Annotated in this window: 65 protein-coding genes, 1 tRNA gene and 1 pseudogene (1 of these 67 cut by a window edge); 17 read left to right on the top strand and 50 right to left on the bottom strand. The window is 61.5% G+C overall.

Features of this window, described 5'->3' with window-relative positions; all coding sequences use genetic code 11:
• Window positions 1–590 (bottom strand): adenine-specific methyltransferase EcoRI family protein (locus N5D91_RS10300; RefSeq protein ID WP_279907117.1); only part of this gene is annotated, 590 nt, incomplete at its 3' end.
• A 450-nt stretch (window positions 591–1,040) separates the two neighbouring features.
• Between N5D91_RS10300 and N5D91_RS10305 the strand changes: the two genes are divergently transcribed.
• Window positions 1,041–1,415 (top strand): hypothetical protein, encoded by a 375-nt coding sequence (locus N5D91_RS10305; protein ID WP_152906878.1) that lies wholly within the window; start codon window positions 1,041–1,043, stop codon window positions 1,413–1,415.
• An 84-nt stretch (window positions 1,416–1,499) separates the two neighbouring features.
• Entirely contained in the window at window positions 1,500–2,090 is a 591-nt protein-coding gene (locus N5D91_RS10310) for a hypothetical protein (RefSeq protein ID WP_032971082.1), read from the top strand.
• A gap of 4 nt (window positions 2,091–2,094) precedes the next feature.
• Here N5D91_RS10310 and mobF read toward each other — a convergent pair whose 3' ends face one another.
• The 11 genes from mobF to N5D91_RS10365 form a co-directional block, all read right to left on the bottom strand.
• Window positions 2,095–4,923, bottom strand: coding sequence for a MobF family relaxase (gene mobF, locus N5D91_RS10315; protein WP_006375342.1), 2,829 nt, complete (start codon window positions 4,921–4,923; stop codon window positions 2,095–2,097).
• Between the two features lie 64 nt (window positions 4,924–4,987).
• The gene (locus N5D91_RS10320) at window positions 4,988–6,874 is read right to left on the bottom strand and encodes a helicase HerA-like domain-containing protein (RefSeq protein ID WP_006375344.1); all 1,887 of its coding nucleotides are present in this window, start codon (window positions 6,872–6,874) and stop codon (window positions 4,988–4,990) included.
• Window positions 6,852–7,673 (bottom strand): ankyrin repeat domain-containing protein, encoded by an 822-nt coding sequence (locus N5D91_RS10325; RefSeq protein ID WP_224481860.1) that lies wholly within the window; start codon window positions 7,671–7,673, stop codon window positions 6,852–6,854. The genes N5D91_RS10320 and N5D91_RS10325 overlap by 23 nt, the downstream gene beginning before the upstream one ends.
• A gap of 50 nt (window positions 7,674–7,723) precedes the next feature.
• Window positions 7,724–7,810 (bottom strand) — tRNA-Tyr (locus tag N5D91_RS10330).
• Between the two features lie 151 nt (window positions 7,811–7,961).
• On the bottom strand, window positions 7,962–8,165 hold the full coding sequence (locus tag N5D91_RS10335) for a hypothetical protein (RefSeq protein ID WP_032971083.1): 204 nt from the start codon (window positions 8,163–8,165) through the stop codon (window positions 7,962–7,964).
• 137 nt (window positions 8,166–8,302) lie between these two features.
• On the bottom strand, window positions 8,303–8,827 hold the full coding sequence (locus N5D91_RS10340) for a hypothetical protein (RefSeq protein WP_006375347.1): 525 nt from the start codon (window positions 8,825–8,827) through the stop codon (window positions 8,303–8,305).
• Between the two features lie 86 nt (window positions 8,828–8,913).
• Window positions 8,914–11,892, bottom strand: a complete 2,979-nt coding sequence (locus N5D91_RS10345) for a TraM recognition domain-containing protein (RefSeq protein WP_006375350.1) — start codon at window positions 11,890–11,892, stop codon at window positions 8,914–8,916.
• A 23-nt stretch (window positions 11,893–11,915) separates the two neighbouring features.
• The gene (locus N5D91_RS10350; RefSeq protein WP_006375352.1) at window positions 11,916–12,248 is read right to left on the bottom strand and encodes a hypothetical protein; all 333 of its coding nucleotides are present in this window, start codon (window positions 12,246–12,248) and stop codon (window positions 11,916–11,918) included.
• 65 nt (window positions 12,249–12,313) lie between these two features.
• Window positions 12,314–13,378: a hypothetical protein gene (locus N5D91_RS10355; RefSeq protein WP_224481862.1), complete on the bottom strand. Its 1,065-nt coding sequence runs from the start codon at window positions 13,376–13,378 to the stop codon at window positions 12,314–12,316.
• Window positions 13,379–13,437: 59 nt separating this feature from the next.
• On the bottom strand, window positions 13,438–14,073 hold the full coding sequence (locus tag N5D91_RS10360) for a hypothetical protein (protein ID WP_006375355.1): 636 nt from the start codon (window positions 14,071–14,073) through the stop codon (window positions 13,438–13,440).
• A 28-nt stretch (window positions 14,074–14,101) separates the two neighbouring features.
• Complete coding sequence (locus N5D91_RS10365) at window positions 14,102–14,503, bottom strand: hypothetical protein (protein WP_006375357.1); 402 nt, start codon at window positions 14,501–14,503, stop codon at window positions 14,102–14,104.
• 765 nt (window positions 14,504–15,268) lie between these two features.
• Between N5D91_RS10365 and N5D91_RS10370 the strand changes: the two genes are divergently transcribed.
• From N5D91_RS10370 to N5D91_RS10380, 3 genes are all read left to right on the top strand, one after another.
• Window positions 15,269–16,360 (top strand): hypothetical protein, encoded by a 1,092-nt coding sequence (locus N5D91_RS10370; protein WP_006375359.1) that lies wholly within the window; start codon window positions 15,269–15,271, stop codon window positions 16,358–16,360.
• Window positions 16,361–16,365: 5 nt separating this feature from the next.
• Window positions 16,366–17,262 (top strand): HNH endonuclease, encoded by an 897-nt coding sequence (locus N5D91_RS10375; protein WP_032971086.1) that lies wholly within the window; start codon window positions 16,366–16,368, stop codon window positions 17,260–17,262.
• A 118-nt stretch (window positions 17,263–17,380) separates the two neighbouring features.
• The gene (locus tag N5D91_RS10380; RefSeq protein ID WP_154354769.1) at window positions 17,381–17,527 is read left to right on the top strand and encodes a hypothetical protein; all 147 of its coding nucleotides are present in this window, start codon (window positions 17,381–17,383) and stop codon (window positions 17,525–17,527) included.
• 40 nt (window positions 17,528–17,567) lie between these two features.
• Here the strand turns inward: N5D91_RS10380 and N5D91_RS10385 are convergent, their stop codons facing one another.
• From N5D91_RS10385 to N5D91_RS10405, 5 genes are all read right to left on the bottom strand, one after another.
• Window positions 17,568–18,674 carry a hypothetical protein gene (locus tag N5D91_RS10385; protein ID WP_224481863.1) on the bottom strand — a complete coding sequence of 369 codons (1,107 nt, stop codon included), beginning with the start codon at window positions 18,672–18,674 and terminating at the stop codon, window positions 17,568–17,570.
• 2 nt (window positions 18,675–18,676) lie between these two features.
• Window positions 18,677–19,246 carry a hypothetical protein gene (locus N5D91_RS10390; RefSeq protein WP_224481864.1) on the bottom strand — a complete coding sequence of 190 codons (570 nt, stop codon included), beginning with the start codon at window positions 19,244–19,246 and terminating at the stop codon, window positions 18,677–18,679.
• Between the two features lie 35 nt (window positions 19,247–19,281).
• A complete protein-coding gene (locus N5D91_RS10395; protein ID WP_006375366.1) occupies window positions 19,282–19,878 on the bottom strand; it encodes a ParA family protein in 597 nt (198 codons plus the stop codon).
• Between the two features lie 114 nt (window positions 19,879–19,992).
• Window positions 19,993–20,457 carry a hypothetical protein gene (locus N5D91_RS10400; protein WP_006375367.1) on the bottom strand — a complete coding sequence of 155 codons (465 nt, stop codon included), beginning with the start codon at window positions 20,455–20,457 and terminating at the stop codon, window positions 19,993–19,995.
• Window positions 20,448–20,621, bottom strand: coding sequence for a hypothetical protein (locus tag N5D91_RS10405; RefSeq protein WP_006375368.1), 174 nt, complete (start codon window positions 20,619–20,621; stop codon window positions 20,448–20,450). Before N5D91_RS10405 ends, N5D91_RS10400 begins: the two co-directional genes overlap by 10 nt.
• A gap of 165 nt (window positions 20,622–20,786) precedes the next feature.
• Here N5D91_RS10405 and N5D91_RS10410 point away from each other — a divergent pair, with 165 nt between their 5' ends.
• Window positions 20,787–22,574 (top strand): type II secretion system protein, encoded by a 1,788-nt coding sequence (locus N5D91_RS10410; RefSeq protein ID WP_080355149.1) that lies wholly within the window; start codon window positions 20,787–20,789, stop codon window positions 22,572–22,574.
• A 161-nt stretch (window positions 22,575–22,735) separates the two neighbouring features.
• Here the strand turns inward: N5D91_RS10410 and N5D91_RS10415 are convergent, their stop codons facing one another.
• The 13 genes from N5D91_RS10415 to N5D91_RS10475 all read right to left on the bottom strand — a co-directional run bounded on the left by N5D91_RS10415 (window position 22,736) and on the right by N5D91_RS10475 (window position 30,722).
• Window positions 22,736–23,497, bottom strand: a complete 762-nt coding sequence (locus N5D91_RS10415; RefSeq protein WP_006375415.1) for a hypothetical protein — start codon at window positions 23,495–23,497, stop codon at window positions 22,736–22,738.
• Window positions 23,494–24,411, bottom strand: coding sequence for a hypothetical protein (locus N5D91_RS10420; RefSeq protein WP_049400418.1), 918 nt, complete (start codon window positions 24,409–24,411; stop codon window positions 23,494–23,496). Before N5D91_RS10420 ends, N5D91_RS10415 begins: the two co-directional genes overlap by 4 nt.
• Before the next feature lie 88 nt (window positions 24,412–24,499).
• The gene (locus N5D91_RS10425) at window positions 24,500–24,940 is read right to left on the bottom strand and encodes a DUF6573 family protein (protein WP_049400419.1); all 441 of its coding nucleotides are present in this window, start codon (window positions 24,938–24,940) and stop codon (window positions 24,500–24,502) included.
• Between the two features lie 260 nt (window positions 24,941–25,200).
• Window positions 25,201–25,986: a hypothetical protein gene (locus N5D91_RS10430; RefSeq protein WP_236509147.1), complete on the bottom strand. Its 786-nt coding sequence runs from the start codon at window positions 25,984–25,986 to the stop codon at window positions 25,201–25,203.
• Between the two features lie 10 nt (window positions 25,987–25,996).
• Window positions 25,997–26,167: a hypothetical protein gene (locus tag N5D91_RS10435; protein ID WP_158229708.1), complete on the bottom strand. Its 171-nt coding sequence runs from the start codon at window positions 26,165–26,167 to the stop codon at window positions 25,997–25,999.
• A gap of 178 nt (window positions 26,168–26,345) precedes the next feature.
• Complete coding sequence (locus tag N5D91_RS10440) at window positions 26,346–26,834, bottom strand: hypothetical protein (RefSeq protein ID WP_180854975.1); 489 nt, start codon at window positions 26,832–26,834, stop codon at window positions 26,346–26,348.
• A complete protein-coding gene (locus N5D91_RS10445) occupies window positions 26,827–27,186 on the bottom strand; it encodes a hypothetical protein (protein ID WP_133120053.1) in 360 nt (119 codons plus the stop codon). The genes N5D91_RS10440 and N5D91_RS10445 overlap by 8 nt, the downstream gene beginning before the upstream one ends.
• A 13-nt stretch (window positions 27,187–27,199) precedes the next feature.
• Entirely contained in the window at window positions 27,200–27,421 is a 222-nt protein-coding gene (locus N5D91_RS10450) for a hypothetical protein (protein WP_100551925.1), read from the bottom strand.
• A gap of 38 nt (window positions 27,422–27,459) precedes the next feature.
• Window positions 27,460–27,963 carry a hypothetical protein gene (locus N5D91_RS10455; RefSeq protein WP_100551924.1) on the bottom strand — a complete coding sequence of 168 codons (504 nt, stop codon included), beginning with the start codon at window positions 27,961–27,963 and terminating at the stop codon, window positions 27,460–27,462.
• 309 nt (window positions 27,964–28,272) lie between these two features.
• Window positions 28,273–28,671, bottom strand: a complete 399-nt coding sequence (locus N5D91_RS10460) for a hypothetical protein (RefSeq protein WP_100551923.1) — start codon at window positions 28,669–28,671, stop codon at window positions 28,273–28,275.
• Between the two features lie 290 nt (window positions 28,672–28,961).
• Window positions 28,962–29,444, bottom strand: coding sequence for an ABC transporter permease (locus N5D91_RS10465; protein ID WP_180854974.1), 483 nt, complete (start codon window positions 29,442–29,444; stop codon window positions 28,962–28,964).
• Between the two features lie 58 nt (window positions 29,445–29,502).
• The gene (locus tag N5D91_RS10470) at window positions 29,503–29,865 is read right to left on the bottom strand and encodes a hypothetical protein (RefSeq protein ID WP_180854973.1); all 363 of its coding nucleotides are present in this window, start codon (window positions 29,863–29,865) and stop codon (window positions 29,503–29,505) included.
• On the bottom strand, window positions 29,862–30,722 hold the full coding sequence (locus tag N5D91_RS10475) for a hypothetical protein (protein ID WP_180854972.1): 861 nt from the start codon (window positions 30,720–30,722) through the stop codon (window positions 29,862–29,864). The genes N5D91_RS10470 and N5D91_RS10475 overlap by 4 nt, the downstream gene beginning before the upstream one ends.
• Window positions 30,723–30,829: 107 nt before the next feature.
• On the opposite strand from N5D91_RS10475, the gene N5D91_RS10480 reads away from it, so the two are divergent.
• The gene (locus tag N5D91_RS10480; protein WP_046272119.1) at window positions 30,830–31,189 is read left to right on the top strand and encodes a helix-turn-helix transcriptional regulator; all 360 of its coding nucleotides are present in this window, start codon (window positions 30,830–30,832) and stop codon (window positions 31,187–31,189) included.
• A 46-nt stretch (window positions 31,190–31,235) separates the two neighbouring features.
• Here the strand turns inward: N5D91_RS10480 and N5D91_RS10485 are convergent, their stop codons facing one another.
• A complete protein-coding gene (locus N5D91_RS10485) occupies window positions 31,236–31,733 on the bottom strand; it encodes a hypothetical protein (RefSeq protein ID WP_046272120.1) in 498 nt (165 codons plus the stop codon).
• A gap of 264 nt (window positions 31,734–31,997) precedes the next feature.
• On the opposite strand from N5D91_RS10485, the gene N5D91_RS10490 reads away from it, so the two are divergent.
• Window positions 31,998–32,495 (top strand): hypothetical protein, encoded by a 498-nt coding sequence (locus N5D91_RS10490; protein WP_141098879.1) that lies wholly within the window; start codon window positions 31,998–32,000, stop codon window positions 32,493–32,495.
• 162 nt (window positions 32,496–32,657) lie between these two features.
• Here N5D91_RS10490 and N5D91_RS10495 read toward each other — a convergent pair whose 3' ends face one another.
• The 4 genes from N5D91_RS10495 to N5D91_RS10510 form a co-directional block, all read right to left on the bottom strand.
• Window positions 32,658–32,855, bottom strand: a complete 198-nt coding sequence (locus N5D91_RS10495) for a hypothetical protein (protein WP_046272122.1) — start codon at window positions 32,853–32,855, stop codon at window positions 32,658–32,660.
• Window positions 32,852–33,031 (bottom strand): hypothetical protein, encoded by a 180-nt coding sequence (locus N5D91_RS10500; protein WP_046272123.1) that lies wholly within the window; start codon window positions 33,029–33,031, stop codon window positions 32,852–32,854. The genes N5D91_RS10495 and N5D91_RS10500 overlap by 4 nt, the downstream gene beginning before the upstream one ends.
• Window positions 33,021–33,389: a hypothetical protein gene (locus N5D91_RS10505; protein ID WP_046272124.1), complete on the bottom strand. Its 369-nt coding sequence runs from the start codon at window positions 33,387–33,389 to the stop codon at window positions 33,021–33,023. Before N5D91_RS10505 ends, N5D91_RS10500 begins: the two co-directional genes overlap by 11 nt.
• Before the next feature lie 222 nt (window positions 33,390–33,611).
• Window positions 33,612–33,779, bottom strand: a complete 168-nt coding sequence (locus N5D91_RS10510; protein WP_153643641.1) for a hypothetical protein — start codon at window positions 33,777–33,779, stop codon at window positions 33,612–33,614.
• Window positions 33,780–34,020: 241 nt separating this feature from the next.
• On the opposite strand from N5D91_RS10510, the gene N5D91_RS10515 reads away from it, so the two are divergent.
• Complete coding sequence (locus N5D91_RS10515; protein WP_046272226.1) at window positions 34,021–35,466, top strand: EAL domain-containing protein; 1,446 nt, start codon at window positions 34,021–34,023, stop codon at window positions 35,464–35,466.
• A gap of 478 nt (window positions 35,467–35,944) precedes the next feature.
• Here N5D91_RS10515 and N5D91_RS10520 read toward each other — a convergent pair whose 3' ends face one another.
• The 3 genes from N5D91_RS10520 to N5D91_RS10530 all read right to left on the bottom strand — a co-directional run bounded on the left by N5D91_RS10520 (window position 35,945) and on the right by N5D91_RS10530 (window position 37,612).
• Entirely contained in the window at window positions 35,945–36,151 is a 207-nt protein-coding gene (locus N5D91_RS10520) for a hypothetical protein (protein ID WP_153643642.1), read from the bottom strand.
• Between the two features lie 564 nt (window positions 36,152–36,715).
• Entirely contained in the window at window positions 36,716–37,330 is a 615-nt protein-coding gene (locus N5D91_RS10525) for a hypothetical protein (RefSeq protein WP_032971128.1), read from the bottom strand.
• Window positions 37,331–37,378: 48 nt separating this feature from the next.
• Window positions 37,379–37,612 (bottom strand): hypothetical protein, encoded by a 234-nt coding sequence (locus tag N5D91_RS10530; protein WP_106468504.1) that lies wholly within the window; start codon window positions 37,610–37,612, stop codon window positions 37,379–37,381.
• Window positions 37,613–38,661: 1,049 nt separating this feature from the next.
• On the opposite strand from N5D91_RS10530, the gene N5D91_RS10535 reads away from it, so the two are divergent.
• Window positions 38,662–39,183: a response regulator gene (locus tag N5D91_RS10535; RefSeq protein WP_050559897.1), complete on the top strand. Its 522-nt coding sequence runs from the start codon at window positions 38,662–38,664 to the stop codon at window positions 39,181–39,183.
• Here N5D91_RS10535 and N5D91_RS10540 read toward each other — a convergent pair.
• Complete coding sequence (locus N5D91_RS10540; RefSeq protein WP_065427813.1) at window positions 39,147–39,575, bottom strand: response regulator; 429 nt, start codon at window positions 39,573–39,575, stop codon at window positions 39,147–39,149. The two genes, N5D91_RS10535 and N5D91_RS10540, sit on opposite strands and share 37 nt — an antisense overlap.
• 15 nt (window positions 39,576–39,590) lie before the next feature.
• A complete protein-coding gene (locus N5D91_RS10545) occupies window positions 39,591–40,526 on the bottom strand; it encodes a PAS domain-containing protein (RefSeq protein WP_139338728.1) in 936 nt (311 codons plus the stop codon).
• Between the two features lie 119 nt (window positions 40,527–40,645).
• Between N5D91_RS10545 and N5D91_RS10550 the strand changes: the two genes are divergently transcribed.
• The 4 genes from N5D91_RS10550 (at window position 40,646) to N5D91_RS10565 (ending at window position 42,885) form a co-directional block, all read left to right on the top strand.
• Window positions 40,646–41,170: an EAL domain-containing protein gene (locus tag N5D91_RS10550; RefSeq protein ID WP_032971133.1), complete on the top strand. Its 525-nt coding sequence runs from the start codon at window positions 40,646–40,648 to the stop codon at window positions 41,168–41,170.
• A gap of 569 nt (window positions 41,171–41,739) precedes the next feature.
• A complete protein-coding gene (locus N5D91_RS10555; protein WP_046272126.1) occupies window positions 41,740–42,216 on the top strand; it encodes a chemotaxis protein CheW in 477 nt (158 codons plus the stop codon).
• Between the two features lie 117 nt (window positions 42,217–42,333).
• Complete coding sequence (locus N5D91_RS10560; protein WP_032971135.1) at window positions 42,334–42,567, top strand: hypothetical protein; 234 nt, start codon at window positions 42,334–42,336, stop codon at window positions 42,565–42,567.
• A gap of 39 nt (window positions 42,568–42,606) precedes the next feature.
• On the top strand, window positions 42,607–42,885 hold the full coding sequence (locus N5D91_RS10565) for a hypothetical protein (RefSeq protein WP_125892001.1): 279 nt from the start codon (window positions 42,607–42,609) through the stop codon (window positions 42,883–42,885).
• 212 nt (window positions 42,886–43,097) lie between these two features.
• Here N5D91_RS10565 and N5D91_RS10570 read toward each other — a convergent pair.
• A pseudogene (locus N5D91_RS10570) lies at window positions 43,098–45,327 on the bottom strand (methyl-accepting chemotaxis protein).
• Window positions 45,328–45,474: 147 nt separating this feature from the next.
• On the opposite strand from N5D91_RS10570, the gene N5D91_RS10575 reads away from it, so the two are divergent.
• Entirely contained in the window at window positions 45,475–45,684 is a 210-nt protein-coding gene (locus N5D91_RS10575) for a hypothetical protein (protein ID WP_139338727.1), read from the top strand.
• 96 nt (window positions 45,685–45,780) lie between these two features.
• On the opposite strand, the gene N5D91_RS10580 is transcribed toward N5D91_RS10575, so the two are convergent.
• The 7 genes from N5D91_RS10580 to N5D91_RS10610 form a co-directional block, all read right to left on the bottom strand.
• A complete protein-coding gene (locus N5D91_RS10580) occupies window positions 45,781–46,164 on the bottom strand; it encodes a response regulator (RefSeq protein WP_032971140.1) in 384 nt (127 codons plus the stop codon).
• Between the two features lie 183 nt (window positions 46,165–46,347).
• Window positions 46,348–46,821, bottom strand: coding sequence for a BLUF domain-containing protein (locus N5D91_RS10585; protein WP_006375647.1), 474 nt, complete (start codon window positions 46,819–46,821; stop codon window positions 46,348–46,350).
• Window positions 46,822–46,882: 61 nt separating this feature from the next.
• Window positions 46,883–47,158: a hypothetical protein gene (locus N5D91_RS10590; protein ID WP_032971143.1), complete on the bottom strand. Its 276-nt coding sequence runs from the start codon at window positions 47,156–47,158 to the stop codon at window positions 46,883–46,885.
• A 93-nt stretch (window positions 47,159–47,251) separates the two neighbouring features.
• Complete coding sequence (locus N5D91_RS10595) at window positions 47,252–47,686, bottom strand: BLUF domain-containing protein (RefSeq protein WP_006375649.1); 435 nt, start codon at window positions 47,684–47,686, stop codon at window positions 47,252–47,254.
• Window positions 47,687–48,870: 1,184 nt separating this feature from the next.
• A complete protein-coding gene (locus N5D91_RS10600; RefSeq protein WP_006375651.1) occupies window positions 48,871–49,248 on the bottom strand; it encodes a hypothetical protein in 378 nt (125 codons plus the stop codon).
• Window positions 49,249–49,250: 2 nt separating this feature from the next.
• Entirely contained in the window at window positions 49,251–49,769 is a 519-nt protein-coding gene (locus tag N5D91_RS10605; RefSeq protein ID WP_180854971.1) for an H-NS family nucleoid-associated regulatory protein, read from the bottom strand.
• A gap of 418 nt (window positions 49,770–50,187) precedes the next feature.
• A complete protein-coding gene (locus N5D91_RS10610; protein ID WP_180854970.1) occupies window positions 50,188–50,772 on the bottom strand; it encodes a hypothetical protein in 585 nt (194 codons plus the stop codon).
• A gap of 390 nt (window positions 50,773–51,162) precedes the next feature.
• Here N5D91_RS10610 and N5D91_RS10615 point away from each other — a divergent pair, with 390 nt between their 5' ends.
• A complete protein-coding gene (locus tag N5D91_RS10615; RefSeq protein WP_099490556.1) occupies window positions 51,163–51,537 on the top strand; it encodes an HNH endonuclease in 375 nt (124 codons plus the stop codon).
• Between the two features lie 276 nt (window positions 51,538–51,813).
• Here the strand turns inward: N5D91_RS10615 and N5D91_RS10620 are convergent, their stop codons facing one another.
• On the bottom strand, window positions 51,814–52,428 hold the full coding sequence (locus N5D91_RS10620) for a relaxase domain-containing protein (RefSeq protein ID WP_180854969.1): 615 nt from the start codon (window positions 52,426–52,428) through the stop codon (window positions 51,814–51,816).
• Between the two features lie 720 nt (window positions 52,429–53,148).
• On the opposite strand from N5D91_RS10620, the gene N5D91_RS10625 reads away from it, so the two are divergent.
• Window positions 53,149–53,625, top strand: coding sequence for a hypothetical protein (locus tag N5D91_RS10625; RefSeq protein WP_180854967.1), 477 nt, complete (start codon window positions 53,149–53,151; stop codon window positions 53,623–53,625).
• A 55-nt stretch (window positions 53,626–53,680) separates the two neighbouring features.
• Here the strand turns inward: N5D91_RS10625 and N5D91_RS10630 are convergent, their stop codons facing one another.
• On the bottom strand, window positions 53,681–53,977 hold the 3' portion of the coding sequence (locus N5D91_RS10630; protein WP_180854966.1) for a hypothetical protein. It continues 510 nt past the right edge of the window; only the last 297 of its 807 coding nucleotides appear in the window; the start codon falls outside the window, past its right edge — the gene reads right to left on this strand; it ends in the stop codon at window positions 53,681–53,683.

Here is a 53,977-nt window from a genome sequence, read left to right on the forward strand (position 1 = left end):
CCCAGCCACACCTTGTTTGCTCGAATGAGCGGAAACACTTCCTTGTAGGTGATCGCGTTCATGTCGCCCACGATGAGGAACCGCTTGCCGTGCTCCATCAGCTGAGCAATGTATTCCCGGAAGAGGGAGAATGGCGGATTGGTGCAGACAATGTCCGCGTCCTTCAGCAGCGCCACGCATTCGGGGCTACGGAAGTCCCCATCGCCTTGCAGGTCATAGGTCAGGACTTCCGGCTTGCCGGCGGCGTCGCGCTTCTCGTCATGGCAGACGAGCTTGCCGGCGGACTTCCCGTTCTTGGTGTAGTAGGTCGCGACCAAGCGCTTGAGCTTCAACCGGTCGAAGCAGTCGTGGAAGAACACCCAGAAGTTCGACCAGATGGGGTCGTCGCAGTTGCAGAAGACCGTCTTCCCCTCGAAGTGAGAGGCGTAGTGCTGGATTTCGTTCTGAATGTCTTCGATGCGGGTGTAGAACTCGTCGTTCTTGGCCCGCTTGGCCGCTGTCAGGTTTGAGTTTTTCTTCCTCGGCGGTTTTCCTGAGTCAGCAATCTCAACTTCAGCATTCTCAACACTCGTTGTCTCGTCGATAAGCACGTCATGGTCTCCAGTGATCGAGACCTCGGCGCTTCATCTTCTTGAGCTGGTCTCTTTATCAAGGAACCAGAACGACAAGATTCCGCAATACTTCAACGCTGACTAAAACGTTTTGAGAAGTGACTAAAATACAAAACTGCGAACCAACTCCGCAATTCTTGTTTTCAGGCACTGGACAGCAAGGTTTCAGCTGCTCATCGTGATGTTGAAATGAGCCAGAAATCCATAAAGCTAAAAAGTCCCCGTCACCCGTGCGGAAACCCTATGATCTCGCGAGGCGTGCGCGGCCTTGGAGACGTGCGCCGCTGGTGGTGCCCGGTGTGCAATGAGTGGGACGCGATGCGCGGCCCTGCGCATTACTTGCGCGGCGGCCCGGAGCACGGGTTGGAGCGTGTGGCTGCGTTGGCCTGCCGCGGCCTATCAGTCCATGCCATTCAGAAGCGGACGGGCATGAGCTGGGGCGCGGTGCAGTTGCGAATGCAGCGGTTGGCGGATGAAGCCAAGAACCGGTATCGCGTGAGAGCACCCGGTGTCGGCTCTGGATGGTGGTGCGTGGCGTTGCCAGAAACCTTTCCCAAGGTGGGAGTGGCCGCGGTGGGAAAGCAACGGCAAAGCTATCGGTTGCTCGGGTGGGCCACCGGTGCGGAAGCAGGGCTGATCATCGAGCAGCAAATGGGATGTGCGCCCCTGCTGGCAGGCTCGAACCTTGCAAGTGCCTGGCTCGAACGGAGCCTTGGCAGTCATTTCAGAGGTTGGACAGAAGCCGAACAGCGGCTTTGGATCCTGCTGGCCTGGTCTAACGGGTGGAAGGCGGAGGCCCCCTAAAGTGCGTCAAGTAGGCCATTCCCCCGTTGACAAGTTGAACGACTCTTGCCTCAGAATGGGCTTTCAAACAAAGCACCTAAAAAAATGAAGACCACCCCCAACGTTTACATCATCGAATCCCTTTATCCGAATGATGAGGGCAATGGCCGGTTTGAGGGTGTCTTCTTAGCTCAGATTCTTCGTCTCCACGGGAAGGAGACCAAGTATTCGTATGTCCGCACTCGAAAGGAGTTCAAGGCAGCAGTTCGAGATTTCAGGGCCTCAGGATACAGATACCTGCACATCTCTGCTCATGGGGACAAGAACGGCATCGACACGACCAATCAAGAAGGAGTCACCTATCAGCGACTGGCTGAACTTCTGTCTGGCATCCCAAAGAACTGCCGCCTATTCATGTCCTCATGCGAAGTAGTTCATGAAGAATCCGCTGAGGCATTGGTTACCGAGGGCAGATTCCGCTCGCTTCTTGGCCCGCGAAATCGTATCAAGTTTCACGACAGCGCAGCGACATGGGCCGCCATCTACCACCTCATCTTCAAAGCGAAATCAACATCCATGGCGGACTCAAGGATTTCTACCATCATGAAATCCATCATTGAACTCTATGCGGTCAATTTCGCTTTCTTCACAGAGACTGATGACGGGGAAATCGAAGACCGACTGGCAATGGACTAACCATTCAATGGTTGTGCACTGCGCCCCGATGCTTTTCTACCGGCACCTGGGTTTGCGATTTCAATCCTGCCAACAACTCTTCCACGTCCTGGACCAGGTTATGCACCGGGACGGCCTGCCTCTTGGACAGTCCGACGCTCAGCGCCATTTCTTTGTGCCGTTCGGTTCCCAGCCGTTCGGCCAAGCGATCCATCACGTTGTCCGTCGTATACATGCGGTAGCTGCCTTTGGTGAGGCGGGTGAACGCCACCAAGGCAGACTGCTGGTCGAGCATGCCCATGTTCGTGGCCAGGTGGTAAACCTCGGATTTCCCCTGCCCCTGCGCCTTGTGAACGGTCATGGCATACCGGTGGGCCAAGGCGTTGTGCTCGCTGGTGTTGAACTTCAGGATGCGCCCGTCCTCTTTCGGGTTCGAAGAGTCGATGCGCACCACCAGGTCGTAGCCACCGGATTTGTCCTTCCGAATGCTCTCCACCGTGCCCTCGGTGCCGTTGATGACGCCCAAGTCGTTGTTGGTCGCCGTGAACATCACACGGTCGCGGCGTGAGAGCGTCAGGTCCTCCCACTGCCCTTTCACGATCGAGCGGAAGGTGAATTCCTCCTTGTCCAGCACGCCTTGTTCCTGGAGCCCCTTTCGGATTCCTGTGGTGAGCGCCTTGACTTCAGAGCGCGTGTGGGCCAAGACCAGCTTCTCGTCCATGGGCGTCTTGTCTTTCAAGTAATCGTCCACCAACGCTTTGATGGCCTGCTTGTCCGTGCCGAAGTCGTCGATGCAGTCGCGTTGCTTGAGGTTGTTCAGGATTTCTTCGCCCATATGGAATGTGCCTTGGCGGCTGCGGTGCCCGCGTCGCATGTTCTTGACCTTTCCCTCGGCGTCCCGCTCGTAGAAGCTGTTGGCGGTGGTCAGGTCATCAGCGTTCTTCTGCCGGCGGATTTCGGTCAGTTTCTTGTCCCCCAAGGCCATCTTCGCGAGCTCAAAGCCGTTGCCCGCAGCGATGGGCTGAAGCTGGTCACTGTCTCCCTGCATGACAAGCTTGGCGCCCACCCCCTGGCAGTAGGTCATGAGTTTCAAGGTGTCATCGGTGGCCACCATGCCGGCTTCATCGAGCACCACCACGTCCTTCTTCGTCAGAGCAACCTTGCCCTGCCGGATCTGGGAAAAGAACTTTGCAACAGACATGCAGGGCATCCCGGACTCTTCTTCCAGCTTGGCCGCGGCTTTACCCGACACGGCCAAGCCCATCAACTGCTTTCCTTCGGCTTCGAAGCACTGCTTGTAGACCTCGGCCACGGTGGTCTTGCCGGTGCCGGCCAACCCCGACATGACCCCCACACCGGCCGTGCCGTAAGTGAGGTGACCGATGGCGGCTTTCTGCTCCTCTGTGAGGGTGAACCCCTTTCGCTTTTCGTAAGCGGCGATCTCCCGATCCACGGTGGAGCGGAAAAGCTTCAGGTCCGTCTCGCTCTCTCGCTCCTTCGAGCGGCGGATGATCTCGGCCTCCAATTCGACCATCCAGGTGGCGGAAAAACGGTCCTCACTGTGCCTTCGTGCCAGCCTAGCGCCACGGTCCTCTTTGTGGAGGTATTCGGGTTTCACGCGCACCAGATCGTCCTGCTCGGTGAACTCTTTCACCATTTGGAGAACCTCTTCCGAGTTCTTTTGCCCGGCGAACTCCATCCCCAACTCCCGGACCAGGTTATGCTCGCAGAACATCGCCTCGTTCTCGTGCATGCGCTTCAAAACCTCGTCAAACGTATGCGGGTCCAGGTGCTGGCCTTTCGTCTGCTTGAGCGACTGGGTGGTGGGAACCAGCTCCGGGTGCTCTTTAGCGATGTTGGACAAGGTTTGCTGCCAGTCCTTGACCACCTGCTCGAAGGGCGGTTCTTCCTTCTTCTTGCGGGTGGCCTTGCAGGCCTCGTCGTGGCTGGCGTTGGGGTGTTCTTTGACGTAGTCCAGGATTTCCTGGCGGCGGGTCTTCATCTTAAGCACCAGCTCCCGGTCGATTCCGGCAATCGTGGTGAGAATCTGGCCCGTCTCGTGCCCCATCACGTCCACCTCCCGTTCCCGCTGGATCCCATAGCCCAACGCTTTCATTGCGTTGTAGAGCTCGGCCTTGTAGAGGTGATCCGCAGCGCGGGTGTGACGATAGATCTCAATTGCGTCGTAGGTGCCCCACCGACCGTCCTCGCCCCTCGAAACCCCGAACACAAGATGATGGGTGTGCAGGTCGGATTCCACGTTCCGGTTGCTGACGTGGTCGGCGGCTGCCCAAACCAATCCCGCCGTGCCTATAACGTCTACGCCCGCTTCTCCGCGCCGGGTCTCTACCTTGCTCTCGATGTAGCGCATCGCGACGGCGCAGGCCTGGCGGTGGGCCTCCAGGATGGCCAGCTTCTCGCGATCATCCGCCAGCGCGAACGCCACGCTCACGTCCCCGGGGGCGGAAATGGTCAGATCGAACCCCACCCGATGGCCCCCCTCCCACTTCTCCATCGGCTTGCCGTCGTCGTCCAACCGCACGTTTCCCCAGCGATCCGTTTTGATAACCAATTGGGGCTCCTTGCCCGCGTTTTTGCACAACGGCCTTCCGGTGGGAGAAAAGCCCTTGCCAAGCTTTTCCATCACCTCACGGGTGACCGGCTGCCCTTCCAGGCCGAGTTCGGCGGCGAGCTTGCCGCCCCAGTTGAGCGTCTGCCGCGGATCGGGACCGCTGCCGGCGTAATAGGCCACGGCGCTGTCGATGGTCAGGCGCTCGGTGGCCAGCATGTAGTCGAACATGTTGCCACTGTGCGAGTTTTGGCCCTTGGCATTGATGGGCGTGCGATTGATCATGGGGCTCCCCTAAAGAACGTTGACTGTTCCAAGGTCCCAGAAAACGGAGAGTTGGCAAGGCCGCTCACCGCTGGAAAAGCGCGTCGATTTCCTCCGGTGTCATGGTCAATACCCGCTGCACCGCATCGATGCCTTCGGCGGTGGTTGGGAAGGCGGACGCGCCAGCGCTTGCAGGGGACGCGGCCGGTGATGGCCCTTCACCCTCGACCACCGGGCCAGCTGGCTTGGTGGTCCACGCAGCGGCCACCTGCCCCTCGCGAACCGTTGGGTGGCTCTTCCCGGGCCATGTCAGCAACAGCACGTCCCCACCCATCTGCACGATCGCCTCGATGCCCCACGTCTCGGGACCGTAGCGCTTGCCTTTTCGGAAACCCAGCCGATCGGTGAGCTCACCGCTGGAAACCAACGCGCGGCTTTCTTCGTGGACTTGGGCTTTGTCCTCGTGCCCACGCCAGGCGATTTTTCGCTTGCCGAGCTGGCTGGCCAGCTTGTCCCGGGTCGCCCCCATTTGCACTTGGCACACCACGTGGGTCCCCACCAGCGACGAGAAGGCCTGGGCGGTCTTGTCCCCATAGACCAACTCAATCTGGGAGTGATCCTGGACCGCCATGATGGCCACCACTCCTTTGCTGCGTCCCAACGCCAGCAAGGGATCGATGTTCAAGCGCCCGGCGCTGGTCAGCTCGTCGAACACGAAGTAGAGCCCACGCCCGCCCTCGTTGTCCGGCAAGCCTGGCCCAATGAGATCCGGCACGGCCACGTTGATCATGGCGGCGATGTAGGCCTTCGTCAGGGTTGGGTCCGGTCCGGATTGAACGATGACCTGCTTGCGCCCGTTGTAGTCGTCCCGTATCCACTCGGTCATCGAGAAACGGCGCTTGCCAACCTTGGGCCATGCGATGGCCAGATCGTCGATAAGGCGGGTGAAGCCCCCCAAGGAAGACAGCACGCTGGACGTGGTCTGGCTTTCCGGGTCACGCACCAGTGCGGCGCCGCGGGGGTAATGCGGGCGCATGCCTGCGGCCATCTCCGCGGCCGGACGGCGCACCACGGCCGCCAGATCGCGCCACCCCCACTGGCCAGGCCGGGTGTTTTGGAGCTCGCGCACGCACCCAATTAACAAGTCCTGGGCGGCCATGCTCCAGAACTTTGCGTTGCCGTCGCCCTCCGGGATGATCGAGGCAGCGAACGCCGCCGCTTGGGTCGGGGTCCGCACGTCGGCGGCGACGTCCCACACGTGGGAGCGCGCATCGAAGGGCGACACGATGATGGGCCTTTTGAAAATCGACGTGAAATCACCCTTGATGTCGTAAAGGAACAGCTTTGCGTCCCTCTTTCGCGTCAGTTGTTCCAGGATGTGCTTGAGGATGACGCTCTTGCCCGAACCCACCGAGCCGGTGATCAGGACGTGGCGCGCCCAATGCTTTTTAGACAGCAACAGATCGGGGTGGAGGGACAGGGCGAAGGGATCCGCCTCGGCTTCCTTGGGTGTCATCAAGCGGTGCCGGGCTTCGTCCACGGCCTCTTTTCCTTCCAGCAACCGCGGTCCGGACAGGTGCCAGGTGTTGCTCACCGGCTCGGTCGCCTTGAGGAACACCCGCAGACCGAGGCCCGCCGCCAGCAGAAGCGACACCCCGATCCGGGACCATGTCGCCACTGGGTGGTGGTAGGACACCAGTTCGATGAACTCCCGTGCCGGAGCACGTGCCGAGATGCCAGCGGTCAGGAAGTGAAAAGCGGTCACCAGACCACCTTTCAAAGCATCGGCGAAGCGGATGAGCGAGCCATCGGGATTCGGCAAGAGCCAGGCAACGCCCATGCTCCCCACGTAGGCCAAGCCAAAAACGAATGCACCGGCAAGAACGGCGCGGTGCCAGTATCGGACCGGCTGGGAAGGCGCAACGCTGCCGGGCACGTCACCCAGCGCGTCAAAGGGCTTGGGTTTGCTCATGTCGGTGCATGCGCGTTGGGGTCCGCCCTCGCCACCCTGGCTGCTCAGGATTGGCGCCGTGGGCCATCAAGTGGAGGCAGGCCCGGGCGTGCTTGTGAAGGGCGGCAAGGTGGAGCGGTGCCCACCCGTGGCCGTTGAGGGCCGCCACATCAGCGCCGGCTTGGACCAGCGGGGTGACCAGCAAGGCGCGACCAAACCGGGCCGCATGATGCAGTGGCGTGTTGCCGCTGGCATCGGGCAGCCGGGCGTCCGCGCCCATGCCGATGCAGGCCAGCAGTGCTGCTTCGTGGCCCGCCCGGGACGCCCCCACGAGCCAGCCCTGCCATGGTGCGTTCTCCCGCAACCGGTTTGCATCGGACTGCCGTGCCCGCGCTTCCTCCACCGCCATCGCCATGCCTTGGAAGAGCGAGACGTGCTCTGCCATGGACAACCCAGCCACCCTCTCTGCCAAGGTGCTGTAAACCATCGGCTCGTCACGGTCTGCCAAGCGCCTCTCGTAAGCACGCACCAGGTTCTGGGTGGACGCCCGCGTGGGCGCGTCGAACCCAAGCCTATGCAAGCCCCAGCGCAGGTCCACTTGGGGCACATCATCGTGCTTCCGCTGGCGGACCTGCCAGACCAGATCGCCCAACCGACCCTCGACAGGGGCAACGCTCAGGGCGTGGGCACGCGCCAACACTTGCGAATCGTGAAGGCCTTTGGACGCATCGGCTTCGCGCGCGAGCGCGCCCGTCAAGGCCTCCGCTCGCTGGAGGCCCAGGGGACGCAAGAGGCGCAACAGGGATTCTTGGGTGTCCATCCCCATGGTTGTAGCGTTGAATCGCTGGCCGTCAAGCCAACACGCAGAAATGGTGGGTCAGGCAGGACTTGAACCTGCAGGGGAGTGAACCAGCAGTTTTACAGACTGCCCCGGCTTCGTTACCGGACTACTGACCCGAACGCTAAACGCTGTCGGGTGGGCCAAAGACGATCCAACCCAACATGTAGAAAATCAGCGCGGGGTAGAACCAGAAATCAAACCCATCCCAGTCAAACCGGCGCCAACGCTTCCTGCACCTTGCACGCAGCTTGAGCCAGCGCCGGCTGCTCACCGGAAGGAAGTCTGGACCACTACCCCGATGGTCACAAAGCCCGCCACCGCCATGGCCACCACTTTGAGCAGAACCGGAACGGCCGGGGGGTAGACGAGAACAGCCGCTGCGAAGGCCGCGGTCAGCAGGAACAAGCTGGTCAGCAGTGGAACCGCGTTTTCGAAAGCGAAGTCTTTGAGGGCATTGAACAACGTGGACATGGTGGCTCTCCTTTTGGCTTTATGAGTAGGTCTACCTACTCTTTACAAAACCAGTAAAGCACCATCAAACTGGACGTCAAGACGCAAAAATGCCCGATTCTGCGCAGAACCGGGCAGATTTGAACATCGATGAAAAATTACTGTCGGAAGACGTTCGGTTGGGCCTGCTTCTGGTGCTTCTCCCAATCGTAATTGGCAGCGTAGTCCTTCATGAAAGCCGCCTCCTTCAACGAACTGCGGGCGTAATCGGCGTATCCCAGGCGCCCAGGTCCGTTCTCCATCCGCTGCTCACGGGTCAACATGGGAGGGGTCTCCTCCCGCTGGGCCCCGCGTTGCTGCCGCCACTGCGCAACGGTCGCATGAACCACCTGCTCGTGCTTGTCGTCCGGCTTTGCATCACGAACGGCTTTGTCGGCCTCCTGGATCTTTGCCTGGAGCGCGGCGATCTGATCGGGCGAGGCCTTCTCTGCCCAATCCAGAACGCGCTGTCGGCGTTGCTCGATGGCGTCTTGGTCTTGGGCCACGTTCTGCTCGAAGTCGGCCCGGGCCGCGCTGTCCTTCTGGGGCGGTGGGCGATCGACCAGAAGCCGCTCGTTGCGCTGCGCCTGGAGTGCTCGCAGCTCGGTCATTTCTTCGATGGGTTGGGAGAGGGTGTTGCTCATGTTTGTTTCCTCCGCTGGGGTGAATAGGCTCATCGTTGATCAATCCGCAGGTTTGGCAAGGGGGCAAACCCCCTCGCCTATCCGCATCAATCCGCGTCGGGCAGCAGCTCCGCCAGGTCGAAGCGCTTGATGCCGGCACGGCTCAGCGCCACGATGGCGTGACCGCGGGGCTCAAGAAGAGCGGAGTATTCTTCCTGCAGGAAGAGCGGCTGCACCTCGCGCTTGCCCCCGGTGGGCATGTCGATGTCGCGCGCGATCTCGTCTTGGCCCAGCGTGTCCTCCGATCCAATCCGCCAGCGGCGACCCGTCACGGCGTCGATGCGCGAAGCCGTCAACCGCCCGGCCCCTTCCATTCGCATCTTGTCGTAGGCGGACGCGTAGGCATGATCCGGGTCGTTGAGCACGGAGTGGCGCCAATTGTTCATGCCGCCTTGGTAGTCGATGCCCCGGGTGCGCTGTTTGAACGTGGTCAACGTTGCCTGTCCGAACCGCTTTTCCAGGTATTCGTGGGTGTTGTGCGAGCACTTCAGCGCGATCACCGATTGCATCGTGTTGGCCATCAGCTCCGCCTCGTTGACTGATCCAAAGGCGTTGACCAAGCTTTCAAACCCTTGCGTTGCAAGCACGGGCATCAACCCCAGCGAGCGCGAAACGGAGAACAGGTTGATGTCATCGGCCGTCAACAACAGGTGGGCCTCGTCCATCATCAACATCACCTCGGTTTGCCCAGGCAACGCTTCGCGCCACTTGTCGCCGAATGCACCACGCGCCTTGATTCCGTTCATGACCCGCTGTTTGAGCAGGCGCATCATCATTTCACCCGCTTCACCGAATTGGGTGGGGGGCAAGAAGAGGCCTACCATGGCTCCATAGAGTGCGTCGGACACGTCCACCTCGCCCGTCTCAATCGAATGCCAAGGCATGTCCGTCTTGCTGTCCCGCAGCTTTTCGCCCCGCAAGAGCTTCTCCAGCAGCCCTCGTGAGTTGAGCGTGAACGATTGTCTCTGTTCCGGATGCATCGCGGGAATCTCCTGGAACGCCCATTCCAGCGAGCTCTGCAGCTGAGACATGGGACGGAAGAGGTCTGGATGGATGGTTTCGGGAGCGTTGTCCTGACGAAGGCGGTGCTGCTGCAGGTAAGCCGCATAGGCCAGCCGCCCCTCTTCTTCATGGCTCGTGTCCGCCTCTTCCAGGCCCAAGTATTTCACCACCTCCATCAGCTTTGCATTGGCACGAGGCGCGGGGCTGGCGGGAATCACGCGTTCCACAATGGACAACAACTTGATGTGGTGGAATGGCGTGTAATGCCATTGCCTGTCGTCGCTCACCGGGATTCGATGGATGGCGATCTGCTCGGCGATCCGCTCGATCAACGCCTCAGTCTCGGCCACGTCCTCGCCCAGCTTTCGCTGTTTGACCAGCTCAAGCTCCGCGTTCATCTGTGCACGCTCCAACCCTTCCAGCTTGGCCGAGCACCAGGACCTGTAAGCCATCTCGTGATCCACGAGCGCACGAAGGATGATGCCCGTGTGGTAGAGAAACGCATCGCCACCATCCGTCCAAAGCTTGGATTTCTCGTCCACGCGCCCACCGGATGCGCCGCGCAATGCCCGCACGATCTGATCCGGCGCCAACCCTTCATAGGGCCCCACGCGCATTCCTGGCTTGACGACGATGTCGAACAATCCTTCCAGATCCGCGATGATTGCTCCGTCTTTACCGTCGGCAATGAGAGCACCGCCGGCCAGCTTCTGCCGCGTCAAACGCTCCCTTACATCGCCTTGTTCCGACGCCACACACGCCATTGCCAAGGCGGCTTTACGGAACCGACGAGCGATGGGTCGCAACGCGGCATAGGATTTGCCCGAACCGATGGCCCCGAACACGAGCAGGCCCTGCTGGCAATCGCGCCATGAGAACATCATCACGGTGCCCAAGTCGGGCGAGTAGCCATAACCTTTGTCGGACAGATGCCCCGTGGCGCGCCCGATGGTGATCAGCGGGGTCTTGTCCCGCAGGGCCGCCTCGGCTTGCTGTTCACGTGCCTTGACGTGTGAGTTGATCAACGCCCCTTGGGTGGCCAGGTTGTTGTCGTTGTTCTGCAGGTAGAGCCGGGCGGCGTTTTGGACAAAGTTGCCTTCGGCGTATTGCATCGCATACATGCAGGCCAACACGTAAGGTGCCGCCTCGCCCAAGCCAAACGGCAGGACCTTGGCGACAACCAAGGCGGCAAAGATGAGGCCCACCCACTGCATCGCTTGAATGAAGCGCGCGGCTGTCCCGCCAATGACGCCCCGGTGCGGGTGCGAGGCCGCCGCCACAAAGCAAACCACAAACAGGACGCCGACCAAGCCAAAGGCCCACCACAGGTAGGTCTTGGCCATCTGGGCATACACAGCCATGCCGCCGGCTTGCATTGCCACCTCGGTGCCGCCCTTGCTGTCGCCGACCATGAACTGAAGCGCCATCGGAACCCATTGCAGCAGCACCAGGGCTTTCAGGGCCTCCTTCATGCCCTCGCCTTGCTTGAGGGCGATGAAGTATGGAATGGTCAGCAGCAGAGCGGCCCAGCCGGCCCAACCGATGAGGCTCACCAGGAAGGTTGCCAGAACGCCGATCACGGGGAAGGCCAGATACATCAAGGGAGTGGCCAGGCTGTCGCCGCCCTGCCCCATGTCGTTGCCCTGCAAGAAGCCCTCGGCACGCCGCCCACGCTTCGTCGTGATGATCCGCGATTGGGTGTCACGCAAATCCTCCGGAACCTTCGGCCACCACTCCTGGAACTCGTCCTCGCTGCGTCCTTCGGGCACCTTGAACACCTGGGCGTTCTCGTCCCAGACCGCGCCGCATTCCTTCGCGAAATCCCGATCAGCCTCCGGCACATCGAGCTCTCGGCTGCGAACGCGATCGGTCACGTCAAAGCGACCCACGAGGTTTTCATACTCCTCGTGGGACTGGACGATGATTTCTTCTTTCACGCCCGAAGGCTCGCCGCTCTTCCGTCGGAACTTGCGGCCCAAGCCACTCGTCCAGTCAAGCACGTTGAACAAACTGATTGCTTCCATCTCTGTTTCCCTCCCCTGTCAAATCAACGAAGCCAATGCGCCAAGACGGCAAGCACCAAGCAAAGCGGCGCGCACGCCAGGAAGCCCGCCTTGGCCACCCAGCGCTCTGCGACCTGCTCAACCTTGCTCGCGTAGAGCCGATCCTTGGTCCACGCCTCATACGCGGCGTCGTCTCTGACCGGAGGCCTGCGATCGGCGCGCAAGTAGTAGAAAGTGCGGCGGACGCCTTCGCTCAGGTGGCCCATGCCAAACGATTCAGGGCTGCCGAGGAACAAGCGCCCGTGCAGGTTCAGCCACTTTGAGCCGAAGTGAAGTTTTCCGGGTTCCCGGTATTGCGTGAACAGCCACTTGAACATGTCGCCCCCTTATTCGTGAGTAGGTCACTTCTTTCTAGATCGAATCCGCGGATGCGCAAGGGGGATCAGTCGATCCCCGACTTCTTCGCCCAAGCGTCCAGGTCTGCGTTGGCTTTTTGCTGCCAGTCATTCCTTGGCTCGGCGGCGGGTGCGGGGGCCGTCCTCGGCAATGGGGCGGTCGCACGTTTCGGCGAAGGCTTGGGCTGGGACGCAATCAGCGCTGTCGTCGTTACCGGGGGAGCGTCGACCGGCTCTGGCTTCTCGATCGCAGGTTCTGGCTCGGCCTGCTCTGGAAGCACTGCTGGAACGGGCGGGACCACGGGGTCCTCCACCACCTTGGGCAGCTGCTCGGGAACGGCTGGAGTGGCAACCGGCATCAAGGGAGGCGGTGTGCTCGGAGGCACCTGGTTGTTCTTCCCAAGCAAGAAGTAGATCGCCCCCGCGGCCAATACCACCGCCACCACACCGGCCAAGACCCAAGGCAAACGAGAGCGGGGGCTGGGTTGGATTGGAGTTACTGGCTGCTCTGGTGACGCGGCCTCCGGGGGCCGGTTGGACCCTTCAAGCACCGCGGGAACGGACAGGACTTCCACTGCGTCCTGCTGAGACAGATTGACCAAGGCTGCCGTATCTTCATTGCTCAACGCCTTGGCGTCCACCGATGGGCCACCCAATCCATCTGCAACCTGTGCGCCAGGCTCTCCAAATTCATCAACCAGTTCCCAAACGGTGCACATTCCCTTATCACCCGCTCCTACGAGAACCGGTGCAGCTGCATCGGACGTCAGTTGCCTGACCAACATTTCCTGCTCCACGGTGAGCGGAGCGTCTTGAGGCTTCTCTTCGACACCACGATGTTCCTGGGCTTCTCGGGTGCGCTTTGCGTCCAGTTGCGCCTTGGCTTGCTTCGCCTTCTCTGCAGCGGCAACAAAGCCCTTCTGGGTCAACTCGGCAGTGCGCTTGCTGATCACCCCGGCCCAGTGACCGGCAGCTTTCAGGTTTTCTTTCACGCCATCGGAAACCAGCCGCTCTTCCTGCGTGGGCGAAGCGGTTGGGGTTGCCTTGGCACGCTCAAGCAGTTCCTTGCGCTTGCGCTGAAGGATTCTTTGGTTCTTTTCTTCTGGGGTCATGTGGGCTCCTCGGAAGGGGGAAGGAAGCCCGAGCATCGATCGACACCCGGGCACTGAGATCACCGGACGTCAGGCACCGGGGTAACGACGATCACGGGCTCACCGCTGCCGCAGCGGTCGTCCACCGTGACCTTGGACAGCGCGCCACGCTTGGCCAGCTCAACGATGGGCACCTGGCAGGCGGCCTTGTCGGCGCCTTTGAACACCACCGTCAACCCGTTGCTGGACTTGTTCAACAGACCCGCGAACTTGTCGAGGAAGGCCCGAGTTTCGCTGTCCAACCGCTTCATGTCGGTGGGGTTGTAGTTCAAGCGCAACGAATCCAGGACGGCTTCCTGCTTGCCATCCACGGTTTCGGTCTTGGTGACCACTTCGGCCTTCATGCCAGCCGCACGGGCGGCGTCGGCGGCCTGCTCGGCGTGCTCCCGCTGCTGCTTCACGTAGGACGCCGAAGCCCCCACTGCAGCACCGGCGGCGCAAGCGCCCAGGGCCTTGTCTTTCTTGCCCGTGAGCAAGGCGATGGCTCCGCCGGCCACGCAGCCGATGCCACCGGCTTTGAACAGACGCTTCTTGTCGGCATTGGGCTTGCCATCGTCCTCCGCGGCATGGACCGCATCAGGGGCGGCTTGGGCGGAAACCTGAAGCGGCAAGAACGCCGCCAGGCAGAGAGTGAGAGGAACGGAAAAACGTTTCATGGGATGGATCTCCTGCTGTGGGGGAAAATTAGGTGCGTGGAGCAGTCATGGGTCCGGTTGCGGGCACCTTGGCCGCACCAGAACCTTTTGGAGAGGGTTGCGAGAGGGCCGCCGTCACGACCTTGCGAAGCGCTTTTTCGTAGCGCTGAATGGCGCTGTCCTGCTCCGCCTTCGTTTCGTCTCGCAACCGCCGCAGGTCTTCTTGGAGCGCACTCCGGAACAGCGCGTTCTCTTCCCGCAGATCGTCAATGAGGCGCTCCAGCTGAGCGTTGGCGTTCTCCAGCACGCTCACCACGGACGTGGCGGTGTTGTGTCGCTCCAGCGCCTCTCGCACGTAAGCGCTGAACCCACTGCCCGATTCACGGGCAAGCCGCTGAGCAAGTTTCAGCTGCCCACGGTCGAGGTTTACGTTTTGACGAACGAACGCCATTGGTCGAGTAACTCCGTTTCGGGATTACTCCACCGATACCGCGAATCTCGGAGTTGGCAAGGCCCCACGTCAGGAGCCTGAAAAACATGGGCCAAACGAGCTAACAAGCACTGACACTGTCTCCATTCGGTGGTGACATGGCCAGGCCTTGATTGCATTGAGGTTTCGGCAGGCGTTACAGCGATTCTTGGGCGAAAAACGCACTCCCACTTCAGTGCGTCATGTGTATGACGACTCTGGGGAACCGTCCGGGCTCCTGCTTCTCTGCCACTGCCGACATTGCTTCCACACACGTTGGGCTCTTGCAGTTGCTTTTCGGCGGCCCCTTGCGTGTTGCCCCAGGTGCGCTATTGGTGGTCTACGCCCCTCGCCCCACAGGACCATCGCCCACACCATGCCCACGCAACGCTCCCGCTCTTCCACCCCTCACGCCCACCGATGCCCCACCCCGGGAATCCGTGCGGAGTTTCTCAGCCCACTATTTCGCATTGCCTCGAATCCCCAGGACAGGTTGCCCTCGCCCACCCGCCGCACCACCCCACGACACCCAAGCCACGTTGGTTTTAGTCAAACGTGTGCAATGCCCTTGGATACACCGACACCGTGTTTTCCGAATCGCAAGTGGGCAGCCAAAGAACCCCTGGAAGGAAAGCGCGGAGCCCTCGCCCCATTTCGTTTTAGTCAAACAAGGGTGCGCGCCATGGCCTTCATTCACCGCCATTGGCCCATCAATGATCCACCTGCTTTCGTTTCAGGAGTGCTCCCATGACCACCGCTGACCTGGACGCGTTTGCCCGTCGCGTGCTGGCCTTCCATGCCGTCCGTGCGCCTGCCACTCCCCGTTGGGCGCTGGACGTGGCCCGCCGTTCCGAACGCCCTGTGTGCGCTTTCTGCACCGCCCCCCTGGACTTGGATCGTCGCCACGCCTGGGGGCTTTCACCGCTCGTTCCGTTGAGCCAGGGCGGCCCAACGGACACCGAGAACCTGCGCATGGCTTGCAAGCGCTGCATCACCGAGCGGGGCAGCCGTGACCTGTTGGCCTGGCCCGAGTTGAGCCAGCGGCTGCCACCAGACACCTTGGACGCCTTGCTGGCCGACCGGCTGTTTGTCCTGCAGCGCTCCAACAACCACCTGGTCGAGGTGGGGCGCTTTGCCAAGCCAGCCACCGTCCTTGCCCAGCTCCAAGAGCGCTGGATGCACCCCCGGTTCCTCGTCCACGTGGAGCGGCATTCGGACAGCTGGATGTTGGGGTGGCCACTGGCCCAGCGTGCCCATCTGACGCGAAACGACTTGGCCGCGCTCTTGCGCAACGTGCACCAGGGCGAATGGCTGGAACACCCCGAGGTGGTGGCCTTCCGGTTGACCGCGGATGTTTTTCAATTGGCGGTGTGGCAACTGATTGCCCTCCACGCGTTGGTCATTCCCCTGCCTTTGGGGACTGCTCCCCCTCCCGACCGCACCTTTGAGAACCGGTGGATGGCCCGGTATCCAAGCCTGCGCCAGATCCGCCTGCGGCGACAGGGCGCGCACGAAACACTGTGGCCCAGCATGGGCAAAGACCACGTCCCGGCTTACAGCGACAAGCCCAATGCGGTTCGCATGCGGACCCAGCGTCAAGCCACACGTGAGGGGGAAACGAAAGCCCAGTGGTTGGAAGCAAGGCGGCGTTTGGCGAAGCGAGACGCGGGCGTGGCCAAAGGGACGTTGAGGGCATGGCTGCCTGGAGAGCGGGCCGCGCTGCAGGCAGACGTGGACGATCTGGCGGCGGCGTGGTTGAAAGCCCGCAAGCGCCAGTCGAAAGGGCGCCCGGACACCAGGGATCCCTTACCATTGAGGCAAGCTCAGACAATCAATTGACCGACATGGATGAAAAGGATCAGGACAAGGGAAGCGACAGTAAGGCTAACCGGACCCCGTCGAAGCCTCAGCGGCGAAAGAAGAAGTGGAAGGAGCAATTCAACAAGCCCTTCAGCAGCCTGTTCACCATCCGCGCTGACGAAGATGGAAACCCGCCGGAGCTGGAGGAATACCTGGTTCGTCAACACCTGCAAAAGGGGCTGAGCCACCTTCGGATGAGCAGCCGGGATATTAGGTCCGCGCTGAAGGTATACAGCCTTACCGAGCTGAACCAACTCTGGAACATGCGCGAAAAGAAGCTCAAGTATGTGGAGGACGCCGCACTTCTGTTGGCGCACATCCGGCACCGGTCCGGGATTGACCTTCAGCTGCGCCCGGCATCCGAGCTTTTCAGTCACGACGTGATCCAAGCCCTCCAAGGCGTGCTTGAGGAAAGCGGGCGATTAAGGGTGGAAAAGCCATTGCCCCCCGCTCCTGACGCTGTCGCAGCAGAGGGAAAGCGAATGGAGCAGGTCCTCCGTGTGATCCGAGAGGGCCAAGCCGAGTTTCGCAAACGCCTGGTCGATCACTACGGAGCGGTGTGCATGGTCACCGGCACCGCCCTGGCAAGCGTCATCGACGCGGCCCACATCGTCCCCTACAACGGGGCATCTACCAACGCCTTGAGCAACGGGCTACTGCTACGGAAGGACATCCACGCGTTGTTCGATGCGGGCCTGTTGACCATCGGGCCGGACCTGGTCGTTTACGTCACTGCTGGGGTGGATGATCCCTACTACCGTTCGTTGGACGGGAAGGATCTTACGTTAACCGCCCCACCGAAGATGTCCAAGGAAGCTTTAAGAAAGAGGCTGGTGGGGCACGGGTCGTCCGAGTTAAACAGCACCGCCCTACCGGGATAGCCGGTGCTTGGCCCCCGTATTCCCCACGGATTCGTCAAACTTCCAAGATTCCTAACCCACTCCCCCCGCTCTCCCTCCTACGCTGACCGCTCACCCAACCTCCTGAAAGGAGAACACAATGAGCAACAGCAAGAAGAAGCCAATGACGCAGACGGCCCAGCGACGCATCCAAAGCGCGGTGGATCGGCAACCCAGCCCCTCTCCTCAGCAACGGGCGTTCAAGGCCAAAGCAGCCTCAGTGGTTGCGAAGCGGAACGGCAAGTGAGCCATGGCGGCTTCGCCTCGAAGTGAGGGGAGCCGCTTCATCATTTGCTCTGCGAGAACTGGGACCAGTAGGGTTGGACCCATGGGGTTTTGACCCGCCCCTGGTTGCACAGAGCATTCCACCATTGGTTGTAGCGCTCACCGGCCAGCATTACCGCCTCCACACCCTGCTCTTCCACCCTCCCCCACGCTTGGGCTGCAGCATAGAGACGGCGCATCGTCCATGACACGTCTTTCCCCGAAACGTGTCCGACGTGCGCGATCACCGATAGCACATCCTCTTCTCGAAGCGCTTTGGTTCCATTGCGCCAACGCACCACCCAGGACTGGCCTCCGGATTCAGGCGGGCCGCCCATGAGCGCGTCCTCGATCTCCCTGACCTTCGGCAAACTCTCTGGCAGGTCACGCCCGCGTGCGGCAAGCGCCAAGGCGAAGTAGATGTCCAAAAGTCGGTGCTGAACCCGCTTCCTCGCCCCACTTCCGGGCGAATCAATCAAAAGTGCCACCAAGCTGTTGATCTCACCCGCGTTAGCCATCAGGGGAGTGGTGAGGTCGTGATCCATCTGAGCCAATAGCAGGAGCAACCCGTCCAAGCCTGGATCGAGCCGGCTGTCCGGCTGCATAGCTCCCGCGGGTAGCCCAATTACCTCTGCTGCCGCTTTGACCACCGCCACGGAAAGGCCATCCCTGGATAGCCGCCCGTGCACAACATCTGCGGAAACCTCATCTAAGGCAACTGCTAGTGCTTCCAAGCGGTCTCCACCCGCGATGCCAACTGTCTGGTGGAAAAAACTGCATGGAGGAAGCGTTGGATATTCGGCCAGCGCGCGTGCGGCTCGCTCCATTGCACGGGCTTGGCGCTCCGCACACTCCGGCATCAGTTCAGTGTGGCTTTGCTGGACGTAAGCAACCAGACCATCGCAGACCTGCTGCCGCTTCTTAGGCCTGCGTGGAATCCCGATCTCCCACGTCTTGGCGGAGACCTTAAAAATCTTGAGCACCCGATCAGAAAGCGTGCGCTTGTCTGCCCAGATTCCCATCGAGTGAAGCAGCCAACCCGTCAGCGGCTGTGCCGTCATGCCTGGGATACGCCAGGTTTTGGCCCAGATCGCGTCCTCTTGATCAGCATTCAGAGGGGCAAGTGCCACGCTCAGTAGATCTTACCGTTCTTGCTCATCCCCAGATTCCGCACCGCCACCCTGGCGGCCTTGCGGACCTCCGCGTGCTCGTCCACCGGCGAGCTCACGATTAGCAGCGTGTTGTCCTGGATGAGCGACGCGGCCGCGTAGTCTGCCAGCGCCACCATGGCGGTGGTCAACGCGACTTCACTACCGGCGTCCTCCGAATCGTCAAAGCCGAACAGCTTGGCGATGTTCTCGCGGAGCTTTGGCGGGATAGTCACCATGGCCCGGTGGTGGCGCAGCCCATCCTCCCGACGGCGGTAGTCGTGCAGCGTGACCGATCGGGGCATGACCATGTGAACCCGCTTGCCTCCCACGCTTCCTGCCTTCTGGCTGTCGTCGTAGTCAAAGTAGGACTTGCGCTGCGGGTAGTCGCCCGGCCCCAGCAACAGGTGCTCCGGGATGCGGGCGACAGTCGAAGTGTCCGCTTTGCTGGCCCGGCGGGGTTTGGCATGGGTCACGTCCTTGACGTCATCCAAGGTGCGCTTGACGGCCTTCTTCGTGGCAGCCTTCTTGGCAGGAGCTTTGCGAGTGGCCATGGGTAGGTCTGGGAGGGAAACCAAGGGAAGCTCCATCATGCCGCAGCCCTCCGGCCTGCACCAGCGACAAGGATGTCGTGCACCCGGACAGCCAGGGCGTGGATCTCCTCCTGGGCCACCCGGGCCCAGCGACCGTTGGCGTCGAACACGGTCTTTCCCTCCTCGTAGCAGTCCGCAAACAACGCTCGATCGCGCACCAGGATCGCTCCCGACATCTTGGGGTGCTCCAGGCGGCGGCGATGGGCTGCCCGCTTCTCGTTGGCCCTATTGGCGATCGGCAGATAACGCTTCCCCTTTTTCTCCAGCACATCCACGGTTCGCAGGAAAATGACAAAACTCGCCACATCGAGCAACGTGGGCACCAGGTAAAGATCGGCATCCGGGAGTGCTTCGTTATCAGGCATGTCGTTACGCATGTCCATGATCTCGATATCGAAGCCGGGGGAGCGTGAGCGGGATACGGTAAAAGGTGTTTCGTCCGACAGCCCGGAGAATGCCAGGCATGAACTCTGCCTGTCCCGGTCGTTGACCAACACACGCAGGTTGGGGTCACGGGCATAGCACCCGGCAAGATTCAGGGCCAGCGTCGTGCGGCCGACGCCACCCTTGAGTGAGAAGTTGCACAGGCGCATACGGCATCCTTTCGTGAGTAGATAGGGGTTCCTACCGAATCTACCCCGACGCCACCGTTGCGCAAGTGCATGTTTTTGCAACCCTTTCGGGCCGTTCAGGCCTTGGATTCTTTTCTATTCTTCCCGCGAGGCGACTGGACGACGGCAGTCCCACCGCAGCGTGTGGGCGACGCTTGAAGGCGAGCAATGCAAATCGAACGGCTGGGAGGCCATCCATGCTTTGACAGACGGTGGTGCTGCGCCATGCAGTGCTTCAATGATCGTCCAGCGTTGCTTTGCCGGACCAAACTCCGCGAACACGTCCGCCCCGGCTTCGGCCAGGATTCCGGCCATCTTGTCGTAGCACTGCCGTTTGTGTGGGTGGTCCTGGTTTACGTGCCACGCCATGCAAGCGACGTGGAAAGCGGTTATTCCGTTGGGCCCCACCGGGTGGTCCAAGGACGGGAAAGCCGTTAGGCCCCTCCAAGCCTCCAGGCGCGCCTCGCGGACAGCAGCGATGGCTTCTCTCAGCGCCCAAGGGTTGCAGTGCTCAATGGCCTGTAACAGTCGTTCTGCAAGCCGGTGGACGGTCATTTCCATTTCAGCTCCTTCCGCAGTTGGCGCTCGAAGTGGCGTTGTTGGCGGGCCAGCCGGGCTTGCCGGCGAAGCTTGCCTTCGGGCAGGAACGCGGGAGCCGTGGGTGGGATGTGCGCGAAGGGAAGGCCAGCAATGGGGCGGGCCGAGCGGGTGGGGCTTTCAATCATGGCGGCGGTCTCTTGGGTTATTTAAATCGGTCTTCGTGAGTAGGTCGCCCCACTCCCCTAACTCCATGCAACCAGACCACCGAGCAATGTCAAGATGGAAAATCCAACTTTTTTTGACTAGAAACAGGGGCTTGCGGAATCCAAGGTGCATCGCATGCTGAATGCATGACGCACACGATCCGCCCCCGCTGTTCGCCCACCCTCACCCGCCTTTCCAAGGGCGTGCGCAGCGCGCTGGGCTTCACCCTCACCGAGACCTTGCTGGCGCTGGGCGTTGTGACCGCCGCCACAGGCGCGATGTTCCTGTTCTTCGGGCAGGTCGATGCAAAGGCCAAGCTGGCCAGCGAAACGCGCAACCTGCGCGAGCTGTCCCGACGCATCGAGAGCAGTTTTGGGATGGTGGGGACGTTTCGCGGGGTGAGCACCACGGCCGTGGTGGTCGATGGCTTGGCCCCTGAATCCCAACTCGGCGCCGGGGAAAGCGTCTTGACCAACGCGTGGGGCGGCGCGGTGAACGTCCAGCCCTACACCGTCGAACGCTTCGGGGATTCGTTCTCCGTCAGCTACGCCGGCCTTGATCGTCAAGCGTGCGTGGCCCTGGTCGCGGCCAACGCGGGCGGGGTGTGGGACGCGCAGGTGTCGGACGTGTCGGTGATTCGAAACACCGGCGGCCAGCTCGACGTCGGATTGCTGAGCCGCACGTGTGCGGACAAATCGCGCGTGGTCTTCGTCTACCACAGCGGGTTGTTGGGGGGCGAATGGACCGGATCACCGCTGGTGTTGCCAGCTGCAACGCCCCCGGTCACCCCACCCGCTTCTCCGCCCGTGGGATCCCCGGTGGGGCCCGTAGGTCCGGTGCCACCTTCCACGGGGGTGTCGCCCCCAACCGCCCCGCCACCAAGCGTTCCTCCCACGACACCCCCACCGGTCACGCCGCCCGCCCCCCCGGTGAGCGTGACGCCTCCGGCCCCACCGAGTTCACCCCCGGCCACACCGCCACCGACAAGCACGGTGCCGTCTTGCCAGGAGTGGAGCGAGAACCGAACGATCAATTGCCCATCGGGCCAGGTCGGCCAGGTGTTCCAGAACCGCCGTCACCACTGCGGACCCGACCCGAGCGTTTACGAGGCGTGGGCTGGGTCCACGACGGCCGGCAGTTGGACCACGACCAGCAGCGCCTGCGCGCCGTGCCCTGCTCCCGAGACGCGCAACGTGGGATGCCCTGCAGGTCAGTTTGGCGCGATTGGGCAGCAGCGGACCTTCGCGTGCACGGGCACCGGTTCGTGGAACGCGTGGACCCAGACCAACACCACCTGCGCGGCTTGCCCAGCGCCTTTCCCACAAGCCGAAACCCAGTGGGTCGCCGCGAGTGCCGCTTGCCCGGCAGGCCAGAGTGGATCGCACACGTGGCAGGCCGAGCAGCGGCGGACGAGGACCGGGTCATACAACTGCCCAGCCACCACGTGGTCGCTGCCCAGCCCGACGTTCACCACTTGGACAAATTGGGCGGAGACTGGGTTTCGTCGCAACGAGGCCAATACATGCACCCCCAACGCACCACCTCCGACGTTTCCCGAATACACCGGGCGATCTTGGCATTCGTGGGGAGACGGAGGGCACTACGGCTGGGCGATCTTCTGCAACGCTCCCCGGACCCTGGCCGAGCTTCAAGCCACCTCGTTGGCATGCACTTGGCAATACGAAACGAACGACACCCCCACGTTTACGCCAGAGCCACCTGGCGTGACCCGCCCAACACCGGCTTTGGAAGCCTGTGTCTACGCGCTGCGCGCCAACTTGACTCCGATGCCAGGTTACGGCTTCGTCAACCACCCAGGCACCGCGGTTTGGCCGGCGGCTTGCTCGTGCAGCGTCGTGGGTCCAGGCGCGCGGTTCTACTGGCAAGACCTGGGAGCGAGCGACTGGGTGGGCTTTGAATTCAAGTGCCCTTGACGGCAAAGAAGGCGGGGGCATCCCTCACGTTGGAAGTGGCAAAGCTTCGGATTTCCAAAACCGACCGGAGGCGATGCCCTCGCACCAAGCGTGCTTTCCAGAAGGCAGGTGGCTTGGCCACCTGCGGCGGCTTCTGGGCTCTTCGCTGTTGTGCTTCGAAGTCAAAGCCCAGCCAAGGTTTTCCACATCGCCTTGCCCTGGGCTTCGTGAACCGACGCGTATTGCTGCGGATCCCAACGGGTTCCGGTCAAGAGCAGCCCCAGCTCTGCCACGATGGCCTGACAGCGATCGCCAAAAGCCAAGACCTCATTGAAGGTCAACCCAAGCGTGTTGATGTCAAACGCGCCAGGCTCCTCGTCCAGCTTGCGCATTTCCAGGTGGGCATGGTGCTTGTCCCGGAGGGTCTTGATTTTCGCTGCCACGGGATCAGCCGAAAGGATCACCATTTCATTGGAGACCCTTTCCCAGCCACTATCGAAGCGCGAGTAGTTCTCGTCCCGATCGTTCTGTCTGAACTTCTCCTGGAAAACAGCCGAGCTTTCGGGCGGCAGGTCACTGATCGGTTCGTCGTGGAAGTGATCGAAGATGCGACCGTAGCGCTCCCGGTAGTGCTCCCTGATCGCGGGATCTGCTTGAAGCTTTCGCCAGAGGTTGGTCAGGCTACCGGACCGCGAATCGTTATCCAGAAAAAGCCGTGACTGATCGCGCACCAGGTCTTGTCCAAGAAGCGGCGCCAAGTGGTTCCAGGCATTGGCCCCCGGCGTCTTGTCCAGCTTGGCTTTCAGCCCTGCCTGAATCTCGGGGTCTTGAATGAGTGGGGACAGAATGTGCCGGCGCTCGTCGAGGATGTGGCACTCCTGCGTGAGCACCCGAACGAATCCATCGATTTGGCGAATACGTTGTTCCAGTTCCTCAGGCTTCATTCTTGCTCCGCCTCCAGCGGCACCTGCTGGAACCGCACCTGCAGCCGCTTGATGAGCGCACGGGTTTCCGCGTTCGGAGCGCGCGTGGACACCAGCACCGCCTCCCCGTTGGGCACGTGGCGGATGGCCTTCTGCTCGGCCCGGAGAACGGCGCGGTATTTCACCGCTTGATAGACGCCTCGCTGGAGTTCGTCCTCCGAGCACTTGCTGGTTTTAACTTCCACCGCCAGGCGATGTCTTCCGTTATCGAAATGCGCGTCCAGTCGGTCACCCGAGCTCAACAACTTCTCGTTGCTCCCCATGGGGAAGCACCCAAAGTCCTCGAACTCTTCGGGATGGCTGGCCATCCACGCCTTCAACGCTTTGTGCTCGTCGCTCTCTGGCCGCCCCCCCTCCTGGACTTTAGGAAGGGGAAGAGGCGCATCCGCTGCCACCTCTTCAACCGCCCCGGCGGACGGGGTCAGCATGGTGGCTCCCAGAGCGCGGGCGACCCGGTCCCAATTGGGATAGGTGAAAACGTCTTCCATCGCCTCTCGCAAGTGCGCACGGCGCTCTTCCTCGGTGTCCAGCTTCTTCCCCGCGAAGTAAGCTGGCGAGATGGTGATCGCCCCCTCGCCAGGGTGTTTCGTGTTCTTGTTGACGACGATTGCGTGGAGGGGCGGGATGGGTTCCTTCCACTGCTCGCTGAGCCACTGCAGGGCCTGGGCCACTCCCCCGGCGACGGTGCCGTAGAGGTCTTTGCGGGGTTTGATCTCGTGTCCGAAGGTGTCGTGCAGCTCTTGGGCCAGGTCGCTGTAGGAATGAGCTTCGCCCTCCTGCGCCCACCGGATGAGGATGGGCAGCGCGTCCGGGATAACCCGGCTCCGCCAGGGTGTGCGTGCAAACTCCACCTTCGACCAATCGAACTTTTCCATCCCCTACTCCTCCCTTGTCGTCCCGCCATGGTAGCTGCGGGACCAGCACGGGAAAACGATGAGGGCCGGTGTCCTGCCCCCTCCCTTCTCAATCCTCGTTGGGCAGCATGATGCTGACCACCGGTTCCAAGGCGTCCCCGGGCCCGCACAGCGCTTTCAAGGTGATCTGGCGATGGGTCGACCGCGTCAGGCCCGACCCGGTCGCCGGGTGGGCTTCGTTCGACAACCAGTCGCCGGCGTCGGGCAGAGCCACGTGGAGCTGGTAGTGGATCTCCGAACCGTTGCCCTGCTGCCGCTTGATGGCCACGTGGAGCATGAAAAGCACGTCCCAGAGCCGGCCGTCCACCGACTGGCCGCGCAGTTCCAACCCTATGGGCACTTCCACGTAGCGAGACCACGCAGCGCGGGTGATGGTCACGGGAAGCTTGAAGCCGGCTTCTTTGGCCACATCGGACACGTCCACCAGGACGCCGTCCTCGATTGCCTGAGCCCGGGTGTAGGAATGGATGAGATCAGAAGGTTCGAACATGCGCAGTTCCTCTTGTCAGTGATGGCCCGCCCAGGGCATCCGGTCGGGATGTCCTGGAATGGGGAACCCACTGCCCCACCGACAGGCACGGTCAAGGGAGGAAATGGAAGGGCTGGCACGGCCCGCAGCGCAGCGAGGACACGGGCCCTGGAATGTCCCTTGACCGGAGAAGCTGGGCGATGGGGCCGCGCGCAGCGCACAAAGCTTTGAGAGCGTGCCGCGTTCGGCACACCGATTCAGGGTTGAACTTGGGAATGCCGTCAGGCCTGGGTGCAGGTCACAGGGACCCGGTCCATCCACGCGCTCTGTCCTGCCGATGCTTGAGCGGTGAGCGGGCCCAAACCTCGGATGAAGCGAAGAGACGCAAGTTGGACATCGTCTTGGGGCCAGTAGGGACCATCCGGCGAAAACACGAAGTGGTCCCCTTGAAGGGCCCCGCAGGTGGTGCAATGGTGGGCCAAGTAGGTTTGCCCTGACGTTCGAGTAGTGGCGAAGCGAAGCCAGGGCGCGTGGCCCGCCACGAAAGCGGCAGTGTTCTCGTCCAAACGCTCGATGTAGCGCAACAAGGCACCGTCCCCCTGGTCCACTACGCCCTCGTCGTCGTGCTCCTCGAACGTCGGAACCCAGACCGCGGCGGTGGGGGTCGGAGCGTGGCAGAAATGGCACTCGGTCTGAGCGAGCAGCAGGCCGTAGGCCGGGGCTTGAAGGGTGGATGGAGCGGCAGCGTGGGTCATGAAACCATTTTGCCCTGCCAGGGTGTCAGCCGGTGAGACCAGCACGCGTTGAATCATGGGTGTTTCGGAGCGTACTTCGCTGTGAACCCAGCCACGCCAGAGCGTGCCCCGCTGTGAACCCAGCCACGCCATTTGCTTGTATTCGTCTTTGCTGAGCAACTTGGACACCCCCAACCACTGCACCAGGTGGTAGTGCGCGATCGTTCGCGGGTAGCGCTGAATCCCCTCGTGCAACAGTTTTGGCAGGTAACACACAGAACCATCGCGGCGCTCGTATGCGTAATAGCGGTGGCGGGCGGCACGCGTGGTCATGGCGTTTCCCTCAGTGCGCCCAAAGGGCACGATCGATGCAGCGTTCAAGGCGCTGGGCCAACCAAAGGCTGAAAGGAAGGGCGATGGGGGCAGCGATGGCGAGAAGAGAAAGGGTCATGTCGGCGGTTCCAGTCGGTGGGAAGAGCGTTGCGTTCTTCCTGATCCCAAGGTAGATCACCATGGAAATTTGTCCACGGTTGTAGTGGACAAAATATTGACTAAAAGTAAAAACTGCGGTGTCAAGGCCGCAGTCTTTCCTAACATCACTTATCGCGCCGAAGGCGTCACCTACTCTTTTCCACCGCCGCTTCTACAGAAACCGGCGCGAAGCGACCGGTGGCGGCGTTGAGCGGTTGGCTCTACAGCCTTGCCCGCTTTGCACTGACACTTCCCCGGGCTGCCCATGCCTGCTCCAGGTGGACCGCGCGTTGTTCGGCTTCCACCGTGGCCACCACGTGCGGCATCGCCGCCTTCAGCGATGGCGTGTTCCAGAACGGACTGCCCCGGTGAGGGTTGCCGCCCAGCCGCAACAGCAGCAACGCCGTCTGCTCAAGTCGGCTGCGCTCGTCGGCGTCGTCGCTCAACTGGTAGTCCGCCGCCAGCTTTTCCAGCGGGCGCTCGCACCAGTGGTTCCTCTCTTGAGGGTGCGCACCAGCTTGCAGGAGGGCTTCGACGATGCGGGGCCAGGCAAGTGCGGAATGGAGCGCAGGACCTTCGTTGAGGCGCCACGCGTTGGGGTTGGCGCCCTGCCGCAGGGCCTGTAGAGCGCGGAAAAGACTTCCATCGACGCACGCGTGAATCAGCTCAGCGCTCGGACTTCCTGGCGGTGGTGGGCGGCGGTCACCCATGGCGGCTGCCCCGAACCTGGTTCCGAAGCAGATGTCCTTGGACGTAGTCCCGGATGATCTGGCGCACCGCTTCTGCGGTGGAAATCCCCGCGTTCACCGCGCCCTGCTCCACCGCCTCCAAGACGCTGCGCTGCAGCGGAAGGTAGGCCAGGCGCACGTCCCTCTCCCCACCCAGCCGACGCTTGCTCAGTGCGTAAGGGTGGGCGGCATACATGGCGAGCACTTGGCGCACGGCTTCGTTTCGGGTGACCTGCGCGCGCGCGGCGGCCGCCTGCAAGCGCTCCAAATCACGGGAGTAGCCCCGGGAGGACGGAAGGGTGACAAGTTTTGGGGAAGGGACAGGTTGAAGCACGTCGCGCTCCGGCTTAGGACGCCGCGTCCAACGGCTTGGCGGCCGCCTCTCGGACCACCGCGATGGCACGCCAACGGTTGATCGCAGCGCCAGCGAAATACAGGGCGTCCACCAGTTCTTGCGCGGCCCCCTTCTCAAGCAGGGCCCGGTTGCAGGAGGCGAACCCTGCAAGGATTCCGTAGCGGTCCGCGTCGTCTTTGGCATTGTTCATGGCTTCCGCAATTTGAACGTTCATGTCGAATCTCCTGGTTTTGACTGGTGGGTGATCGGCGGTTACAGGCGCACGCGCTGACGGGGAGCCTCTAGGTCAGCCGCCGGAGCTGGAGCTTGGCTCTGCGCCTCTTGCCGTGGGTTCCAGACCTGCCCACCGATGACCATGCTCGGACCGCCTGCGGCAGGAAGGACCTGCGAAAGCCTGGCTTGCTTCGCCGCGGCGTTGATCGCACGCACGGTGCCCTCTTCCATGCCTTTGGCTTCGTAGATCACCTGCCCCTCCAGGTGATCCCTCGCTTCGTCCACAAGGGCGGCAAGGGTTCGACCGAACTTCGACTTTGGTCCCTGGTTGCGAGCGTCAGCGTCCCAGCGCTCGATCACTTCAAACGACTTCTCGCTGCGATGGCCAGACTTGTTGAGTTCTTGGAGCACCGCTTCGGCGTCTTTCACGTTGAAGCGAATGGCGGAGAGCTTCACCGGGTGCGCGTAGCCACCGCCACTCGATGCCGATTGCGTGATGGCGACCGCTTGGTTTCCGTCGCTGACGAGGTGATGAATTTTCATGTCGATTTCCTTGATGGTCTTCGGAAGGCGCGATTGCCTATCCACAAATTCAAGGTAGATCGCCCTGTAAATTTGTCCACGGCTGTAGCGGACAAAATCTTGGCTAAAAGTAAAAACTGCGGGACTAAAGCCGCAGTTATTCCTAACATCACTTCTCGAGCCGAAGGCGTCACATACCATTCTTCCATCGCCGCTTTCCAGAAACCTGCGCGAAGCGACCGGCGGTTGGTTTTTTGCACAAAAAAGGCCCCTCGCGGGGCCTCAAAGGACATGAATTGTTCTTACGCGATCAGTTTTTGTCAGCACGCCTTACTCCGCGCACTCCACGCCGATCCATTCTTCATCGAACCATTCGTCCAGCGTCGCCAGGTCCTTGACCTTGCAATTGGTGCCGTAATCCGACCCTTCCATGTCGAACACCACCTCATAAAGGAGCTGCCCGTCCTCTTGGCGCTCCACGTTGACGGAGACGGTTTGGTCAGCCAACAGCTCGTCGTCTTCGCATCCCAGCTCTGCCGAATTGCGGTTCAGCAGGAAAGCCAGCAATGCGTCCTCAGCGGAAGACTGGAACGCGGGATAGCCCGCCGCGCCGGTCGAATAGGTATACCCAGACAACTGGTCAAACAAAGTGCTGGCAGCGGCATGCGCAGCTTCGTGGGCTTCCTTGACGGTGATGGTGTCGTTTGTGATAAGCATCGTGTGGTTCATGGCGAGGTCCTTGTTTGTCGGTTGGCACGATTGCCTTCCCATGTATCCAAGGTAGATCACCATGAAAATTTGTCCACGGTTTCGGTGGACAGAATCTTGACTAAAAGCAAAAACTGCGGAACTAAGGCCGCAGTTATTCCTAACATCACTTCTCGCGCCGAAGGCGTCATCCGCTCTTTTCCCACCACCGCTTTTACAGAAGCCGGCGCGAAGCGACGGCGGTGGCAGTGGGCTTTTCCTGGCACAAAAAAAGGCCCCCTCGCGGGGGCCCCAAAGGACATGGACTGATCTTACAGGCTGGTGGAGCGCCAGAGCTTGCCTGCGATGCCACCCACGATCAGCGCCACGGGCATGAGCGCCGTCAGAGCCATCGGGGGCACGGAGGTGAAGAAGTTTCGCTCGCCCTCTTCCAGGCCCGGGTAGAGCAGGCCCACGGCAACGCTGACCAGCTGCAGGGCAACGACGAAGAGCAAGCCCACCAGGGCGCCCTTTCCAAAGCCACCTTTGCGCGGCGAAACCGGGAGCCCGCTGGCCCTAGCCGCGCGCACACGGGCCGCTCGCCAGTTCAACACGTAAAGCATGGACAACAGGAGCAGCACGGCCGCCCCACCAGCAGCAGCCAACCCGGCCTGCCAGCCGTAGCCCACGTTCTGGCCGATCTCTTGGGCCCCCGCAAGAAACAGCAGGCCCGCGCCCCCAAGGATGACGGTGGCCGGTGCCAGCAAGCCCCACTGCATGTGACCGGCCGGGGTGTGGTGAGCGTTGTAAGACATGGGGCCTCCTTGAACTGGTGTTCCTCAATGCATAGCGCGATTCCGCGCGTTGGCAAGGTCAGCCTTTCTTCTGGGCTCCGACCGGCACCCAGCCTGTGGGTTGCTTCTCAAAGATGAAGTCGTAAGCCGACGGCACGGGGACGGGATCGGGCTTCAACTGCTGCCCTCCCTGGAACCCGACCACGTCCAGCGTTCCACCGGTCACGCACGTGGCCCGCTGGGGACCACTGGACGTGCACTCCGCGGTGAGGTCCTTCCAACCCCGAACCTCGATTCGTTGGCCCATTTCGCTAGAGAGGTTGGCATTGGCATGCGCCTCGTAAGCTTGGGCAACTTGTTCAACGGTGGGCAAATCCGCCTTGCTGCTGCAGGCGGCCAACCCTGCGGTGATCAGGGCGAGGGAAACGAGGGTTGCTTTCATGCCGGAGCTCCTTGCGTATGGGTTAAATCAACGTCGATGGTTTCGTCGCGGTATCCGAGCCGAACCCTCTCTATCGTCACGTCCATCTTCGGCACCGTGCCCTCCACCCAGACCCGGTTGACGGAGAACATCACCAGATCGTCTCGGTAGCTGCGACCTTGTCGCGCCAAGTTGGCGGCCTCTTGGGCGCCCATTCGGATGAGCAGGTGGAAGCGGCCGGCGTTGGGTGGGCTGGACACCCCCGTGGAGGTGCGGTGAACCCACGGCACAAAGCCCTTGCCGGTGACGCTTTGTCCCGCCGCGGACACCTGAGGCATCGGGATGAATCCTTCCAGCACGCCACGGTCGGCCCGATAGGCGACATCGCCCAGGGCTTGGAACGTGGGACGAACGGCAAACCGTCGGATGGCCTTGAAGCGCTGCAGGCGCGCGTCGAAAGCCGGGCCATAACGGCGCTCGATGGCAGCCGGATCATCGCCTGAGATGCCGTTGGCGCCCTGGGCCTTCGTGTCCATCAGCCACCACTGCCTCAGGCACCATTGGCGTTTGTCGGCGTCGATGCGATAGGTCGAATGGGCCATGGCGAGCAGCTGCATGTCGCAAGTGTCCACGCCGCCACCACCCACAGCCGTCACCCCGGCCCGCAGGTGCTGAGCCCCTTCCAAGACGTCCTGATCCAGGTCCCAATAGGTCCCTGCCGGCTCAAGGTAAGGGCTCCGCGACCTATCGCTGACCACCTTGGGCGTGCCTTGGATGGCTCGGCCGATCTGGCGAAGCAGATCCGATTCGGCCCGGGCCTGCTCAGCGGTGCACCAAAAGATTGCAACAGCCCCCGCTACGCACAGCATCTTCTTCATGCTCCTACCCCTGTCGGATGCACGTTCCTATTTGCCATTTTGGCAAATGCAAGCGATGCTTGGAAGCATCACACTGGCGGGCCGATCCATGCGTTCAGCTTCGACCGATGCCAGCCCCGCTTCCTGTGTCCACTACCTACGGCCGCCGCCTCCGTGAGGCTCGCCTGGCCCGAGGGCTGAGCCAGGCGGATCTCGGGGCGGTTTTGGGATTGGAAGACCAGAACTCTGCGGCACCGCGCATTTCTCGCTATGAGAGAGGGGAGCGCATGCCCGACGAAGCAACCATGGAACGCTTGGCCGAAGAACTGGGACTGCCAGTGGCCTATTTCCACGCCGCGTCCGACGTGCTGGCGGAAGTGATCTTGGTGGTCTCCCGGCTCCCACCCGAACGCCAGCGTGAATTGCTGGCGCGGGTGAGAACCTACGCGGAATCTTTAGAGCTTTCGGAACGGGAAACCAAGTCGTAGTCCTGTCCCCGCCAGGGGTCGATCAGGGCTGTTGGACGACTGCCCTTTACTTCTTACCGTAGATTTCCCAGAGTTCCTCGCCGACCTTCAGAGTGCCCTTTGCCCAATCTGGCAACAGGTCACCCAAAGCCTCACGGAAGCTTCCAGAAATTGAGTGCGTGGCGTCGCCCGCTCGCTTCCCTGGCCCAATCCACCGGCGAATCCATTCTTTCCTGCGGTTAGTCTCGCTAGGCGGAGAGGAGCCAACAGCTCTGAGAGCATGGCGCTGCAACGCGATAACAGCGTCTACCTCTGCATAAAGCGCCCTAGCGAGCTCTGGAGCATCTCGTCTGCCCTCCAGTGCAGTCACCATGGCGCGAATGAAGTTATCGGAAAGAAGTGCAATCTCGGTTGCCTCCACCCACACGTGCCCATAGCGCTGAACGTCGTCCGACCTAAGGTTCAGCCCAAGCCGCGACAACTGCACCCCGTTTCGAAAAAGTTCCTCAAGCTTTTCCTCCCAGCTCATTTCCTCAAGCGGTGTTGTGCTTGCTTCTTCGCTCATGACCGTCCTTTCCTTGGGTGGTGGATCGTTATACCAATCGGCCGGAGGCACGGGTAGCTTGAGCATCCCATCGCGTTAGGGCCGCTGCTTAAAGCGGAAGCCACGTCTCCACGCCGCAGCTAGCTCTCATGGCGGCGCTGAAGCGGCGAATTCTGCGACGTCCTTGGGTGTCAACGGCCAACAGCGCAATAATCGGTCCTATTGACACCGATTTTTACAAACCTCAAAATCGGTCCCGTTAAGACCATTTTCCGAGATGAGGCCATGCAGACAACAGTCACCACGTCGCGCGCAGCGGCAATCATAGGCATTGGATATGAGGGACTTCGGAGCTACCTAAAGCGAGGACTGCTGGGTAAAAGTGGACTGATGCCCCCATTGGTTTCGAAGGATTCGCCTGCCCCAGACCAGAGTGCGGTTCGCGCCTCTTGGAAGCGCTTTGGATTCACAGACCTCTGCCTCATGCGTTTGGCAAAACAGCTGGTGGACATGGGACTGAGCTTTGATCAGGCCAACTCCATCGTTTCGAACGAAGAAATGCGTGCGCTTTTCAGCGAAGGCAGTGCCACCACAGACGCCGTGGTCATGTGCTGGCCACCTTTTCAGGAATACATGGTCTTCGTGGGTGAGGAACGACGATACCTAGCCGATCACTTGGCACAGGCAAACGGAACTGCTCTTGTGATCGAACTGAAGGCTATTGCCCAGACCGTCACGTCGAAGCTCAAGGAAATCCGGAATGAGGGGGTTTCGGCTCTTTAAGGCGTATGGCCTGCGCTCTCCACCTGTTGTCCGTCAACGATTGTGACAGCAGCACGCGAACGAGTTCGCTGACGTGCATTCCCTCCCGGTCAGCCACCTGCTCCAACAGGTCTTTCAGCTCCTGTGGCACGCGAACGGCCATCTGCACGTAAGGTGGCCGGCTCACGTGGACAGCCTCGCCAGGGTGAGCACCCACGCCAGCACTAGCCCAGCCAGGATTTGGGCACGCAAGCGGTAACGCACACGAAGCGCCCCGCTGGCGTGCCGTGCATTGACCCAGAAGATGCCAGCCAGGCCCAACACGGTGGCCAGGAACGCTGCAGCCAGGACGGCGGCCAACACCGCGCCCACGGTGGTCATGCCAGCGCCCCTGCCATGGTGGCCAGGACGAACCACTGTCCAGCGATGAGGCCGTAGCCGATGAGCAATCCCTCCAAGCCCGCCCAGCGTTGGCCGGGGGTGCGCAGCAGCGCCGCGCTGTCGTTGAGCAAGGACCACCCGGAGAGGATGGACAGCCACTCAAAATCAATGGTCATAGCGGTCATAGATCGAGCCCTCCCCTCCAGCGGAATTGATGGTGGAGGGCAACATGACCTCCTCGTTTTTCACGCGTCCGAACACGCTGGCAAACACGTCCATCAGCGAGGTGCTTTGGGCCGCGTCCCGTTCGGCCTGGCGCGCATACTCGTCCAACCCAGACGGGACAACCTGGCGTGCGCCGTTGACGGCGCCGCGCAACCCGCTGGCGTTGGGCATGCTCGCCCCAAAGGTGCGGTTCCACGTGTCGGAAAACCGGTCCAAGCCGTCCATGCCCATAAACAGCAATCGCGCCAGCACCAGGACAACCACGGCGTTGACGACAAGCCGCGTCGTCAGTCTGAATCCAATGAACATCTTCCCCCCTTTCGTTTCGTTGGTCGGTGTCAGACGCACGCATCGCGAACGCCATACGTTTGGGATACACCGGCACGCGAAACCCACAAGGGGGTTATTTTGACTAAAGCTAAAAATTGGGAGAAAAGCCCAATCACGCTGCAGGCGCGGCTGCACTTGCCCGTCAGCCGGCGCTCGACTGGGGCATTGCGTTGAACGGTCCGAGTGACCAAATTGGCAGGGCTAAATCGGGCCCAAGTCTTTGACCACCGCCTGGCCAGGCTTCAAAAAGCCCAATAGCAACCGTCCGCCGGCGACGGTCCGCCCCATGCTGGCGTTGAGGTATCGAGCCTGGAGCTGCGCTGCCACCAGCAGGTCCTGGGTGGCCATGCTGGCGATCGCCGGGCTCACGGCCTGCTGCTGTACAGTTCAGACGCAGATGCATGGTTGTTCGATCAAGGCTTGCAAGCCAGTGGAGCTGGGGCTGAAGTTCATGGAAAGCTTGCCGATAAACCTGTAACAAGGTAAATGAGGCGAGAAGCCAAGCGAAGCGATGGCGCGTTTCAGATCGGGGGTTGCTTTGAGCGTTCGAGAAAATCGGCTTCGCTACGTCTTGACCGTAATAGGAGCCACGGCGGCGTGCGTCTTGGCGATGCTCGCGGTCGCCCAAGCCATCCTCTACGTGCGTGACAAGGAAGGGGCGGAGGCAGTGGCGGAAGCCGCGGTGACGCGCTCGGAGGCTTTATCCCTTGCAAGGCGCGTCGCGGCCGAACAAGCCTCTCGCATTGGACAGCCGCCTTGCTCCGCCACCGACATTGACTCACTGAAAGAGATCGCGTTCCGCTCCAGCTACATGAACGACATCGGTCGCATCCGAGACGGACGCCTTGTCTGCAGCGCTCTCTGGGGGCGCTCGCGCCCCTACACCCTCCCCGCCCCACGCTTCTCCAGCGGCGCTGTCCGGCTTTGGCACGCATCGGATCTCGTTGGCTCCCCCTACACCGGGTCCAATCTGATCGCCCAAGGCGACACATTCACCGTGTCCTCCCCGTCTGCCTTCGAGAGCTTGGACCCTGCGCGCAGCAGCTCCATCAGCATCGAAACGAAGGACCGATCGTTTACATTCCGCACCTTGTCCCCGACCAGCCGCGTCGGCACCCCGTCTCTCGTCCAAGCTCAACATTGCAGCCGGGTGGCCGACGTTTGCGCGTTCGTTACCAGCCCTAGGCACGTGGTGTCCGAACTGCCCTCGGCGTTGCTCACCACCATCCTGTCAGCGGGTGCCTCGGTAGGGCTTTTGCTCGCGTTCTTGCTGATCAAACACCAAATCACGGCTCGGCAAACCATCCAGCAACGGTTGGTGCTTGCACTGAAGCGCAGCGAGATCGAACTGGCCTACCAGCCACTGCGTCGAATTGGCACGCGGGAGCTCGTGGGATTTGAAGCGCTCAGCCGCTGGCGCCCGCCGGGAGACGATGAAATCCCGCCGGCCATCTTCGTGCCCATCGCCCACCGATTCGGCCTGAGTCCTGATCTTTTTCGATACGTGCTGGCCCGTGCCATGAATGATCTCGCCCCCGCGCTGAGGGAGCATAGGAACCTCTACGTAAGCATCAATGCCGAGCCCGTGGACATGGCCCAAGAGTGCGTCGTTCGCTACATCGGCAGCGTCACCAACGATTTTGGCGTGTTGCCAGAGCAAATTCGCATCGAGATCACCGAGCGGGAAGAACTCGTGTCCGCTGCCGCAAAGAGCAACATGCAGGCCCTCTCAGTTCTGGGATACCGGTTCTTGATCGACGACTTCGGGACCGGCAGCGCCAACTTCTCCCGCCTCGCCCAATCGCCGTTTCGAGGAATCAAGATCGATCGCATGTTCGTGGCCGCTATCAACGAGGACTCCCCCCTGCGGCCCGTTTTGCCAGGGATGTATCGCATCGCACGTGAGCTTGGGCTGGATGTCATCGCAGAAGGCGTCGAATCAGAGGCGCAAGATTTGCTGCTCTACCGGATTGCTCCAGAGGCTATTGGCCAAGGGTGGCACTATGGCTGCCCTCTCTCAACCAAAGACGCGCTTGCCGCCATCCAAGTTGGGTAGCCCTCGCGCACGGGTCGACCCGAGCGCGTTCACTGGCGCTTGACGTTCGCCCTAGCAAGATGTCCGTGCGTCCGATGGACGCGACAATCGTGAAAATCTCCGCTATGGCGCTGACCCCAGTTGGCGCCGCCGAACCCAACGGGGTGACTCCCCCTCCCCTAGGTGACGCCCCGGCAGTTCAGGGCATCGTCGTGATCGGCCCCCCTAGCAGGCGGCCTCTTTAGGGCAACGCGCGACACACACCCTCAGCAGTGGTCCGCAACCGACTGGCCGCCGGTCTGGCCTTTTGCTGGTTAACGAACTGGCTCAGCGCTTTCCAACAGCGCCGCTCGGTTACTTCCCTGTGCCTAAGGCTGTCGCCGTGCAGCCCGCCTCTTTATCATGCTCCTGCGACGGCAATAGAGGGATCGGACAGCGGTATCTGGCGTGCGGACTGCGCGGACGACCCCGTAGATGAATTCTTCAGAATCCAATTGTCTCATCTGGTTCCGGTGGGGTTGTCGCGGTGCATCATATGCATTCCGCTCTGTTCAGCTTTTTGTTCATCTTCATGCCCAACATTGGACGTTTCTTCATCGATCAGGTTGAGGGTGTGCGGCGGGCCGACGGCTCGCTCTTGCAGGTCACGCGGATCAGTTGCGCTTGTCTGGAATGCGGCCGCCAACTGCGATTGGTTCCAGGGCATGGCCTGCTGGACTTGGACGGCGCCGCCGTGCTCACTTGCCCGCTCTGTGACAACCGCTAGGCGGTGGCACGCGCGAGGTTGGAAAAGCTTTGCCCCCAACCTAACCACCCGCGCATGGCGAGTCTTGATTGAAGAGTGGACCGCTGTGTGCTGGCCCGAAAGGGCCGATTGACGGTGCAGTCAAGCGGAACGCTCACCGGTTTCCAACGCTTGAGCTTGGGGCCACCCTGCTGCCAGACCGCGATTCGGTGGCCAGCCAATGGAGGAGGGGTATGCACAAGGCTGAGACGGAGGCGTTGGTCAAGTTGGAGCTCCGCCTGAGCGAGTGCGAGAGGCGCCTGCCCAACGCTGAGGGCGAAACCAATGCCTTGGAGTATGCGGTCAGGGCTTTGGTGGCCAGTTCTGCCAATCCCACCGCGGTGCGCCTTGCATGGGCCCACCTGATGCCCATGATCGTCGACATCCATGTGCCTCCCCAGCCAACGCTCCAATGCGGACTTTCTGCTTGGCTTGCGTCATGGACTGAGGTCCGTGGCCGAGCAAATCGACGCTTTGCCCTGCCCCCTAGAGACCTCCCAGATCGAGAACGGTTGCTTGGCCCTTTGAGAGAATTGCTGCCAACAGACGACCGCCCGCTAATGGCCGCTCGCTGTCGCCGTTGAGGTAAGCGGCTTGCAAGCGTCCTGCTGCCATCAACTCCGCCCGTCCCATGCCTGCTGGCTGATTCCGCAAGGGCTCTCCTGGCGACGCCAAGCCTCCCACCAGCGCTTGGACCACGGCGGGACGGCCATCTTCGGACTTTGCATAAGCGGTGGCAACCATGCGCTGGGCGTGCGCCGACCAGCCGCCCAAAACCAACTCGGTGTGCATAGCGCTGATGGGTATGCCAGCGGCTGCCGCCGCGCTCACGTAGTTTGGCCAGAGGCGATCAATCACGCCGCCAAGCTCGCCGGACAGCCGCTCTATCGTGAAGTCTGCTCGAAAACTGGCTTGGAGACAGAGCTCGTAGATTCTTAGGAAGAACTGGGCCGACCCACGCGTGGCCAAGACGGCGTTGTGCTGAGGCAGCAGAAGCAACTTGGCGCCCTCTGAGTGCGCCCCGGTTTGAGCATCTTGCGCAAGGGTATCGACGGTCACAGCCAAGTGATCGGCACTCAGCAACACGTTCAAAATGCTCATCTGCCGTCCTTGGGATCCATTCCGTCGATTGAACCTTCCAACGCCAATTCAGCCATAGGGGTTGTTGAGAATCTCAGACGCAATCCGCTCTCCCGCGTCCAACGCATGGAGGCACGACGACGCTTTGATGCTCAAATCCGAGCGCCCTCCCACGCCGTGGACCTCGACAGCGAGAAGAACCCAACGGCTTTCACTGAGCCGCCAGATCTCGGAGGTGTAAACGTGCTCTCCCACCGACAAGGTGACCCGTTCTAAATCTTTGCCCGGCTTGGAAGTACCCATGGCCCTCGAACCCTGACTGTTCAAAAGCAGTGTGCACGCGAACGCCGCTGGCCTCAACTGATCGCCTTCCTGCGACGCGGGGAGTCACACTCAAGCGAAATGCCCCCCGATGGATCAGACCCAGTCCTCATTGGATGCCGGCGATGTGACCGTGACCTGCCCAACCTGGGGTGGCCGTCATGGCGTTGAAAGGGCGGGACATAGTGAGGGGGCCGCGCCCACCGCGTTCGGGGCATCTCCGGCCGACTCCACCGCTGAAATGGGCCCGATCTGCAGCAGAGCCAAGGCCGCCAAGCACGCCTGCCGACTGGCGAACGTCTCCCGGGGAGCCATCAAAACATGCCCGCGTGGCGCCACCAGCCGCCAGCGCCAACCTTCCGCCCCGGTGATCCCGGCCCAAAATCCCACCCGGTGGTATACCTCAACGTACATAGCTGCCTTGCGTGATCAATCTGCGATGCTAGCGCGATCGAACCGAGCTCGGCCTATCTTCCGGCCGGGCGTTTAACTCGTCTTTTGAACAACGCGCTCAGGCGTGCGTCGCTAGAGCCTGCTCCGGCCCCGGGACGCCCCGGCTCACAGGCTCATCCAGCAGGTTTGAGCCCCCAGGACGTCCGGGAAGAGACCGCAACAATTGACTCACCCTGTGGACGCTTCCTCCCCTACCCCCCTCCGCACCCAGCACGTAGAGAACCCGCCCCTCAAACTGGGCGGATACCAGCTCAAGCCCCTCCACGTCTGCCAACTTCTTCGTCAGAAGAGCTCGCCACGACGCGGGCGGTTCGGATTCAAATTCGACGATCACCGCGGTATCACCGCACTCCAGCGGCATGATTTCGACGCGAAGGGCGTGGGGCGACGCTGCCGGCAAATCGGGGGCGGATCGGGCCATAGTGGGAGTGTCCAGGCGGGAGGGGTGGGGATTGAGTATCCAGCCCTCGCGGCAAAACCGCGTCAAGGCGCGACGGCGCCCTCGCCTTCCCGTGATTGCCGTCATCACAGGGATGCACCAGCGCTTTACTCCCAGTCCTGCATGATTCCTCGAATTTTTGATCAACCAGGTTTGCTATGACTGCCTCTCGTACCCTCGCATCCTTCTTGTAGAGCACGACGTCGCCATCCGCGAATCGATGCAGGACGTTCTCAAAGACAGCGGCTATGACATCACTGCGGTCGGAGACGCTGAAGCGGCTGTGGAGCGCTTGGCGCAGCAACCCGCCTTCGATCTCCTCATCTCCGACGTGGGCCTGCCGGGGATGAACGGGCACGATCTCGCCAAGCACGCCATGGCACGCCACCCTTCCGTGACGGTCCTGCTGGTCACCGGTCACGGGGGCGTTCCCGGCGCAGACCCACACTTCCTCGAAAACGACGTTATGCTGCTCAAGGAGCTTTCACGCTGCTGGAGTTGCTGGGAACGGTTCGTTCGACGCTTTGACGGCTTCCAGCAACAACTCGGTCACTCTTCTTTCCAACTCCCCCGCGGCGAACGGCTTGGTGAGTATCTCCATGCCAGACTCAAGCTGGCCGGCTCCTACCGCGACGCTTGCTGCATAGCCGGTGATGAATAACACCGGCGTGTCGGACGGCGCTGCCGGCCCGCGTCCGCCACCTGCCGCCCATTGAGCGAGCCCGTCAGGCCCACGTCCGTAATCAGCAAATCAAAGTGCTTTTCGCTGGCATGCACAGTGAGGGCGTCGCTGCCGTTTGCAGCCGCCTTCACGCGGTGGCCCAAACTGCTCAGCACCTCTTTCACCAGCGTGCGCATGGCGGTCTCGTCTTCTACCAGAAGGACCGAGCGACCAGGCGACGTGGCTGGGGGAAGCGCGGGCGTTTCCTGGATTCGGTCATCGGTATCAGCCGTGCTTTGCGGCAAATAAAGGTGCATCGTGGTTCCCACCCCAGGGATGGAGTCAACCGCCACCTGACCGCCGGATTGGCGCGTGAATACGTAGATCGGCAAGCCCCACCCCGTGCCCTACCCGATCGGCTTGGTCGTGAAGAAGGGCTCGAACACCTTTTCAACAACGCTCGCGTCCATGCCGGTTCCCGTGTCTCGGACCGACAAGCGAACATAGGGTCCAGGCGTCAGCACCAAACGCTCCGCCAGTCCGCCATCGACGTGTGAGAGCTCGGCCTCAATCGAGATGCGCCCTCCATCCGGCGTCGCATCGCGCTCGTTGATGCAAAGGTTGAGAAGGGCGTTTTCCAGCTGCGGAGCATCCACCCGCACGACGTCCTCCACTTGATCCGACCGCGTCTCGATCTCAATGGAGGGCCCGATGGAGCGGGCCAGGATGTGGAGCGTCCTGTTCACCATGGCCGACACGTGGATGGCCGACGGTGCCAACGTCTGCCGGCGAAAGAACGCCAACAGTCGTTGGGTTAACGCTGCAGCTCGGTCGGCCCCCGTTCGAGCCATCTCCACGTAGCGACCCAGGTCCTCCAAACGGCCTTGGCCAACGCGCATCTCCAACAGCTCCAAGCCCATGGAGACCCCGGTGAGCATGTTGTTGAAGTCGTGGGCAATGCCGCTGGCCAGTTGGCCGGGGGACTCCATCTTCTGGCCCTGTCTCAGCCGTTCCTCCATCGCCATCAGTTCGTCAGTGCCGGCCTGCACCCGCTCTTCAAGCGTTGCGGTCAACTGCTGCAAACGCTCTTGAGCCACGCGGCGATCGGTGATGCCGGAGGCTGCACCGAACCACTCGCTCACGTTGCCTTCGCTGTCCATCAACGGGACTGCCCGCAACTGTATCCAGCGGACGGAGCCGTCTGGCAACAAGGCGCGGTGTTCTACCTCCAACGGCGACGCCAACTCCGCGGCATGAGCAATGGCCAATTCCACCGCGGGCCTGTCCTCGGGGTGGATCAGCTGTTGACGCCAGTTGCCCCCAGTGGCCTTGAGCTCGGCCATGTCCCCTTGGCGATAAATCTGCTCCTGCTGCCAATCGGGGGAGATTGAGTAACGCGACTGGGTGGCCGCGGCCACAAATGCCCCCAGGGGCCGCTCGCTTGCGCCTAGGATTGGCACAATTGGCGCAATGGAAGCGTGCTGGCCTTGCGTTGAGCCTTTCCATCAACCTCTCCGCTCGGAATGTCGCGCGGCAAGGAATGGCCGATGAACTCGTGGCCAAAATCCACGCGCAGGGGTTGGATTGCCAGGACGTGGAGGTCGAGATCACCGAGGGAGAATGGCTGCGGGTCAACTCGCTGCCGGGCGAGCAACTCAAGCGGATGGCCTCGTCAGGCATTCGGCTCGGGGTGGATGACTTCGGCAGCGGCTACAGCAATTTCGGGTACCTGACCGAGTTGCCCATTCACACGCTCAAGCTCGACAAGTCGCTGATAGACGATATTTCCGAAGACCAACGCGCATTGCTCAAGGTCCAAGCGATCGTCGGTCTGGCCCATGATCTGGGCTACTCGACCGTCGCTGAAGGAGCCGAGACGAACGGTCAGGTCGCCAAGCTCCAAGGCCTTGGGTGTGACGAAATTCAAGGTTTCGCGCTTTCCAGACCCATCAGCGCCATTGAGTTGGCCGAGCTCCTTGCGCCCTGACCCGAGGGAGTTTGATACTCGGTCTTCCAGCCGACGAACCGTCCCGGATGGAAGCACGCGGAAGGATCCTGCAGCGTGCGTATCGCTTTCAGGAAGTCTGCGAGATCGCTGAGGCCGCTGACTGCCTCTGGCCTATTTCAGGACCCTACCCGTGGCTAATACCGGCTTTTATTTTGCTTCGCTTTGTCAATGGAGAACTGACCTCCGACGGCGCTCTGGCGCGTCTGCATGCTGTTGAGGCCACTTGTAGCAGCTGTGGTCTCACCTCGCTGCTAGCACCGGGCGAGGGCCTGACGGACTTGGAAGGCGCCGGTGTGATGGTGTGCCCACACTGCCAGAACCACCAAGCGGTGAGCCGGATGAGGTTGGAAGAGTTCATGAAGCGAATGGCCGGCACGAACGCTACAGCCACCGCTAACCCATCGTCTTCGGACGACGGGCAGGTCTTGTCAGAGTGAGGCCCTTGGCCTGCCAATCTGAACGCCTCGGATTTCTTAGGGCATGAATTGCCACGGTGGACACATTAAGGGCATGATGCGATCGCCCTTTGGTCTTTGCCCACAGAAACCATGACCGTTCCCCTGCCTTATGATCCATTTCTGCAGGCCTCATCAGAGCCATTGCTGGAGCTGGTGATTGTGCGTGTGGGCTGCGATTTGTTCGGTGTGGATGTCGAGTCGGCCGTGGAAATACGCGGACCAGAGACGCTGACCCGAACCCGGGACCGCCAGTTTGTAGTCTCGATCAGAGGGCAAGACGTCCCTGTGGTTGATCTGGGCTTGATCACCGGAGGCGATGCAGTCGGGACGGGTTGTCCAGCAATGCTGTTGGTTCAATCCGCGGTTCAGCTGTTCGCCCTTGCAGTGGACGAAGTCTTGGTCATCGAGAGCCTGTCTGCCTGGCGTGCCGAGCCTGCCGCTCACAGCGACCGATTCGCTGAGCTCTGCCCGCAGGGCGTGCAGCTGGGAAACGGCAAACGCGTCGCCGTCATTGACCCTGGTCGTGCCCTATCCATTCAGCAACGGCTGGAGATCGATTCAGGTTGATTGCCCAATGCTGCACGGTGCTGCCGCTTTCAGTTGCAACCGATTCGCGCGCGTTCCAAGTTCCACGCTTTGCGGTAATCTCTGGCTGACACCGCGATTCCGTGCATGAGGCGCTCGATGGAGAAATTCGACGGAGCAACGTGGTTCCCACTGGACAGGTTTGAAGTCGGCATTGACGCCGAAACAGCAGTGGTTGCACTCGGGCTTTACCAAGTTCGCAACGCGGCCGGTGACTCGACCATGTGCGGCTCGACGATGACTCCGACGCAAGCGGAGCGAACTGGCAATGCCCTTTTGATCGCCGCCAACCGTGCTCGCCTGACGATCCCGGGCTCAAGCAGCAGCCACTGATCCTCTTCTGTGTTGATGTGCCTGCTCGCGGAGGGCTTGGTGAACGACGAGGTCAGGGACGCATTTTTGCGTCTTCAAGAAGCAATGAATCGCATGCATATACGTGTTGCGGCGCTGGAAGCGGCCACAGTGCTCCTGCTTCGCACGAACGCCGGCAACGCCAACGTCGCAGACGAGTTTGAGCGCAGCATTCGGCACTACCTCCAAGGGATGGACCAGCACCGGGACCATGTCTTCGCGTTCGAGGAGATCGTCGAGCCATGGCTGGGCATCCTGAGGGAACCATTGGCTGGCATTCCCCCGTCTCCGAGCCGCTGAACTGCCAAAGCGGAGCGGCCATCGGGCGGCCGTAACCTCGGCCAATGCCATTGCCGCCTCGCCGCCTCACGGCGCAAGGCGCCGAGCTTTCGGCGCGCTTGCGGGTCTGAGGCCGCCATCCAGGCGGCCTCACCCACGGTGACTTCAGCGGCAACTTCGGTCAACCATGCCCTGCGAGCGACCATGCGTTCGCACTGGCCTTGGAAGGGCGGTTAGAACTCCTGCCAGTGCGCTGCGTCCGCAGATACCTGCCGTGCGGGACGAGCTGGCAATGCCTTCGGCGGGGTTGGCTTGCCCGCGTAGGCGGTTTGAGAAAGGCGGGAGCCGTCCACAGCACCTGGCTTGGTCAAGCTTGCACTGGCCGTGGCTGGCGTCTTTCCCTGCGCGCGTTCATTCACCTTGAAGACCGCGACGGCGGTTGCCAGCTGTACCGACTGGTCTTCCATGGATCGGGCAGCGGCGGTCGCTTCTTCCACCAACGCGGCGTTCTGCTGGGTCGTTTCGTCCATCTGAGAAACAGCCTGGTTCACTTGCTCGATGCCCGACGCCTGCTCCTGAGAGGCGGCAGATATCTCACCAATGACGTTGGACACGCGCTCAACCGAGCTGACAATCTCAGACATCGTCTGGCCAGCCTGGTCAACCAGCGCCGATCCTTGAGCGACCTTGGCCACAGAGTCCTCGATTAGCCCCTTGATCTCCTTGGCTGCAGAGGCAGAGCACTGTGCCAACGTGCGCACCTCGGAGGCCACCACGGCGAACCCTCGACCCTGGTCCCCGGCTCGAGCCGCCTCCACGGCCGCATTGAGTGCGAGGATGTTGGTCTGGAAAGCAATGCCATCGATCACGGAGATGATGTCCCCGATGCGGCGCGACGAGGCTTCGATACCCCCCATCGTCTCCACTACTTTCCCGACCACTCCACCGCCCTGCCCGGCCACGCGCGAGGCCCCACTCTGGCCAACTCGCTGGCCTGGCGTGCATGCTCGGCGTTTTGGCGCACGGTGGAGGTAAGCTCCTCCATGGACGCCGCCGTCTCTTCCAAGTTGGCCGCTTGTTGTTCGGTGCGTCGCGACAAGTCGCCATTGCCCGCGGCAATTTCCGTCGACGCGGTATTGATTGCCGTGGATGCCTGCTGGATGCGGGAGACGATATCGGTCAGCTGAGCCACGGTCGCGTTAGCGTCTTCGCTCATCGTCGCAAAGACGCCGCGGAAGTCGCCTTCCATGCGGTGGGTCAAGTCGCCAGAGGCAATGGCCTGAAGCAAGGTGGAGACGGCGCTGAGGCTGTGGTCAGCTGTCTCCATCAGACGGTTGAGGTCCGAAACCATCAATTCAAAGTCGTGCTGGAACGCAGACGTGTTACCGCGGGCGGAGAAGTCGCCGTCGGCAGCCGACACTGCCAACCGCTTGATCTCCGTGTTGATCGCCAGCAGACTTGCTTTGGCAGCGTCCATCGATTCGTGGAGCACGCCCGGGAGCCGGGCAGGCGTCGCGCGTCACGCCGCAGGTCACCGGCCGCATACTCGTTGAGCACTTGGATGGCATCCAGGATGGCCTCAAGGTGCTCGAACACCATTGTGTTCATGCCCTTGGCCAGCTCGCCGTAGACACCGGGCAGGTCCTCCGGAATCCGGTGCGAGATGTCTTCGGCCTCGTGAAGCTTGACCATGACCTTGGTGTCGTTCGAAAAACGCTCCAAGGTGGCAACCATTTGACGGAGGGAGAGCAGCATCTGGCGCGCCTCATCGCGGCTCTGGTAGTCGGTTCGCACGTTGAGGTCGCCATTGGCCACGCTGCGGATAGCGGGCAACGCCTCACCAATGGGCCGGGTGACCGAACGGCTGATCGCCCACCCCAGCACGCTTGCGACCAAGTACAGCACCGCCAAGACCAAGCCTGTGATCGACATCAGGTTGTTGAGGCTTGCTGCGTTGGTTGCGAGTTCAGCCTTCATGCCGCGAAGGTTGTATTCGCTGACTTTCTCCATGGCGTCGAACAGCGCCACGCGCTTTGCCCTGGATTCTGTCACCGAGATCGTCTGCGCGGCCTCGGCATCGCCAGCGAGGAGCGCAGCGTGAAGCTGATCGTGGATGACAAAGTAATCGCTCAACGCAGCGCTGACCGGCTTGAACAACGCGGCATCTTCGCCATCGGCGAAGGACCGCAGGTATTGCTTCACCAGCTCGTTGATCTTGGCCTTGCCCGCCACGATCCGCTGTTCGTATTGCTTGACGGCCTCAGCGGAAGTGGCTTCGCTGACCTGGGAGGTTTCGTAGATGCGGAGATCGCCGAACTGCGCACGCATCTCTCCGATGGCATAGCTGCCAGGCGCCCAGACGGACTCAATCCTGGACAACTCCTGCTTCGAATGTGACGCGCGGACAATAGTGAAGATGCCCAACGCCAAGGTCATGCTGGTCGTTATGGCGAATGCCAGCATCAGTTTTTTGGAGATGCTTCCGACGTGGCTTCTTCGGCGCACAGGAAGAACACGGCGTCGCCGTGGCTTGAAGCACTCAACGCGCTATGAATGGAGATAAGCGCGGCGAAAGGAGACCTGACGAAGGCCTCCTGGTAACTGTGGCCTTTGATCTCGCTCGCCGTGGCCAACAGCGCGCTTGGCCTGCTCCGCTCGATCAGAAAGCGGCCGATTGCTGGAGTCGGGAAATCCAATGGCGAACGACGTATTCAGGAGCCAGTTCTTGAACGCTGTCTGCAGGACAACGATCTGGTCGCCGTCTTGAAAGTGACGGTGCTGAACGACAGTGCTTCTGATGATGCAAGTAGCGCGCATTGATGGGCAGCAGCGACGTTCGCTTCCAGCGTATCCACTGTAAAGAGGAAGGCTTGCGGTCCAATGCACTCCAAAGGGCGGATGCATGTTGCCAGTCAGCTAGCGCACGTGCGCGCCTGCCGGTTCGCCTCTGCAATCTTTGCCAAGCGCCTCGATCCAGGAAGCGATCTGTTTGACGCCGTAGGGCTTGGACAAAACACCCCGATCCCGGTGCCGGCTGATCACATCGTTCGGATGAAGCGTGGAGGTAAAGAAGACAGCGATGCCATCGCGCCGAAGTTCGTCTGCCAACTTGTATGCACTGCGCCGGGCGTCAGGGCTGGCGGGCACATCCAGAATGACGACGTCGACGTGCCCCGCTTGCGCTGCGCGCAAGGCTCCTGAGCTGAATTCCAAGCATTCGACGTCATAGCCGAGCTCTCTTAGTTCGACTCCAACCACCTCACAGATGGAGGTTTCAATGTCCACGAAGAGAACGTTCATGTGGATTGCCGTTCCACAAGGTCGGGTCAAATTTTCCACACGGTCAGCAGCTGGTTCAAGCTAGTTGGGACGACTTCTGCTTTCGGCAGACGGAATCTGCTCAGCTTTGCCAACGCTTCATCGGGAGCGCGAGAGGAGCTCCCAGCATCCTTCCGCCGGGTGACAGACCAGTCGCCACGATGTTCATTTCGCCTCCCCTTCGCTGAGTGGTTTCGAGAGGGGCCCCACGTAGACTGAGGCAGACGGCCCTCCCGTGAAGCGCACAAGGAGATCCATCGCCGTTGCATTCATTGCGTCCGCATCGCCCCGCTGAGAGAAGCTGGCCCAGTCTGCCATCGCGATGCTCTGCAGCTGGCCCTCCTTGGCCAAAAACAGCCGCATAGGCCACCGCGGCAGCCGACGTTGCGAGACACGCCCGCGTGCCAACTCGATGAAGTTCAGGTGGCTGCGCGCTTCGGATGCCCTGGCGTAGGCAACGCGAAGGCCATCCGGTGGACCCTCCAGGTAGGACAGGAACCGGGCCCCGTCGTACAAGGTCACCCCGGTCACGCCGGCCTGTCTGTTGAACCGCTCCGCGTCGGCTATCAACTCAACCAGCCGCCCAAGGCTAAGGTAGGGGCTGGCCTCACTCACAAAAACCACCGCACGGTTTGGCATGACACGCTCCTAAGATTGCTTCAGACCCAACAACCTGACGGGTCGGGAAGAGCAACAAGTGCTACACGGCAACCTTTGATTTTGCCTTCCAGGCGCCTGTTTCCAGATCCTTCCGCAGCACCCAGTCCTTCGCCGGAATCTTTGCCCCACGGGCGGTCAGGTAGTCCGGCATGAATAGCATGATCTCCCCCCCTTGAATCAGACAGCTGGTCGAGAGGACCACGCCGTCACTGAGCTCGACCAAGCAGGTGGCTCTCTCGCCCAGTTCAGCCTGCTCGCCTGTCAGGGACGCGGTGGCCCCTGGGTAGATGTGGCTGTGAGTAAATTCCAACCGCATGGCATGCCCCTGTCGAATGCCTCAAATTCATAACTCCCCTGCTTCCACTGTGCAACGTGAATCGGGCGGCCTACAGAGGAAATCCGTTACCCATCACTGCGGAACGTCATCGAGACGATTGCCGACCAATGCGGCAAGCCGCTCCATCCCCGTTTCTGGGATGAATTTCCCTCCGAAGCGTTGGGAGAAATTCACCCAGTTCGACCTCATCAGTGCTTTGAGCTCGGCTTCTGAAATCCGCAGGAAGAGCAATGCATGCGCAGGGAACCGCAACTGCTGGATGGATCCCCGCGCCAGCTCAACGATTTCGGTATGCAGGGTGAAGGACTGGGTGTAAACGGAGCTCGCAGCCACCGCACTCGCTGTGCCTTCCAAATATGTTAAAAACCTGCTGCCGTCGAAGCATACAACTGCACGCGAGCCGCACTTGGCATTGAACTCTCGGCCTGCACGCATGACTTCGGGCAAGCGCTCCTCACCGATCTCTTCCACAGCCGCGCTTACGAACACCACCGCACACTTAGACATTACGGGCTACCTTTCACTCGGCACCAGTGCAAGCCGGCCAACGTGGATCAGCTGTGTACAAAACGCAGGCCAGCTTGAATTTCAGTTTTCAGTTGCGCTATTCCTGAACCTTTAAGAGTGCACCATGGCTAGCCCCGTCCCCGACTCAAGTTGGCTGCAAGAGCGATGACCTCGCTAGGGATCACGGCCCCGAGGTGCGCGAGAACCGCGGCTTGGACGACCTCTGTGTTGCAGAGGAAGAATATCCCGTCTCGCGGCCCAGCCGACGTCAGAGACCGGTTGACACTGATCACCGAAGCTGGCACATCGCTCACGAACACTTCGTGAAACTTCGACCCCGCAAAGCGCGCTTCGAGGGCTCTCCGACTTGCTTTCGTGTCCTGCCGTAGCGCCACACCGTATTTTCCAGACAATCCGATGCCACTGGCGGTAAATACGTAATGATCTTTAAACGAGGTCAACCACACCAGAATCGGTCCGCCCTCGGCGAGAACGCGTCTGTGAGCAAGCTTGCTACGTATCATCGGGCTGCTCGTTGTTGGCCTGATTGATCGATTCGCCCCTCTTGTGGCTCCGTGGGCGGCGCGAATTGCGAGCTACGAACGATGGACAGGATCAGTATCCGACAGCGGCAGAGGTGAGGGCAACGCCTGCGCGCCGCCCTTCATTTCGGCCGTCCGGGTAGATGGGCTCACCGCACCACAAACGGCCGATCTGTAAGCGAAACAAACCGAGCGGGCTGTGTAGGGCTTAAATCCTTTGGCGGCCCGCCAGGCTCAGCCGAAGCGCTCATTGCTCCGCCGATTCATCCCCCCCCGGTGCACGCGAGACAAACGCCATCCACGTGCGACCTGAAATAGCCGGTGTCGCCCGTCAACGAATAGCGGACTCCGGCCCAAATCGATGTCGCTGTGGGGCTGTGCCAAGCGCGAGTCCTCTGGCAGGCGTGGCGAAACGAACGTATCATTTCGCTCTCCTGCGGCGCAACCATTCCCGGCAGGACAGCGCCTTGAAGAGCGCGATTACAAGTTGGAGCAGCGCCAGACCAGTTGCGCAGGCCAAGATAACCATAGCAAGAGGCAAAAGTAGCTCCATGATGGGATCCTACAGGCCCGCGGGTTGGCAGCAAGTCAAGGCGCCCGGGCCATTGGCGCTCAGCAATCTCCTGTTCGCTTGGGGTGAGATCACCACAACCGCGTGACAGTGGCGTGAAAGTCGTGTGGCGATCGCAAGTAGCTGGCGCATAGCGAGCTGCCGTCCGAACGCAGGTTGGCTCCCGTGTGCGCCGCCATGACGGCAGCCCCCAACAGGTGCACCTGGGTGCGCCCGTTGTCCTGCCACCCTTTGGGCAGCGATTCAATGGCCGCCAAGGCTTCTTGCCCTGACAGGCATTGGATGCAGGTCAGGTAGGACCATTGAAGGCCCACTTCCTCGCGCAAGCGCCTGCCGGCGGCCTTCTCGTCCAATCGGCCCTCGGCACTGTCCAGCAGCACGTGGGCGGCCGCAATGGCCTTGCCTTGGGGCGAGAGCCGGCTCTTCTTCTTGGGGAACAGGCCGCGCATGATCAGGCCTTCTTGCTGCCCTTCTTGACGACGGCTTTCTTCGCAAGTTTCTTGACGGCCTTCTGGGCGACCTTCGTCACCGGCTTGCCCGCCTTCTTGGCAACCTTAGCGCGTGCCTTCCTCACCGTGCCACCAGCCGGGGGGAACTTCGCTCCGGGGTTGGCCTGAGCCCACGCCTTGCCCTCGGCGGACTTGGCCCATGCGGTGAAGGCCTTGGGGGCCAAACCCCGACCAGCCCACGTCTCACCGGTTGGGAGGCGATACTTCGGCGCCACCTTGCCAAGCTTGCGCCCCTTGAGGGGACCTGCGGCAGCCTTGGCGGCACGCGCCGGCTTGGCGTCGATCGTTTCTCCGATGAGCTTGGCCACCTGCCGCCGCTGGGCCAGACTCAAGACCTTCGCATACTTCTGGAGGACCGCCAGGGCTTTGGGAACCTCACCGTCGCGCTTCTCGACCAGCTTCTTCTGGGCTTCGAGCTGTTTGATTTCGGCGTTGAGGGATTTCAGGGTGGTCAGGGCCAAAGGAGCGCTCCGTTCGGGAATCCAACGGTTATAGCCCATCGCCCCTCGCATGACCACCCGACCGGGCGCCGGGCCAGCCCTTCTCTGCAAATGAAAACGCTGTGAGAGTTTCACCTCTCACAGCGTTGAAGCTTCCGTTGGCTGCTACATGAGTTGCCGCTCTTGCAGCAAAGATGCTTCGGGATCAAGAAAACGATCCGAGAAATCAAGCTCCTTCACGATTTACTCACAAATTCATGAAGGTTTAATCCACCAGGCCGGCTTTGCCGGCCTTCCTTGTGCAGCACCACCCCATTCATGGACAAGCGCTACAGTTTTAGGAAACCACGTTTTCGGGGCCTGTAAAGGGGAACCCCACTTCTCCACTCAAAAACTGCGACGAATTCCCGCAAGTTTTTGCGCGCTGAACACTCCTGCCCTACGCCTTCCCGCCACAGTCAAAGGTCGGTGGGGCAGGCGCCGCGTCACCCAACACCTGAACCAGGCCCATGTCGCGCAGCATGGTGACGATCTCGAGTTGCTTCTCCGCAACCCACTGCGGCCGGGTAGCCACTTCTTCCTCTGGCACCCGCTTTCCGGCGAGTTCCACGGTTTCGAGAGAAGCATGGAGCGCCATGGACGCGCTGAATCCCAACAGGTCCACCACCTCGTCAGGGGACGTGTCGATGACGCCGGAACGACGGATCAGGGACTGGTAGCCATGGTGGACGTAGCCGTGCATCGTCTTTTGAGACTGCTCCCAGGTATCCAACAAATCCGCGTAACGCTTTTCACCGGAACGCTGGGCCACCCTGCGGATCATCTTCTCTGGGGTTGCAGTGTCATGGCCCTTCTGGAACCGCGCCAGCTCTTGGTCATCGGCCCATTGCAGCCACAGCCCGCGCACGAACGCCTCAAAGGCAGGCCGCATCAATGCCGTCGCAGAGCCCAACAGCCCATGTTTGACCAGGAGCATGGCTGACGATTGGTGCTCGTGCACCACCGCGAAAGCCACGACCGCCATGTGGTCTGGCTCCGGCCCATGTAGGACCAATCCATAGAGTTGCTCCTCGTTCCAACGCCGCACGTGGTCGGCCCACTCCATTGCCCGCTGCACGCGCGGCTCTTTCAACCAAACGGGCCATGCGTCCGGTGCTGCTCCGCCCTCAGGCATCGGTCTCCTCCCCGCTGGCCGGAACCGGACACAACGTTACCGAGGCGTCGAGCAGATCATTGGTTTGGTCAAAGGTGGTCATGGCCCATCTTGACACCCACCGCCCTGGGGCGCGATAACTCCCTTGCCGCGAGGGGAAATGCCCCCGGCGTATTGCCTGCTTAGCTCAAGGCAACAGGTTCCCGATTCGATCGCACAAGCGACGACGGGATGGTTTTTCCTGTCTTTTGAGATCTAAGTATGCCCAAACTCCAACGGTTGAGAACCGAGGCTTTCCTCGCCCAGAAGGGCCGGTGCTGCTATTGCAGCGTGCCGATGTGGAACGCCTCTCCCGATGAACTAAAGCCGTTCGGCCTGCGCGCCAAAACGGCCACGCCGCTCCGCTGCACCGCCGAGCACCTGGTCGCCCAACAAGAAGGCGGCAAGGACGTGGTAGGCAACATCGCTGCCGCCTGCTGGCTCTGCAACACACGCCGGCACAAACGCAAATCGCCGCCCTCCCCCGAGGCTTACCGCGCGTTCGTGCAGAAACGCTTGGCGAAGGGCAAGTGGCACCCGCCGAGCGTGGCCAAGTTGCGCCTCAGAACGCGTGGAACGCAACCACCCGACGGATGAGTTCCGCCACGCTCACGTGCTGCCGCTGCGCCTCGCGGCGGACGCGGTCGGCCAGGTCTCGGGAAGCCCGGATAGGCGGCAGGCGGTCGTCCCTGGGGCCGGCAACGGGAGAGCGCAGCAGCTGGGGGCGCGCCAGGTAGGCGGTGAGCCATTGGCGCACGGCTTCGCTCTCGCTCACCCCGGCTGCTCTAGCGCGTGCGGCCAATGCCTGGCGCAAGGTTGAAGAAAGGGACACTTTCGGCAGCACGGCCGTCAAGGGAGGCTTGGACGTCAGCGTCACAGCCTCTGCCTCGGTCGGCCCACGGGGGCTGGGCGGAAGAAGCGCTCCAATCGTTTGGTCTCCAGCAACGCTTCCATGAAGGCACCCATGGCGTGGGTGTAAGCGTCCTCGCTGGCCGCCAACCGCAAGCTCAGCGCAAGCCGTTCCCACTTTCCGTTCGGTGCGCATGCGATGGCGAACAACCAGTGGTGCGTCCAGTCATCCTCCAACCGATCGGATGCAACGAAGAGCACCCGGTGATCACGCTGGAACGGCAGGGACGACAGCGCATGGTCAACGGCGTGGCGGTGGGCAGCCTGTAGTCGTGCCCTCTCCTCGCTGTCGGTGTCCAGTAACGCCGCGAACCCTTTGGGCAGGCGCAACGAGACTCGGTAGCCCGCCGCACAGGTGTGGTGGTCTTCGCCTTCCCACAACCGCTGTTGCCCATCGAGCTCCTGGCCCATAGCAAAGCGCCGCATGGCGTCCTCGGTCACCGGCCCACCGGGCTTCAACTGGGTCAACCACGCACCACCCCAGCGCAACGCAGCCAAGGGCGCGTCCAGCAGTTCTGCGAAGGAAAACCCATCGGCGAACACGTCCTCCCGGCAGATGCATGTGAGTTGCAGGTTCATGGGATCAGCCTCATAGCCGCGGCTTGCTCGTCCGAACGGGCTCCTCAGTGCCAGGGAGGGATACTTTCAAATGTGCGGCGGCCCGCTTCGCCTTCCATTCGTCGATGCCATTTCTGATCTCTGGCGACCCAGTGCTTGCCAAGGCATCCGGGTCTGCCCCAGCTTCGAGCAACACAGTGAGCAATGGAACATGTCTGTAGAGATCAGCCGAGTAGAGAGCCACCCACCCATCGTGCCGTTGAGAATTCGGATCAGCCCCCGCTGCACACAGCACGCGGCAGGCCTCGACCCATCCACGCCTCGCAGCCATGAGCAGCGGAGTCTCCTGATCTTCCTTGCGCCGAGCGTTCACGTCGGCGCCTTCTGCGATCAAATGCCTCAAGGCATCCAGAGCAGGTTCGCGTTCCCAGCTTTCAAGCAACCTAATGATCGGCGGCGTCCGCAAGTCGTCCCGCCATCGCCGGACCTTGCCCACAACCCAATTTCGAGGAAGCCAGATAGGGGCCGTTAGGGTGTAGAGGAGGACGTCCTTTCGAGAAAGAAGCCCGCTTCCTTCGAATCCCATACCCATCTCCCATGGAATACGTTTGTATTCCTTCTCCCCCATGCAAACAGAGAGCGGCGCGGTGTCCAGTGCTTCGGGACGGCTAAACTCAGAATCTGCGGCCTCTGGCCGACAGATTCAAAAGCCCACGTCCTCCACCGACCTTGAAGGCGCCCATGCCCGTCTCTGATCCCCTCGCGTTCGACCTGCTGCGGGCGTTCGCGCAGTTGGAGTTTCGCCTCAAGAACGATCCAGGCTTTCTTCGCGCCGGTCCCTACCGAATGGCCCAGGTGAACTGGCCCGCGGTGGATGAAGCGGTGTCACGGCTGGACGATTCACTCTTCTTCGATCGGGTGTCGGACAGCACGCACGAGCAAATCCTCACACCTCCACGTGATCGCCCGATGGTCCAGGAGGTGGCGGTGATCAACGGCCTCAACCACGCTGTCTTCCAGCGCCTGCCCCTTCAGCAATCCAATGCCGGTGCATTGCTCGAAGCGGCACGCCGCGTGCGCAACAACCTCTTCCACGGGGGGAAGGAAGAGCCGCATTTGGGCGATGATGACGAGTGGGCCGCCGCCGCACTGGACGTGGCCGAGTGCCTGCTTCGCCTGCTGAACCATGGGACGCTCAGGTCGGGATTGGGCCCGTGAAGGGATATGCCGCCTCCGGGGGACGGACGTAGACACTGGAGAATCGAGGGGGTGACTAGAGCGCGACGGGCGGAAAACGCTCTTCGTGTTCCGGATACAGGTCGATCATGAAGAACTCCCGGCGGAACCCTTCAAAGATTCCTGGGTCACGGATCATGGCCTCGATTTGCGCCTGCGTCCAAACAGCGCCATGTTCCGCAGCGTGGGCCCGGAGACGCTCGGCCTGCTGTCCCACGGCCTCGTCCGTAAGGTGGTGTTCCGCGTAGCCTTCGACAATCAAGCGGTAGATGGTCTGCGCGCTCAACTGCCAGAACTCGTCGCCAGCTTGCGTTGCCCGAAGGGCACTCATGGC

It is taken from the genome of Stenotrophomonas sp. GD03794 (assembly GCF_029842145.1).
GTDB lineage: Bacteria > Pseudomonadota > Gammaproteobacteria > Xanthomonadales > Xanthomonadaceae > Stenotrophomonas > Stenotrophomonas riyadhensis.

Coding starts and splice junctions, on each gene's coding strand:
- N5D91_RS10335 (WP_032971083.1), bottom strand. CDS start 8,165: ATGTCCACGTTGTTCAATGCCCTCAAAGACTTCGCTTTCGAAAACGCG.
- N5D91_RS10470 (WP_180854973.1), bottom strand. CDS start 29,865: ATGAAAGCAACCCTCGTTTCCCTCGCCCTGATCACCGCAGGGTTGGCC.
- mobF (WP_006375342.1), bottom strand. CDS start 4,923: ATGATCAATCGCACGCCCATCAATGCCAAGGGCCAAAACTCGCACAGT.
- N5D91_RS10610 (WP_180854970.1), bottom strand. CDS start 50,772: ATGGCGGTCGTGGCTTTCGCGGTGGTGCACGAGCACCAATCGTCAGCC.
- N5D91_RS10545 (WP_139338728.1), bottom strand. CDS start 40,526: ATGGCCGAGCTCAAGGCCACTGGGGGCAACTGGCGTCAACAGCTGATC.
- N5D91_RS10430 (WP_236509147.1), bottom strand. CDS start 25,986: ATGACCACGCGTGCCGCCCGCCACCGCTATTACGCATACGAGCGCCGC.
- N5D91_RS10340 (WP_006375347.1), bottom strand. CDS start 8,827: ATGAGCAACACCCTCTCCCAACCCATCGAAGAAATGACCGAGCTGCGA.
- N5D91_RS10380 (WP_154354769.1), top strand. CDS start 17,381: ATGAGCAACAGCAAGAAGAAGCCAATGACGCAGACGGCCCAGCGACGC.
- N5D91_RS10500 (WP_046272123.1), bottom strand. CDS start 33,031: ATGACCATTGATTTTGAGTGGCTGTCCATCCTCTCCGGGTGGTCCTTG.
- N5D91_RS10485 (WP_046272120.1), bottom strand. CDS start 31,733: ATGAGCGAAGAAGCAAGCACAACACCGCTTGAGGAAATGAGCTGGGAG.
- N5D91_RS10620 (WP_180854969.1), bottom strand. CDS start 52,428: ATGAACCTGCAACTCACATGCATCTGCCGGGAGGACGTGTTCGCCGAT.
- N5D91_RS10560 (WP_032971135.1), top strand. CDS start 42,334: ATGGAGAAATTCGACGGAGCAACGTGGTTCCCACTGGACAGGTTTGAA.
- N5D91_RS10585 (WP_006375647.1), bottom strand. CDS start 46,821: ATGCCAAACCGTGCGGTGGTTTTTGTGAGTGAGGCCAGCCCCTACCTT.
- N5D91_RS10400 (WP_006375367.1), bottom strand. CDS start 20,457: ATGGAAATGACCGTCCACCGGCTTGCAGAACGACTGTTACAGGCCATT.
- N5D91_RS10505 (WP_046272124.1), bottom strand. CDS start 33,389: ATGTTCATTGGATTCAGACTGACGACGCGGCTTGTCGTCAACGCCGTG.
- N5D91_RS10320 (WP_006375344.1), bottom strand. CDS start 6,874: ATGAGCAAACCCAAGCCCTTTGACGCGCTGGGTGACGTGCCCGGCAGC.
- N5D91_RS10625 (WP_180854967.1), top strand. CDS start 53,149: ATGCCCGTCTCTGATCCCCTCGCGTTCGACCTGCTGCGGGCGTTCGCG.
- N5D91_RS10305 (WP_152906878.1), top strand. CDS start 1,041: ATGAGCTGGGGCGCGGTGCAGTTGCGAATGCAGCGGTTGGCGGATGAA.
- N5D91_RS10595 (WP_006375649.1), bottom strand. CDS start 47,686: ATGTCTAAGTGTGCGGTGGTGTTCGTAAGCGCGGCTGTGGAAGAGATC.
- N5D91_RS10405 (WP_006375368.1), bottom strand. CDS start 20,621: ATGATTGAAAGCCCCACCCGCTCGGCCCGCCCCATTGCTGGCCTTCCC.
- N5D91_RS10435 (WP_158229708.1), bottom strand. CDS start 26,167: ATGGTGATCTACCTTGGGATCAGGAAGAACGCAACGCTCTTCCCACCG.
- N5D91_RS10450 (WP_100551925.1), bottom strand. CDS start 27,421: ATGAACGTTCAAATTGCGGAAGCCATGAACAATGCCAAAGACGACGCG.
- N5D91_RS10350 (WP_006375352.1), bottom strand. CDS start 12,248: ATGTTCAAGTGGCTGTTCACGCAATACCGGGAACCCGGAAAACTTCAC.
- N5D91_RS10425 (WP_049400419.1), bottom strand. CDS start 24,940: ATGTTCGAACCTTCTGATCTCATCCATTCCTACACCCGGGCTCAGGCA.
- N5D91_RS10395 (WP_006375366.1), bottom strand. CDS start 19,878: ATGCGCCTGTGCAACTTCTCACTCAAGGGTGGCGTCGGCCGCACGACG.
- N5D91_RS10600 (WP_006375651.1), bottom strand. CDS start 49,248: ATGCGCGGCCTGTTCCCCAAGAAGAAGAGCCGGCTCTCGCCCCAAGGC.
- N5D91_RS10310 (WP_032971082.1), top strand. CDS start 1,500: ATGAAGACCACCCCCAACGTTTACATCATCGAATCCCTTTATCCGAAT.
- N5D91_RS10580 (WP_032971140.1), bottom strand. CDS start 46,164: ATGAACGTTCTCTTCGTGGACATTGAAACCTCCATCTGTGAGGTGGTT.
- N5D91_RS10520 (WP_153643642.1), bottom strand. CDS start 36,151: ATGCCCTGGAACCAATCGCAGTTGGCGGCCGCATTCCAGACAAGCGCA.
- N5D91_RS10415 (WP_006375415.1), bottom strand. CDS start 23,497: ATGAAGCCTGAGGAACTGGAACAACGTATTCGCCAAATCGATGGATTC.
- N5D91_RS10390 (WP_224481864.1), bottom strand. CDS start 19,246: ATGGCCACTCGCAAAGCTCCTGCCAAGAAGGCTGCCACGAAGAAGGCC.
- N5D91_RS10480 (WP_046272119.1), top strand. CDS start 30,830: ATGCCAGCCCCGCTTCCTGTGTCCACTACCTACGGCCGCCGCCTCCGT.
- N5D91_RS10515 (WP_046272226.1), top strand. CDS start 34,021: ATGCTCGCGGTCGCCCAAGCCATCCTCTACGTGCGTGACAAGGAAGGG.
- N5D91_RS10525 (WP_032971128.1), bottom strand. CDS start 37,330: ATGAGCATTTTGAACGTGTTGCTGAGTGCCGATCACTTGGCTGTGACC.
- N5D91_RS10465 (WP_180854974.1), bottom strand. CDS start 29,444: ATGTCTTACAACGCTCACCACACCCCGGCCGGTCACATGCAGTGGGGC.
- N5D91_RS10365 (WP_006375357.1), bottom strand. CDS start 14,503: ATGGCGTTCGTTCGTCAAAACGTAAACCTCGACCGTGGGCAGCTGAAA.
- N5D91_RS10345 (WP_006375350.1), bottom strand. CDS start 11,892: ATGGAAGCAATCAGTTTGTTCAACGTGCTTGACTGGACGAGTGGCTTG.
- N5D91_RS10370 (WP_006375359.1), top strand. CDS start 15,269: ATGACCACCGCTGACCTGGACGCGTTTGCCCGTCGCGTGCTGGCCTTC.
- N5D91_RS10590 (WP_032971143.1), bottom strand. CDS start 47,158: ATGCGGTTGGAATTTACTCACAGCCACATCTACCCAGGGGCCACCGCG.
- N5D91_RS10615 (WP_099490556.1), top strand. CDS start 51,163: ATGCCCAAACTCCAACGGTTGAGAACCGAGGCTTTCCTCGCCCAGAAG.
- N5D91_RS10460 (WP_100551923.1), bottom strand. CDS start 28,671: ATGAACCACACGATGCTTATCACAAACGACACCATCACCGTCAAGGAA.
- N5D91_RS10495 (WP_046272122.1), bottom strand. CDS start 32,855: ATGACCACCGTGGGCGCGGTGTTGGCCGCCGTCCTGGCTGCAGCGTTC.
- N5D91_RS10410 (WP_080355149.1), top strand. CDS start 20,787: ATGACGCACACGATCCGCCCCCGCTGTTCGCCCACCCTCACCCGCCTT.
- N5D91_RS10420 (WP_049400418.1), bottom strand. CDS start 24,411: ATGGAAAAGTTCGATTGGTCGAAGGTGGAGTTTGCACGCACACCCTGG.
- N5D91_RS10530 (WP_106468504.1), bottom strand. CDS start 37,612: ATGGGTACTTCCAAGCCGGGCAAAGATTTAGAACGGGTCACCTTGTCG.
- N5D91_RS10490 (WP_141098879.1), top strand. CDS start 31,998: ATGCAGACAACAGTCACCACGTCGCGCGCAGCGGCAATCATAGGCATT.
- N5D91_RS10475 (WP_180854972.1), bottom strand. CDS start 30,722: ATGAAGAAGATGCTGTGCGTAGCGGGGGCTGTTGCAATCTTTTGGTGC.
- N5D91_RS10355 (WP_224481862.1), bottom strand. CDS start 13,378: ATGACCCCAGAAGAAAAGAACCAAAGAATCCTTCAGCGCAAGCGCAAG.
- N5D91_RS10440 (WP_180854975.1), bottom strand. CDS start 26,834: ATGGGTGACCGCCGCCCACCACCGCCAGGAAGTCCGAGCGCTGAGCTG.
- N5D91_RS10360 (WP_006375355.1), bottom strand. CDS start 14,073: ATGAAACGTTTTTCCGTTCCTCTCACTCTCTGCCTGGCGGCGTTCTTG.
- N5D91_RS10375 (WP_032971086.1), top strand. CDS start 16,366: ATGGATGAAAAGGATCAGGACAAGGGAAGCGACAGTAAGGCTAACCGG.
- N5D91_RS10555 (WP_046272126.1), top strand. CDS start 41,740: ATGACCGTTCCCCTGCCTTATGATCCATTTCTGCAGGCCTCATCAGAG.
- N5D91_RS10455 (WP_100551924.1), bottom strand. CDS start 27,963: ATGAAAATTCATCACCTCGTCAGCGACGGAAACCAAGCGGTCGCCATC.
- N5D91_RS10325 (WP_224481860.1), bottom strand. CDS start 7,673: ATGGACACCCAAGAATCCCTGTTGCGCCTCTTGCGTCCCCTGGGCCTC.